Here is a 56,446-nt window from a genome sequence, read left to right as displayed (position 1 = left end):
TGGCGGCAATGACGGCAACGACGGCCATGAGGCTCACTGGTGCCAGCCGCTGCCCGCCGACGCCACCTTCACGCCGCAGGCCGCGCAGCAGGCGCTGCTGGCCGAGCGCTACGCCCGCTTCGTGGCCCTGTACCCCGCGCTGCAGTCGCAGTTCTGAGCGCGTCCTTGTTTGCCTTCTATTCGCCCTGCCATGTCATCTCCTGCTCCTTCCTCCTCCTTGCCCGTTGATGCGTCTACCGTCCAGGTCGCCGTGGCCGGCGAGGCCTTGATCGACCTCATCCGCAACCCCGACGGCACCTACCTGCCGTGCCTGGGCGGTGCGCTGTACAACCTGTGCCGCGCGCTGGCGCGCCAGGGCGTGGGCACGCAGTACCTCAACCCGCTGTCGCGCGACCGGTTCGGCCGCGAGCTGGCGGCGCAACTGCAGGGCGACGGTGTGCACCTGGCGCAGCCCGAGCCCGTGCAGCAGGTCACCTCCTTGGCCGTGGTCAACCTCGACGCGCAGGGCCACCCCGACTACGCGTTCTACCGCGATGGCGTGGCCGACCGCGCCGTGTCGGCCCAGGGGCTGACAGCCGCATGCAGCGCCTCGCCCGCGCTGCAGCTGGTGTGCACCGGCGCCCTGGCGCTGGACGCGCGCGATGCCGCTGTCTACGTGCCGTGGCTGCAGGCGCAACGCGCTGCGGGGCACTGCGTGGTGGTCGATGCCAACCTGCGCCCGTCCGTCATGCCCGACCTGGCCGCCTACCGCGCACAAGTGCACGCGGCGCTGGCCGAGGCCGACATCATCAAGGCGAGCGACGAAGACCTGGAGCACCTGCAGGTGTCCGGTGCCGATGCACTGGCCCGCGCACGCCACCTGCTGGCCGCCAACCCCCGCGCCGTGCTGATGGCGCTGACCCTGGGCGGCGAGGGCGCCTGGCTGCTGCACAAGAACGGCGGCCAGTGGTTCGCCAAAGAGGCCCAGCCGCTGGCTGTGGTGGACACGGTGGGCGCGGGCGACAGCTTTCTGGCGGGCTTGCTCGCGCACCTGCTGCAGCGGTCCCGGGCGGAAGGGATGGCTGGCGTGGGCTTTGCGGCGTGGCTCAATGGCCTGTCAGCAGATGCGTGCCAGGCAGCCTTGCGCCACGCCCTGGCCAGCGCCAGCCTGTGCGTGATGGAGCGCGGCTGCGTGCCGCCCAGCTGGCAGGCGGCACAGGCGCGGGCAGCGCAATACCCGGCGCTGGCGCGGTAGCACTGCCGTGGCACCGCACTTCCGTTCGAAATATGAATAAAAAAGGACTCTACCGCTTGATATGAAAGCGCTAGTAGCTATAGATTGGATAGCAAATAGTAGGTGGCAAGTAACAAATGCCGTTCACTTGGAAACGCCTGCCGCTGGCGATCAAAGCTCCTGCGCATACACGATGAAGCCATGGTGCTTGGCCATCTTGTCGTACAGCATGCGCCCGGCCGCATTGGTCTCGTGCGTTTGCCAGTACACGCGCGACGACCTGGCGGCCCGCGCTGCGGCGTACACCGCGTCGATGAGCGCCCGCCCCACGCCCCGGCCCCGCGCAGCTTCGCGCGTGAACAGGTCGCTCAGGTAGCACACGGGCTCGATGCGCGTCATGCTGCGGTGAAACACGCAGTGGGCCAGGCCCAGTAGCTCGCCGCTGGCGTCGTCCTGTGCCACCAGGCACCACATCGGCTCCGACTCGTCATGAAACCGCTGCCATGTGGTCTGGGTGATGTGCTCAGGCAGCGCGGTGGCGCCAAAGCGGCCGTAGAACCCGTTGTAGCCGTCCCAGAGCGGGCGCCAGGCGGCGTAGTCGGTGGGCTGCAGGGGGCGTACTGAAAATGCGTGGTTCAGGGGCAGCTTGGCAGTGTTGCAGGTAGTGATTTTGGCGCAGGCAGTGCTCGAACATTGCATAGCCGCCAGCGATTTGCCTGCAGGGTACAAGGGCGAAAGTTGATGCGATCGTGACGGTGGGTGCGGCTCTTGCCAAGGCACGGGGCGGCAGTGTTGCGCGCTCGCATACGATGTGCGCTGGATTGCATTCCCTTCCTTTTTTTGCGTTCTGCCCAGTCATGAGCTATGTCCTGCACCTTTGGCGCCATCCCGTTCCTGTGTCCAGCGAGGACGCGCAAGCCATGCTGCGCGACCTGCGCCAGCAACTGAGCTTCAGCCCCGATGCTGCTGCGGGCCAACTGCTGGAGGCCATCGCATCCGCACTGCCCCCGGACGGCGAGCCGGACGACTACTGGACCGAAATCCCGGAGCCAGACCCCTTTGCCTTGGTGCAAAGTCTCAGTCCTTCGGTGGCCGAGCTGGAGGTCGTACTGCCGGTGATCGAGAAGACGGCCATTGCGCTGGGCTGGGTGGTTTTTGATCCACAGAGCGGACAGGTGCACACGCCCTCCGGGCATGTGATCGGCCCTGCCGGGGCCGGCCCGGCCGTGGCGGATGTGCCTGTGTCGCCGGATCTCGACGTGTCACCCTCGGCGCGCAGCCGCTGGGTGCAGCAATCGCTGGAGCCCTTGTTTGCGCAGCGGGGCTGGCGCAAGCTGCGGGGCGAAACCTGGTTCCGGAAAAAGCTGCCTGTGGGCGAGGCGCTGGTGTACTCGAAAATGGTGCGGGACACCTTGCACCACGGCGTGTGGATACGCCTTGCGATGCCCTCCCACCTGCAGCACGCGCTCCATATGGATGGCGGGCCAGACTTTACGGTGTCCCTGCAGCACTTCGCGCAGACGCACAGACTGCCCTTCACTTACCTGGAGCCGCCACCACTTTTCAAGCAACGGGCGGGAGGGGTGACCTACGAGTTGCCCATGGGCAGCGCAGACAGTGCTGCCACGCGCCGCGATGAGCTGGCAGCGTTGTACGACGGGGCCGTGCTGGACTGGCTGGACCAACTGCACACCCTGCAGGATCTGGACAGATGGGCCAACCGCGTGCCGGATGAGGAATGCCCCTTCGTGGGTCTGCGCCAACGCAGCGCCTACCGCTTGCTGAACCACCACCCTGATCTGCTGGTGGCTGCCGCAGTCAACGCCCCTGACTTCGAGCAACGCGCGCTGGAGCGGTATGCCCTGTACGAGGCCGATGCCTTTGGCCGGGGGTTGTTGCCGCCTCTGCGCAAGCTGCTGGCTGCCTGCGGCCTGCACTTTGCACGCTGATGCAGCTGATGCAGCTGATGCAGCGCTGATGGTTGGGCGCCGCCTGCTGCACCCGATGGACGCGGCGGGGCAGCCGCTTGGTTCGTCAGGCCTGCAGCACCCGCCCGGGGTTCATGATCCCCTGCGGGTCCAGTGCCGTCTTGATGGCGCGCATCATGCCCAGCGCCACCGGCGACTGGTACTTGGCCAGCTTGTCGGCCTTGAGTTCGCCGATGCCGTGCTCGGCCGAGAACGAGCCGCCGAACTCTGCCACGGCTTCGTAGACCAGGTGGTTCACCTGCGCCTCGTGATCGCGCAGGAAGGCCTTGGTGTCGCCCTCGGTCGGGGCCTGCACGTTGTAGTGCAGGTTGCCGTCGCCCAGGTGGCCGAAGTTGACCAGGCGCACCCCCGGGATCTCGCGCTGCAGCACCGCGTCGGTGTGTGCCACGAACGCGGGGATGCGCGAGATCTGCACCGAGATGTCGTGCTTGATGTTCAGGCCCTCTTCGGCCTGGGCGAGCGGAATGTTCTCGCGGATGTGCCAGAGCTGGTTCGCCTGCGTGAGGTTCTCGGCCACCACGGCGTCTGCCACGCAGCCTGCTTCGAACGCGGTTTCCAGCAGCGATTCGAAGCGGCCGCGCGCGTGTTCTTCGGATTCGCTGTCGGAGTTTTCGAGCAGCACGCACCAGGGCGCGTTCTCGTCCCCGAGGAAGGGCACGCGCAGCTGCGGCATGTGCTTGCCCACCAGGCTGAGCGCGAACTGGCCCATCACCTCGAATCCGGTGAGGCCCGCGCCCAGCTGCTTGTGCGCCAGGCCCAGCAGCTCGACCGCGTGCTCCATCGACGGCACGGCAGCCCAGGCGGTGAGGCGTGCGGCGGGTGCGGGGTAGAGCTTGAGCGTGGCGGCGGTGATGATGCCCAGCGTGCCTTCGCTGCCGATGAACAGGTCGCGCAGGTCGTAGCCGGTGTTGTCCTTGCGCAGGCCTTTGAGGCCGTCCCACACTTCGCCCTGCGGGGTGACGACTTCCAGGCCCAGGCACAGCTCGCGGGCGTTGCCGTAGCGCACCACCTGCGTGCCGCCGGCATTGGTGCCCAGGTTGCCGCCGATGGTGCAGCTGCCCTCGGCCGCGAGCGACAGCGGGAAGAGCACGCCCGCCTTCTCGGCCACGTCCTGCAGGTTCTGCAGGATGCAGCCAGCCTCCACCGTCATGGTGAGGTTGTCGGTGTCCACGCTGCGCACCGCGTTCATGCGCGTGAGGCTCAGCACGACTTGCGTGCCCGAACCGTCGGGCGTGGAGCCCACGGCCAGGCCGGTGTTGCCGCCCTGCGGGACGATCGCCGTGCCGCTGGCGGCGCAGGCCTGGACCACGGCGGCCACTTCGGGCGTGCTGGCGGGGCGCACCACGGCCAGGGCCTTGCCGCGCACACGGCGGCGCCAGTCCTGCTCCCAGGCGGTGAGGTCGCCTTCGGTGATCACATGGGCGGGGCCGACGATGGCGCGCAGGGTGTCAAGTAACGTGGTCATGGCAGAGCTTCTTCAAAAATCAGGAAAAAAGGTGTGGCAGCGGTTAGCAGCGGTGGCATCGGTCGAAGCGGTGACGGCAGCAGCATCCACGGTGTTGTACGGCATCGACGGCATCAACCTGCGTTGACAGGCATCAAGGCGCAGAGGTGGCCGCAGGGACTGCCGCCGCAGCCGCTGCTGCTGCAGCCGCCGCCTTGGCATTGCGCTGGCGCAGCCGCACGTGCAGCGTGCACGCGGTGAAGAGCACCAGGCACAGCGCCACCTCGGCCCAGGCGAGCCACTGCGACGGTGGCTTGTCGCTCCAGCCGCGCACCACGCCTTCGATGAAGTACAGCCAGATCACCAGGCTGACCCAGCGGTAGGTGTACATGCGGTTCTTGAGCACGCCCGCCAGCGGAATGCACAGCGGCAGCGCCTTGAGCGCGAGCCACGAGCCGCCGGGGCGCAGCGGGGCCAGCGCCAGCTCCCAGGCCAGGCACAGCGCGATCAGCCCCAGCAGGCAGCCGGTGGCCACCCAGCGCGTGGCGGCCACGGCGTTGTCGGTAGGAGCTGCGGGCAACGCAGTGGCAGGCATGGGGGCGGCGGCGGGGGTAGCGGGGGAGGGCGTCATTGGGGTGGCATCATATCGGCCATGCCCTTCTCCTTACAGGCAGTAGCGTCGCGCTTCGAAGCGCTGATGACCGAGCTGTCCCACTTTCCATGGAGAACCACCGCGCAGACCTTGCGCGAGCGGTTCCGCGAAGACCACCTGGGCCTGACCGCCAGCAGCCTGACCTTCACCACCATTTTGGCGCTGGTGCCGTTCTTCACCGTAGCGCTGGCGGTGTTCACCGCGTTCCCCATTTTCGGCAAGCTGCAGGATGCGCTGCAGGGCTGGCTGGTGACCAGCCTGGTGCCGGACAGCATCGCGCGCCAGGTGCTGGGCTACCTGAACCAGTTTGCCGCCAAGGCCAGCGGGCTGGGGGTGGCGGGCTTTTCGATCTTGCTGGCCACGGCGCTGGCGCTGATCCTCACCATCGACCGCACGCTCAACGACATCTGGCGCGTGCAGCGGCTGCGGCCGCTGGGGCAGCGGGTGCTGATCTACTGGGCCGCCATCACGCTGGGCCCGCTGCTGATGGGCGCGAGCCTGGCGGTCACGTCGTATGTGATGTCGGCATCTGGCGGGCTGGTGCGGCGCCTGCCGGACGGGGTGCAGTTGCTGTTCGACTCCATCCAGTTCGTGGTGCTGGCGGGCGGCATGGCGTCGCTGTACCACTATGTGCCCAACACGCCGGTGAAGTGGCGGCACGCGTGGACGGGCGGTTTCTTCGTGTCGGTGTGCATCGAGCTGGCCAAGAAGGTGCTGGCGCTGTACCTGGGCAGCGTGCCGACGTACTCGGTGGTGTACGGCGCATTCGCCACGCTGCCCATCCTGCTGGTGTGGATCTACGTGGCCTGGGTCATCGTGCTGCTGGGGGCGGTGGTGACGGCCTACCTGCCAAGTTTGCTGGCCGGCGTGGCGCGGCGGGCCACGGTGGCGGGGTGGAATTTTCAGCTGGCCATCGAGGTGCTGCAGGAGCTGCACCGCGCGCGCAGCCAGCCGATCAAGGGCCTGCGGCCAAGCCAGCTGGCGCAGCTGCTGCGGGTGGACGTGCTGCAGCTCGAGCCCGTGCTGGAGGCGCTGACCGCGCTGGACTGGGTGGGCGAGCTGACCGAGGCCGCCGTGAGCGCGTCCGACGTGCCCGAGCCGCGCTGGGTGCTGCTGGCCGACCCGGCACGCACACTGCTGGCCCCCTTGGCCGAAAAGCTGCTGATCGAGCGCGCGCCGAGTCTGGCACCGTTGTGGGAGCGCTCAGGGCTGGACCGGCTGCTCATGGCAGACGTGCTGGGCGATGCGGCCGAGGATGCGGTGGTGGCGGCGTTGGCGCTCCCAGCCACACGGTCATTCCAGTCGTTTGCTATTAAATAAATAGCTGCTGGCGCTTGCTGGATGAGCGGTACAGGCTATTTTTGCCTGATCAGAAGCGCACCTTGCCCGTCCAGATGTCCTTGTACATCACCCAGTCGCCCATGAAGCTGTAGAGCGGCCGCTTGAAGCTGGCGGGCTTGTTCTTCTCGAAGCCGAAGTGCCCGACCCACGCGAACCCGTAGCCGCACAGCAGGCCGTACAGCAGGTACTGGGGCTGGCCCGTGACTACCAGCGCGGCCAGAAACGCCAGGCTGAGCGTGGAGCCCACGAAGTGCAGGCGCCGGCAGGTGCGGTTGCTGTGCTCGCTGAGGTAGAAGGGGTAGAACTCCGCAAAGCTCTTGAAGCTGCGCGGGTCGGTGCCGGCCGCGGGGGCGTGCGTGGGTGCAGGCGTAGCTTCAGGCGTAGGTGTCGGGGCGCTGACATGCATCGTTGTCTCCTGGTGGTGGTCCACGGCCTGTCACCGACGCTCTTGCACAATCGCTGCAGGCTCTGTGCGCTTTATACGCCTGCGCGCCCGCCAGCGGGTGCCGCCTTGGAGACGCGGGCAGGGCGGCGTGACCGCGCTGGTCGGCCGGTCCGTCAACCCCACAATTTCCAGGTTTTGGAGCGAATGCTTTGAATGCCGCCAGATGATCACCAACTTGCCCGCCGACCCACCGCCCCCGCATCCGCCTGCCAGTACCTTCGCCCCCAAGGACGGTGGCAACGATCCTCACCCCCGTGCTGAGCTTGACCCGCAGCGCGAACACGCCATCGACGCGCTGCGCGGCTTTGCGCTCCTGGGCATCCTCATCGTCAACTCGGGCAGTTTCGCGTCCACCTACTTTGGCCTGGGCGTGTTCGAGCCCGCGTTTTCCCGGCCTGTGGACCACGTGGTGCGCTGGCTCGTGAGCTTTTTCTTCGAGACCAAGTTCTACCTGCTGTTCTCGCTGCTGTTCGGCTACAGCTTTGCGTTGCAGATGGAGTCCGCCCAGCGCGCAGGCGCTGCCTTCGGCCCGCGGTTTTTGCGGCGCTTGCTGGGCCTGTTGGTGCTGGGCGTGGCGCATGCGTGGCTGCTGTATGCGGGCGACATCCTGGTGACGTACGCCGTGCTGGGTTTGCTGCTGCTGGCGCTGCACAAGCTTCGGCCGGGCAGTGCGGTGGCGTTGGCGCTGGTGTTGCTGGCGCTGGTGTCGGCAGGCTGGGGCTTGATCGCCTGGGGCTTTGCGCAGGCCCCGATGGCAGAGGTGCCGTTGGCAGAGCTGCAGGCCAAGGCGCAACTGGCGGCCGATGCCTACCGTGCCAGCGCTGGGGACGCCATCTTGCAGCGGGGGCGCGACATGGCCGACGGTGTGTGGTTCGTGCTGGTGTTCGTGCAGGGGCCGTGCGCGTTGGCGATGTTTCTGCTGGGGCTGGCGGCGCGGCGCTCGGGGTATCTGGCCGCCGTGGCGCAGCAGCCTGCGCGGCTTGTGCGCTGGATGGGGTGTTGCCTGCCGATCGGGTTTGCGGGGGCTTTCGTGTACGCGTGGGGCCAAAGCAGCGGCACCCGCCAGAGCGACCATGTGGCGGCCGCTGCGCTCGCGGTGGACCTGGCCACGTCGCCTTTTCTCAGCCTGGGCTATGCCGCTGCGCTGTTGTGGGTGCTGCAGCGCGGGCCGCTGGGTCGCCGGCTGGGCGCGGCCCTGGCGCCCGCAGGCCGCATGGCGCTGTCGAACTACCTGCTGCAGTCGGTGGTGGGGGCCGTGGTGTTCACGGCCTATGGCTTCGCGCTGGTGGGGCAGGTGTCGCCGCTGGTGGTGCTGCTGGGCTGCGTGGCGCTGTACGCGGCGCAACTGGCGCTCAGTCGCTGGTGGATGGCGCAGCACGCCTACGGCCCGGTGGAATGGGGCCTGCGTGCGTTCACTCTGCTGCGCAGGCCCGCGTGGCGGCGCGACAGGCTCGCCGGAGACGCCCGAGAGTAAGCGCGTCTGGCGCGCACGGGGCCGTGTACTGCGTTACCGGCCCAGGCCCGATGGGCGGGCCTACTTCGCGAGGAAGTCGCGGATGGCCATCAGCGTCTCGTCGGGCGCCTCGCTCATCTGGTTGTGGCCCACGGGCAGGCTGGTGGTCTGCACCACCTTGCCGGCAGCGCGCGCGGCGGCCACCAGGCCCTGGGCGGCCTTGGGCGCGGTCATCTGGTCCTGCGCGCCCAGGGCGAACAGCACCGGGCACTGCACGGCCGCCATGGCCTGCTCGCCGTTGGCATAGCTGTCGCACGCCACGAAGCCGCGGTGGAACACGTTGACGGCAGTGTTGCTGCGCATCACCTTGCGGCCCAGCGCCATGCCCGCGTTGTAGACCCAGAAGCCCGCGCCCGACGGCGGCGCCAGCGTGCTGCGCGAGAACACGTTGACCATGCGCAGCGCCTTCTCGGGCTCGTTCAGCGCGGCGTCGATCAGTGCGGGGGACACCTTCATCGGGTAGGCCGTGCCCACCAGCACCAAATGGCTCACACGCGCGCCCAGGCGGGCTGCGGCTTCCAGCGCGATCAGCGAGCCGAAGCTGTGGCCCACCAGCGCCGCACGCTGCAGGCCTGCCGCATCGAGCAGGGCGGCGATGAAGTCCGCGCCGGCCTCCACGGTGGCCGGCGCCTCGCCCGCGCTGCGGCAGTGGCCGGGCAGGTCCACCGCCAGCACGTTCCAGCCGTGGTTTGCCATGTAGCGGCTTTGCAGGGCCCACACGCTGTGGTCGTTTAACACGCCGTGGATGAACACCACGGTGGGTTTGGCGGCGTCGAAGGGCTTGCCGCCGGTGTAGCAGTAGGTGGTACTGCCGTTGACTTGGATCTGCATGGTGTTCAGGCCCCCGCTTTTTCTGCGGCCTTGAGCGCGCGCTTCAAGTCGTCGATCAGGTCGTCGGCATCTTCGAGGCCGATGGACAGGCGGATCGTGCCCTGCGTGATGCCGGCGTTGACCAGCGCCTCGTCGCTCATCCGGAAGTGCGTGGTGCTGGCCGGGTGGATCACCAGGCTGCGGCAGTCGCCCACGTTGGCCAGGTGGCTGAAGACCTTGAGCGTTTCGATGAACTTCTTACCCTGCTCGCGGTTGCCCTTGAGGTCGAAGCTGAACACCGAGCCCGCGCCGCGCGGCAGCAGCTTTTGCGCCAGGGCATGGCTTGCATGCGACTCCAGCATGGGGTGGCCCACGCGCGAGACAAAGCTCTGGCTGGCCAGGAACTCGACCACGCGCGCGGTATTGCGCATGTGCCGCTCCATGCGCAGCGGCAGGGTCTCGATGCCTTGCAGAATGAGCCAGGCGGTGTGCGGGCTCATGCACGCGCCGAAGTCGCGCAGCCCCTCGCGCCGCGCGCGCAGCAGGAACGCGCCCACCGAGCTTTCCTCGCTGAACACCATGTTGTGAAAGCCCGCGTAGGGCGCGGTGAGTTCGGCGAACTTGCCCGCCGAGCGAGGGCCGTCCCAGTCGAAGCTGCCGCCATCGACCACGATGCCGCCCACCACCGTGCCGTGGCCCGACAGGAACTTGGTGGCCGAGTGGTAGACCAGGTCGGCGCCCAGCTCCAGCGGCTTCATGAGCCAGGGCGAGGTGAGGGTCGAGTCCACCAGCAGCGGCACGCCCGCCTCGTGCGCGATCGCGCTGATGGCGGGGATGTCCAGCACATCGAGGCCCGGGTTGCCCACCGTCTCGCCGAAGAAGAGCTTGGTGTTGGGCCGCACGGCCGCGCGCCAGCCGTCGATGTCGCCGGGCTTGACGAAGGTGGTGTCGATGCCGAAGCGCGACAGCGTGTAGTGCAGCAGGTTCTGCGATCCGCCGTACAGCGCCGTGCTGGCCACGATGTGGCTGCCCGCGCCCATCAGCGTGCAGATGGCCAGGTGCAATGCCGCCTGGCCGCTGGCGGTGGCAATCGCCCCCACGCCGCCTTCCAGGGCCGAGACGCGCTGCTCGAGCACCGCATTGGTGGGGTTGCTGATGCGGCTGTAGACGTGGCCGGGCCGCTCCAGGTTGAAGAGCGAGGCCGCGTGGTCGCTCGACTCGAACACGAACGACGTGGTCAGGTGGATGGGCACGGCGCGTGCGCCGGTGGCGGGGTCAGGCGTGGCGCCAGCGTGCAGCGCAAGCGTGTCGAAGCCGGGGTCGGAGTAGCCGGGCATGTGGTTTGTCTCCCAGAGGGTCAGGCGGATGTTCTGAATCCATGCCCCGCACAGTTGCTTGCGGGACAGGGCACGCGGCATTGTGGGCTATATTTGGTGGCAGACCTGTGCAGCGCGCGACGCGCTCTTTTCGCCTTCCCGGAGACCCAACACCATGAAAGTCAGCGACATCCTTCGCGTCAAGGGCAACACCTTGTACACCGTCACCCCCGAGGAGCCGCTGGCCGACGCCGTGAACCTGATGGCCGAGCGCGACATCGGCTCGCTGGTGGTCATGGAGCTGGGCGACCTGGTGGGCATGCTCACCTTCCGCGAGGTGATCCAGGCCATCGTGAAAAACGGCGGCAGCGTGGGCACCATGCAGGTCCGCTCGGCCATGGACGATGCGCCCCTGACCTGCACGATGGAAACCGAGATGGACGAAGTGCGCCGCATGATGCTGGACCGCCACGCGCGCTACATGCCGGTGATGGACCGCCGCATGCTGATGGGCGTGATCAGCTTCTACGACGTGGCCAAGGCCGTGGTGGACAGCCAGAACTTCGAGAACAAGATGCTCAAGGCGTACATCCGCGACTGGCCTGAGGACGAGTCCGGCGGCTGATTCGACCCGTCACCCGGCTGGGCTCGGCCTCGCCGCGTTCAGCGCCGCTGCGGCGCCTGCGCGCACAGCCAGGCCTCGATCTCATCCGGCGGCATCGGTTTGCCGAACAGGTAGCCCTGCATCACCGGGCACCCGTGGGCCTGCAGCCACTGCTGCTGGCCGGGCGTCTCCACCCCTTCGGCCACCACCGCCATGCCCAGGCTGTGGGCAATGCTCAGCACCGACACCGTGAGCGCGCGCGCCGTGGGGCTGGTGGTGAGGTCCCGCACGAAGGCCATGTCCAGCTTCAGCTCCGAAATCGGCAGGCGGTGCAGGTAGCTCAACGACGAGTAGCCGGTGCCGAAGTCGTCCAGCGACAGCCTGAACCCCCGGCTGTGCAGGGTGTCGATGTTGGTCCGCGTCATGGGGCGCGCGTCCATCATCACGCTTTCGGTGATCTCCAGCAGCACGTCGCCGGTGCGCAGGCCGTGGCGCGCCAGCGCCTCGCAGACCTGCTGCGCGAACTCGGGCTGGTGAAAGCTGCGCCCCGACAGGTTGACCGCGACGCAGGGCACGTCATGCCCCGCGGCACGCCAGGCGGCCAGCTGTGCGCAGGCCTGGTCGAGCAGCCACAGCGTCAGCTCGTGGATCAGCCCCGCCTCTTCGGCCACCGCGATGAACCGGCCGGGCGGCACCATGCCCCAGTCGGCATGGTGCCAGCGCGCCAGCGCTTCCACCCCGTGCAGGGTGCCGGGTGAGCTGCTGAGCACCTGCGGCTGGTAGTGCAGCGTGATGCCGCTGCGCTCGGCCATCGCCTGGCGCAGCGCGCGCTCCACGGCCACGCGCTCCTGGGCGTGCCGGTTCATCTCGGCACTGAACAGCTGCAGGCTGTGCCGGTGGTCGCTCTTGGCCTGGTACATCGCCTGGTCGGCGTGGCGCAGCAAGGTGTCGATGCTTTCGCCGTCGCCGGGGAACATGGCGATGCCGATGCTGGCGTGGCAGACGTGCGCCTGGCCCTCGATGTCCATGGGCGCTGCCACGGCCTCCAGCAAGGTGCGGGCCGTCTGCACGGCGCGGTCGGTGTCGCATTCGGGCAGCAGCAGCACGAACTCGTCGGCCGCCAACCGGCCGATCAGGTCGTGCTCTCGCAGCGCACGGGACAGCCGCCGGGCGACCTCGCACAGCACGGCGTCTCCGGCAGCGTGCCCTTGGGTGTCGTTGACCTGCTTGAACCGGTCCAGGTCCACGAACAGCACGGCGCCGCCGTGCCGGGCAGCCTGCAGCTGGGCGAGCCGGTGCTCTGCGCTGTCGTGGAACAGTGCGCGGTTGGGCAGGCCGGTGAGGGCGTCGAAGAACGCCAGCTGGTGCAGGCGCTGGCGGGTGGCGTTGCGCTCGATGGCCAGTGCGCACAGGTGCAGGCACATGTCCACCAGCCGCTCGTGCAGGGCATCGGGCTGGCGGGGCTCGCGAAAGTAGAACGCGAGCGTGCCGGCGACCTTGCCCTGGTGGTCGCAGATGGGGCTGGACCAGCACGCCTTGAAGCCGCTGGCGAGGTAGAGCGCGCGGTCCTGGTCCGTCCACAGCGGGTCGGTCGCGATGTCGGTGGTGAGCACCGGCTCGCGCCGGTAGGCGGCGGTACCGCACGAGCCGGCACTGGGGCCGATGGGCAGGCCGTCGATGGCCCGGCTGATGGCGGCGGGCAGGCCCGGTGCGGCCAGCGGGCGCAGACGGCCCTGGTCATCCACCGCCAGCACCGAGGCCGTGACCTCGGGGGCGATGCGTTCCACCTCGTCGCACAGCAAGGCCATGAGCCCGGACAGGGGCAGCTCGTTGACCAGGCCTTCCAGCACGCGCTTTTGCAGCATCTCGTGCATCTTGGTGAGCGTGATGTCGGTGAGGATGGTGATGCTGCCGCCGGGCCCGCCCGAGGCCTCGTCGGAGGCATTGATCATCATCGACACCCAGCGCGGCTGGCCCGACTTGCTGTACAGCAGCGTCTCCACATGGAACGAGCCGCTCGTGCCCAGGCTGCCGCGGATCTGCCCGAGCAGGTCGGGGTCGGAGCGCGGGCCGATGAGCACGTGGCTGAGGTTGCGCCCCAGCACTTCGTGGGCTTCAAAGCCGAACAGGCGGGCGAAGCCCTCGTTCACATACACCACCAGCCGCTCGCTGTTGCTCATCACGATGGCGTTGTCGCTGTCGTCGAGCGCCTTGCGCAAGGGCGCATCGGCCAGCCAGGCGGTGGGGGAGGGGCTTGGGATGCCGGGGCTCGGCGGGGCGGAGGTGGGCATGGAGGTCCCGGTGATCGTGCTGCGATGCTAGCAAGCGCGCAGGACAATGCCAAGGGCGCCTGCGTGGCGGCGCGTTGGCGCGGCGCGCCCAGGCCACACCCGGACTTTGGCGGCCTCTGCTCTGGGATAATCCTGCGCCATGAGCGGCAACACCTTCGGATCCCTATTCGCAGTCACCAACTTTGGTGAATCCCACGGCCCGGCCATTGGCTGCGTGATCGACGGCTGTCCGCCCGGCATGCCGCTGACCGAAGCCGACATCCAGGCCGACCTGGACCGGCGCCGCCCCGGCACCAGCCGCCACGTCACCCAGCGCAACGAGCCCGACGCGGTGGAGATCCTCTCGGGCGTGTACGAGGGCAAGACCACCGGCACGCCGATCGCGCTGTTGATCCGCAACACCGACCAGCGCAGCAAGGACTACAGCAACATCGCCGAGAGCTTTCGCCCCGGCCATGCCGACTACACCTACTGGCACAAGTACGGCATCCGCGACCCGCGCGGCGGCGGCCGGTCGTCGGCGCGCTTGACGGCGCCCACCGTGGCCGCGGGCGCCGTGGCCAAGAAGTGGCTGGCGCAGCGCTACGGCGTGCAGTTCCGGGCGTGCATGACGCAACTGGGCGAGCTGGCCATTCCGTTCGAGAGCTGGGACCATGTGCGCAGCAACCCCTTCTTTGCCCCCGTGGCCGACGTGGCCCAGTACGAGGACTACATGGACGCCCTGCGCAAGGCGGGCGATTCGTGCGGGGCCCGCATCCGCGTGCAGGCCACCGGCGTGCCCGTGGGCCTGGGCGAGCCGCTGTACGACAAGCTGGACGCCGACATCGCCTACGCCATGATGGGCCTCAATGCCGTCAAGGGCGTGGAGATCGGCGCCGGCTTTGCCAGCGTGGCGCAGCGCGGCACCACCCACGGCGACTCGATGACGCCCGGCGGGTTTCGCACCAACAACTCCGGCGGCGTGCTGGGCGGCATCAGCACCGGGCAGGACCTGGAGGTGAGCATTGCGATCAAGCCCACCAGCTCGATCATCAGCCCGCGCGAGTCCATCGACATCCACGGCCAGAGCACCGAGGTCATCACCAAGGGCCGCCACGACCCCTGCGTGGGCATCCGCGCAGCACCCATCGCCGAGGCCCTGCTGGCGCTGGTGGTGATGGACCACGCACTGCGCCACCGCGCACAGTGCGCCGACGTGGCGCCGCCCGTGCCGCCGATCCAGGCGTCGTTCCTGTAGCCGCGGCGCAGCGTCGCCGCACCTTGGCGTCGGGCGGACCATGGCGGCTGGGCGTGCAGGAATGCGCGCCCTTTTTTTATTCGGTTGAGCAACAAAGGCACACCCATGCGCAGATTGATGGCACAGGCATCCGTGGGGTCGGAATGGGCGCGCAGCGCCGCGGCGTGGGCGGCGGCAGGCGCTGCGGGCGCCTTGCTGGCGGGCTGCGGCACGGTGGCGCCCCCGCCGGGGCAGGCATTGCCCGACCACATCGACATCACGCTCATCGGCTTCAACGACCTGCACGGCAACATGGAGCCGCCCCGCATGGCGCACACGGTGCAGACGGCGTCCGGGCCGGTGGCGGTGCCTGCGGGCGGCATGGCGTATTTCGCGAGCGCCATGGCCTCGCTGAAGTCCCGCAACCCGCACCACGCGGTGGTGTCGGCGGGCGACATGGTGGGCGCATCGCCCCTGGTGTCGTCGCTGTTCCTGGACGAGCCCACCATCGAGGCCGTCAACGCGATGCACATCGACTTCAACGCCGTGGGCAACCATGAGTTCGACCGCGGCTGGCGCGAGTTGCTGCGGCTGCAGCAAGGCGGCTGCGAGAAGTTCACCGCGCGCGAGCCCTGCCAGATCAGCCAGCCCTTTGCCGGCGCGCGCTTCGGCTTTCTGGCGGCCAATACCGTGCGGGTGGAAGACGGCCGCACGCTGCTGCCCGCCACCGGCATCAAGCGCTTCACGCAGGGCGGTGCCACGGTCACGCTGGGCGTGATCGGCCTGACCCTGCGCGCCACGCCCACCATGGTGAGCCCTTCCGGCGTGGCGGGCTTGCGTTTTGAAGATGAAGCGGACACGGCCAATGCGCTGATCCCGCAGCTCAGGGCCCAGGGCGCCGATGTGATCGCGGTGGTCATCCACGAAGGCGGCAACACCACCGCGGGCGTGCAGGCCACGAGCTGCGCAGGCCTGTCGGGCGACATCGTGCCCATCCTGGAACGCCTGGACCCTGCGGTGGACGTGGTGGTCTCGGGCCACACGCACCAGGCCTACGTGTGCGACTACGGCACGGTGAACCCGGCCAAGCCCTTTCTGTTGACCAGCGCGGGCCAGTACGGCACGCTGCTCACCGACATCGCGCTGCGGGTGGACACGCGCACGCGCCGCGTGGTGAGCAAATCAGCGCGCAACGTCATCGTGCAGGGCGAGGCCTTCACCGGCAGCCAGGGGCGCGTGGAGATGACGGCCGCGGTGCCCTCGTTCACGGCCGACCCGGTGGTGCAGAAGATCGTCGACACCTACCGCGCAGCCGCCGTGCCGCTGGCGCAGCGCCCGGTGGGGCAGGCGGCGGCGCCCATGCGGCGTGTGCCGACCCCATCGCTGGAGAGCACGCTGGGCAACCTGGTGGCCGATGCACAGTTGGCGGCCACGCAGGCCCCGGAGCAGGGCGGGGCGCAGCTGTCGTTCATGAACCCGGGCGGCCTGCGGGCCGACCTGGTGCCGGATGAACAGGGCCTCGTGCGCTACGGGCAGTTGTATGCGGTGCAGCCGTTCGGCAACCAGCTGGTGGTGAAAACCTTCACCGGCGCGCAGATCAAGGCGGTGCTGGAGCAGCAGTTTGCGAGCGGCACCAACACCGTCCAGCGGCCCCGCGTGCTGTCGGTGTCCGCAGGGTTCGCCTACCAGTTCGACCGGACCCAGCCGCCCGGCGCGCGCATCAGCCAGGTGGTGCTGCACGGCGTGCCGCTGCAGGACGACACCCCCGTGCGGGTGGTGATGAGCAGCTACCTGGACAGCGGCGGCGACAACTTCACCGTGCTGACCGAAGGCCGCGACCGCCTGGTGGGCGGGCTGGACCTGGATGCGCTGGAAGCCTACTTCCGCACGCGAAGCCCGGTGGCGGTGCCCGCCACGGACCGCATCCGGCCGGCTGCAGCCACCGCACCGACGGCACCTGCCGCACCACCGGCGCGCTGAGGCGGGCGTCGGTTACCCCTTGCCAGGGCGCAGCGCGGCGAGCCAGCGCAGGGGGTTGAAGCCCGTCACCAGGCCGGTGGCCACCAGCACCAGCGCGCCGCCCCAGAGCATGCCCGGGCCCAGCGCCTCGCCCAGGAATACATGGCCCCAGGCCACGCCGAACAGCGGGATCATGAACGCCGAGCTCATGGCCGCCACCGGCGAGACCTGCGACAGCACGCGCAGGTTGAGCCAGTAGGCCAGGCCCGAGGTGAAGACGCCCATCACCACCACCGCCGCCACGGCGCCGGTGGTAAAGCGGGCCTCGGGCAGGCTCCAGGCCGCGCCCGGCAGCAGCAACACCAGCGCGGCGGCGTGGATGCCCGCCGCGATCGCCAGAGGCGACATGCGCGTGGTGGCGCGCTTCATCCAGGTGGTGGAGATGCCATAGCAGGCCGATGCGACGATGCAGCCCAGTGCGGCGATCAGCAGCACTGGCGTGGGCTGCACCGGTCCCAGCTGCACGATCAGCGCCACGCCCGCAAAGCCGCACAGGCACCCCAGCCATTTGCGCAGGCTCAGCGTGTCTTCCTTCATCCACGCAGCGGCCAGCACGCTGAACGGGACGGCCATGGTGTTGAGCAGCGAGCTGTACCCCGCCGGCAGGTACAGGGCCGCCCAGGAATACAGCAGAAACGGCGCAGCCACCGTGAGCGTGCCCAGCCCCAGCAGCTCGCGCCAATGGCGCCACGGCCAGCGCTCGCCGGCCACGCGCATGATGCCGATCAGCGTGAGCGTGGCCAGGCCGATGCGCAGCGCCGCCATCACGTTGGGCCCGAGCACCGGGCTGGCAATGCGGATGAAGAGGAACGAGGCGCCCCACAGGGCAGACAGCAGCACGAGCTGCAGGAAGTGGCGTGATTTCACCGGGCGCATTGTCGGGCACCGCGCGGGGCGTTGCCTGCACCGCTGCAGCGGTCGATGGGAGCGAAAAATGCCTCTACCGCTCGACCAGTAAGCGCTGGCAGCTATTGAAAATATAGCAAACGAATTGCGGTGCGCAGAGTAGGGCGTGCACCGAGCACCGTGCAATGTGCAACAGGTGGCGCTCAGCGGATGACGGTCGGTTCACCCGTGGTGCGCGCCGCTGTCATGGGGTGCAAGGTCCGCAGGCGCAGCTTGTCAGCGCTGTGCCCATCACATCCAGGGCGGGTCTGCCAGGGGTGCCAAGAGTGCCAAGAGTGCATGCGCAGGAGCGCATTGCCGAGCGGGTGCTATGAAAATAGTAGCTTCTGGCGCACACCAGGCAAGCGGTAGAGGCTATTTATACCCAAAAGTGGCAATGCCGAAACAGCCCGCGGCGGGCCAGTGGCAGCTCACTTGCGGACTTCGTCCACCATCGCGCGGAAGTCGTCGATGTCCTCGAAGCTGCGGTACACGCTGGCAAAGCGGATGTAGGCCACCTTGTCGAGCTTTTTCAGCTCGCGCATCACGAGTTCGCCGATGCGCGCGGACATGATTTCACGCTGGCCCAGGTTGAGCAGCTTTTCCTCAATGCGCTCGATGGCGCTGTCGATCTGCGTGGTGCTCACCGGGCGCTTGCGCAGCGCCAGGTTGAACGAGCCCTGCAGCTTGCCGCGCTCGTACTCGATGCGACGGCCGTCCTTTTTCACGATGGCCGGGAAGCTCACTTCCGGCCTCTCGTAGGTGGTAAAGCGCTTGTCGCAGGCGCCACACTGGCGGCGGCGCCGGATGAAGTCCCCTTCTTCAGACACCCGCGTTTCGACGACTTGCGTTTCGAGGTGGCTGCAGAAGGGACACTTCATGGGAGCTGATCGGCCGGAGTCGGTGGATTAGCGGTAGACAGGGAAGCGGGCGGTCAGCGCGTTGACCTTCTCGCGCACAGCGGCGATGTTGGCTTCGTCGCGTGGGTTGTCCAGCACGTCGGCGATCAGGTTGGCCGTGGTGCGCGCTTCTTCTTCCTTGAAGCCGCGCGTGGTCATGGCCGGGGTGCCGATGCGCACGCCGCTCGTCACCATCGGCTTTTCAGGGTCGTTGGGGATCGCGTTCTTGTTGATGGTCATGTGGGCGGCGCCCAGCACGGCCTCTGCTTCCTTGCCGGTGATGCCTTTGGCGCGCAGGTCGACCAGCATCACGTGGCTTTGCGTGCCGCCGGAGACGATGCGCAGGCCGCGTGCGGTCAGCGTCTCGGCCACCACCTTGGCGTTCTTCACCACCTGTTCCTGGTAGGCCTTGAAGTCGGGCTGCAGCGCTTCCTTGAAGGCCACGGCCTTGGCCGCGATCACGTGCATCAGCGGGCCGCCTTGCAGGCCGGGGAAAATGGCGCTGTTGATGGCCTTCTCGTGCTCGGCCTTCATCAGGATGATGCCGCCGCGCGGGCCGCGCAGGCTCTTGTGCGTGGTGCTGGTCACCACGTCGGCGTGGGGCACGGGGTTGGGGTACACACCCGCGGCGATCAGGCCGGCGTAGTGGGCCATGTCCACCATGAAGATCGCGCCCACGTCCTTGGCCACCTTGGCAAAGCGTGCGAAGTCGATGTGCAGGCTGTAGGCCGATGCACCGGCGATGATGAGCTTGGGTTTGGTTTCGTGGGCCTTCTTTTCCATCGCTTCGTAGTCGATGGCTTCGTTGGCATCGAGGCCGTAGGACACCACGTTGAACCACTTGCCAGACATGTTCAGCGGCATGCCGTGCGTGAGGTGGCCGCCTTCGGCCAGGCTCATGCCCATGATGGTGTCGCCGGGCTTGAGGAAGGCCAGGAACACGGCCTCGTTGGCCGACGCGCCGCAATGGGGCTGCACGTTGGCGGCTTCGGCGCCGAAGATCTTCTTGACGCGGTCGATGGCCAGTTGCTCGGCCACGTCCACATGCTCGCAGCCACCGTAGTAGCGCTTGCCGGGGTAGCCTTCGGCGTACTTGTTGGTCAGCTGGGTGCCTTGCGCCCACATCACGGCGGGGGAGGCGTAGTTCTCGCTGGCGATCAGCTCGATGTGGTGCTCTTGGCGGGCGTTCTCGGCCTGGATGGCGGCGAAGAGTTCGGGGTCGGTTTGTTCGACAAGAATATTGCGGTCGTACATTTTTTGGCAGTCCTATGAACTTGTGTCCCTTGAAACAAGGGCTGCCCAGGCGAACGGCTGAACGCGGCGGGCATGACACCCGTGCGGCACGCTCCCCAGTGGTTCACAAGAGGCCAGCCCTTGTCGGTTTCCACGTCAGCGGCAGTCCTGTGCAGGAGCTGCGCCTATCGCCAGTTGCGTACCCCGCTAGTGTAGCTGAGCCGGCGCGCGCAGGATGTGTCCGATGCGGGTGGGGTTGCCTGGCACGGCATGGGCCGCCAGCAGGGGCGGCTGCACCAGGGGTCAGAGGTCGGAGAGCAGTGCCACCTTGTCGGCACTGGGGGCGGGAGCGGGCGTGGCAGGCGAGTTGGCTGCGGGCACCATCTGCACGGGGGCCTGGGTCGAGAGCATCGGCGGCGTGGTGGGCACCGCGCGGCCCCCGGCGACCTGGCGCAGGCGAAAGTGCTCGGCCATCACCTTGGCGGCATAGCCGCCGTCATCGGCCAGGTTGGCGGCGCCCACGTAAAAACGCAGTCCGCCTTCCACCGAGCCGGCGCGGGCGATGCATTCCTGCAGCACCTTCACGCCCACCCGCAGATTGCTCACCGGGTCGAACGCGGCAAAGTGGCCGCCGAAGTTCTGGTACTTGTCGGTGTGGATGTTGGTCATCACCTGCATCAGGCCCTGGGCACCCACTGCGCTTTGCGCAAACGGATTGAAGCTCGACTCGATGGCCATGATGGCCAGGATCAGCGTGGGGTCGATCTTGGCGCGGTGGCCGATGTCGTAGGCCTCGGCCACCAGCACGGCCAGCGGTTCGGGCGCCACGCGGTACTTCTTGCTCAGCCAGAAGGCGACGGCGGCCTGCTCCTTGGGCAGGTCCTTGGGGTTGCTTGCGGTGGCGCGCTCGCTCGCCTCGGGCTCGATGGGCATGCCGACCACTTCGACCTGGCGCGCCTGCAGCCAGTTCATGAGCTGCTCTTCGCCCGCCTGGCGCAGGTCGGGCCGGGCCGTGAGGGTGATGACCACGAAGGCCACAGCCAGGCCGATGAGGGCGAAGCTGTTGTGGGTGATTTCAACGAAGCCTTCGGTCACGTCGGACACGAAGGTCCTTACGCCGGAGACTAACTTTCCTGACGCTGTCATAGCTCTTCCTTTCTGAAGCGCAGCAGGACAGGCGGGACAGTCAGTCAGTGACTGAGCCCTGCGCCTTTCCCGGCAGTCGCCTGGATTGGTACGCCATCGATTCGGGCAGCACGGTGGGGAACGTGCCCTGTGCCCTGGTTCGACTTAGCCGGGTTCGGCAGCGGGTTGGGGTTTTTACTAGCCCTGTTTTTGGGGCTGGCGGATTCTAGAAGTTCACTAAATGCATAGTCAATACTAAGAAAAGGCTTTGTTAGACGGATAAGTCATGAAAAAACTGTAGGAAATCACAGTTTTTGGCGCTTTTTGGCAGGACGGTGGTCGGTTGGGAGCAATGCCTTGTTACAAGCCGATGTCAAATTCAATCGGCCCCGATCGCATCATTGAGAATGGTGTTTGAGTTCGCGGTGCAACTTTGGTAAGGTGCAGTTGCCTGTAGTTTTCAGGCATCGCCAGACGAAGCGAAGTCTCCCGCCGAGGGCATTCAGTGCCACGGTGCAGCAGACCCAGCTTCCACGGCACCCCTTGGAGGCAATACCTTGCCTCCGCGCCTTGCGGACCTTCATCTCCGCATTGCGACCGATGGCAAAGACCGTTGTGTCAGCCGTCAAGCCCGGCAGGCAGGCCTTTAGGCACTGTCTGCCGGGCTTTCTTGTTGGTGCTGTGCCCTTTGCAATTGGGCATTGGCGTCTATATATAGATAATGGGGCTTGTCTCTCTGTGGCGCACAGGCTTCCCACAAGGCGCGCGGCGAGTCCGGCACGCCCGGGCCTTGTGCCAGATCACATCCCCGGGCTTGGCGCGGTGCCCGCAACGGCCCCAACCCAGAACCCGGTGAAAATAGCCCCTTTGTTGCCTTGGCTCGCCTTGCAGTGCGGCGGCCGTGGCAGGTCCTTTTGGCAGTGCGCCAGAAGACGCCTTTGTTATCCATTGGATCCATGTTTCCATTTTTTTCTCGCAGCAAAATGTCCGACGCACCTGACGTGAATCCGGCTCCGGCCAAAACCCATGAGCCCCATCCGCTGGATGCGCTGACCGGCGGCGCTTTTTCGGCCGCCACGTCTGGCGAGCGCGCTTCCCGCATCCGTGACTGGCTGGCCACGCAGCCCGCACCCGAGCAGCTGCAGGAGGTCTTCAAGGAGCTGAGCGGGCGCGACAAGGGTGCGGCACGTGCCGTGCGCGAGCGCCTGGATGAGATCCGCCGCGCCAAGGGCCAGGAGGTCATCGCGGCCGAGTGGGCCGAGAAGGCCCAGGCCCTGCTGTCCGCGCCCAAGCTCAACATCGCCGATGCGCTGGCATGGCAGCGCGATGCCGCCAAGGCCGGCGCGCCGCTGTCGCGCGAGCCGCTGTCGCTGCTCAAGGTGCAGGTGGCCGACCGCGTGAAGGTGATCGAAGACCTGCAGCACCGCGTGCAGGTGCAGCGCGAGGCCGCCGTGCTGCTGGCCCAGCGCATCGAAGTGCTGTCCACCAAGCCCTGGCGCGATGCGCAGGCGGCGCTGGAACTGCTGCGTGCCGATGTGGCCCGCTGGCAGGAGCAGGCGCAGGAGCTGACTGGCGACGCGAGCTGGGCCAGCGTGGAGGCGCGCTTCCCGCCGCTGCTCGATGCATCGCGCACGCAGTTGCTGGTGGTGTGGGAGGCGTTCCAGCCGGCCCTGGCCCAGGCCGTTGCCGCATCGGAAGACACCAACGCCCCGCTGCCGCCCGTGCCGGTGTGGGCTGATGAGCTGCGCGCTGCGCGTGGCCTGCCCACGGAGGCGGCTGCGGCCGCCGCTGCTGCTGCATCTGCCGCCAAGCCCGCCCGCGCCGCCAAGCCCAAGGTCGGCCCCGAGGTGGTCGAGAAGGCCGCCGACACCGTGCGTACCGCGCTGGCCACCCTCGAGAAAGAAACCGCCGAAGGCCATGGCAAGGCCAGTGCCGGTGCTGCCGCCGCACTGCGTGCCGTGCTCAAGGTGCATGGCAAGCACATCGACAACGCGCTGGAACAACAGGTCCACACGGCCCTGGTGGCTGCGGGCGAGCTGGAAGGCTGGCAGCGCTGGAGCGCCGACCAGGTCCGTGAAGACTTGGTGGCCAAGGCCGAAGCGCTGCTCAACCGCCCCGAGGGCCAGGCCCTGGGCGGCCGCAAGATGCAGGAAGCCCTGCGCACCCTGCGCGAGCAGTGGAAGCAGGCCGACCAGGGTGGTGCGCCCAACCACGCGCTGTGGAAGAAGTTCGACGAAGCCTGCAACGCCGCGCACAAGGTGGTCGAGGCCTGGCTGGACAAGATCCGCTCGGAAGCCGCAGAGCACAAGGCCCAGCGCCTGGCATTGATCGAAGAGGTCAAGGCCTGGGCGGCGGAGCACGCCACCTCCGGCGACTGGAAGTCGATCAACCGCGCCCTCCATCAGTTCGGCGACCGCTGGCGCGAAGGCGGCCATGTGGGCGAGAAGCTGTTTGCAGAACTGCAGCCCCTGTGGAAGCAGGCGATCTCGGCCGCTGCAGCCCCGCTCGAGGCGGCGCAAAAGGACAGCCTGGCCCGCCGCCACGCCATGATCGACGAAGCCACGGCCCTGGGTGCTGCCCCCGCGCTGCGCATCGACGCCATCAAGGCGCTGCAGCAACGCTGGCAGGCCGAGGCGCAGACCGTGCCGCTGGACCGCAAGCACGAACAAAAACTGTGGGATGCGTTCCGCAAGCCCATCGACGAAGCCTTCAACCGCAAGACGGCGGACCGTGAACGCTCGGTGACCGAGCTGAGCGCCCGTGACCGCGTGGTGCTGGAAGCCTCCAAGGCCCTGGAAGCCGCGAACGCGACAGGCGATGCGCAGCAGATCCGCGCTGCGTTGCAAGCCCTCGAAGCCGCCCTGCGCGGTCAGGCCCAGGCTGCCGAGGCGGCCACTGCGGCTGCGAAGGCCGAAGGCAATGCCGCTGCCGCGCCGGCGGAATCTGCAGAGCCGGCGGCGGCTGCTGCTGAATCTGGATCGGATGGCGAAGCGCCGGCAGAAGGCGACGCCGCAGAAGCTGCTGCGCCGGCCCCTGCCCCTGCAGCGCCGCCCAAGCCAGCACGCCCCGTGGTGGCGGTGCGCGGCGACGACCGCCCCGGCATGAAGAAGGACGCGCCCGCAGCCCCCGGCCGCGGCGCACGTCCTGGCGACCGCCGCGACGGCCGCCCGGGTGACCGCGATGCAGGCCGTGGCGCCCCGCGCGGCGATGGCCGCTTCGGCGGTGCAGAGCGTGGCGACCGTGGTGGCCGCTTTGGCGACCGCCCGGCGTACGAAGACCGTGGCCCCCGCCTGGGTGATACGGCCTTCCGCGCCCAGCGTGATGCCGTGGAGCATGCGCAGCAGGCCCTGAAGAAGCTGGCGGCACAAGCCCATGGCGAGGCGCTGACCCAGTTGATGACCGCTTGGGAAAAGCGTGACGCGGCCCTGGTGCCCAGCACCCAGGACCTGGGCTCCGGCGTGACCGCATCCGTGCGCAGCGCCTGGACGCAGGCCGTATCGTCGGCACCCCAAGGCGATGCGGGCGAGGCGCTGCTGCGCCTGGAGATGGCGGCCGAAGCACCCACGCCCGCCGAGCACATCGCGGCGCGGCGCATGCTGCAGCTGCAATTGCTCACCCGCCGCAACGACCCAGCACCCGCGCAAACCTGGGGGCAGGACGCCGCCCGCGTGCTGGCCAGCCCCAGCGACGCTGGCAGTGCGCGCCGCCTGCAGACGGTGCTCAAGACGCTGCTGCGCAAGTAACGCAGGGCCGGCATTGCGCCCGCTTCGGTCTTGGCCACGCACGGCATGAGCAGGGCCGGCGCCGCGGTGCTGCCGGAGGTTCGCATCCGGGCCTTCCAGGCGGCCACGGACGAGGCCGCCGCCGTCGCGCTATGGCGTGACTGCGGCCTGGTGCGCCCCTGGAACGACCCCCACAAAGACATTGCCCGCAAGCTTCACGTGCAGCCGGAGCTGTTTCTGGTGGCCACGGTGGTGGCGCCGGGCGGCGAGGAGGGGCAGCTGGTGGGCACCGCCATGGCCGGCTACGACGGCCACCGGGGCTCGGTGTACTACCTGGCGGTGGCGCCTGCACACCAGCGTGCCGCGCTCGGCCGGCGCCTGATGGACGAAGTGCAAGAGCGCCTGCTGGCGATGGGCTGCCCCAAGATCCACGTGCTGGTGCGCACCGGCAACGCCCAGGTGCTGGGCTTCTACGACCGGCTGGGCTATGAACGCCATGAGTCGCTCAGCCTGGGCAAGCGTCTGATCCCGGACGACTGAGACTCGATCGCCACGAGCGCGGTCAACATGGAGATGGCGTCGCGCAAGGGTCGTGGCGCCGCCGCGCTGGGTTTGGTCCACGCAGTGCAAGGCCAGTGGGGTGCCGGGGCCTTGCGACGCCATGAACGCAGGCAGCCGGTGCTATTGAACACAGCCGCCGCCAACAAAAAAGCCGTTGCGGATGCAACGGCTTTTTATGTGTTTGGTGCCCAGGAGAGGACTCGAACCTCCACGATGTTACTCGCTAGTACCTGAAACTAGTGCGTCTACCAATTCCGCCACCTGGGCTTTCAGATCAGCCTCGAATTATAGGACAACAAATTGGGGTGTCGGATCAAATGTTGAAGATTTTTGAAAAATGTCTTCGGCAGGCTGCAGGGGGTGCGTTCTTGCAGTGCGATGCGCTGCGTGCAGTCCGCGCGTGCCGCACCGCGTGGTGTGGCACGGCAGCGGAGGGTGGGGCGGATCACAACCTCGGGCGTGGGACCGCAGTGTGCTGCACGCGGCAGTTGCACGGTCCGGAAGTGTCTGCCCAGGCATCGCTGACGACCGCCGTGGATGCGGCCTGCTGCTGCAGGATCGGAAAATAAAAAAGCCGCTGTGGCTACAGCGGCTTCGATATTTTGAAAACCATCACTGGTTCTCGTTAAACTTGGTGCCCAGGAGAGGACTCGAACCTCCACGATGTTACTCGCTAGTACCTGAAACTAGTGCGTCTACCAATTCCGCCACCTGGGCATTTCAGGAAAGACTAAGATTGTATATCAAAAAAACCACCCCCGGCGCGCAGTCCGCGCATTTGTCGGACGAAATTGAAGGCAGCGTGCAGGGGCACCGTGATGGACACGGTTTCGTCATCCGCGACGATGGCGAAGGCGACATCTATATCCCCCCCAACGAAATGCGCGCCGTCCTGCACAAGGACCGTGTGCGCGTGCGCATCGTGCGCCAGGACCGCCGCGGCCGTCCCGAAGGCCGTGTGGTCGAGATCATCGAACGCCCGCCGCAGCCCATCATCGGCCGCCTGCTGCAGGAAAGCGGCGTGTGGCTGGTGGCACCGGAGGACAAGCGCTACGGCCAGGACGTATTGATCCCCAAGGGCGCCACCGGCGCCGCCAAGCCGGGCCAGGTGGTCGTGGTCGAACTGACCGAGCCGCCCGCCTTGTTCGGCCAGCCTGTGGGTCGTATCACCGAAGTGCTCGGTGAAGTGGACGACCCCGGCATGGAGATCGAGATCGCGGTGCGCAAGTACGGCGTGCCGCACGAGTTCTCGGCCGAGTGCCTGGCCCAGGCCAAGGAGCTGCCCGACAAGGTGCGTGCGCAGGACAAGAAGCGCCGCGTGGACCTGACCGACGTGCCCCTGGTCACCATCGATGGCGAAGATGCGCGCGACTTCGACGACGCGGTGTATTGCGAGCCCGCCAAGGTCGGCCGCGGCAAGGGCTGGCGCCTGCTGGTGGCCATTGCCGACGTGAGCAACTACGTGGAGACCGGCAGCCCCATCGACATCGATGCGTACGACCGCGCCACCAGCGTGTACTTTCCGCGCCGCGTGATCCCCATGCTGCCCGAGAAGCTCTCCAACGGCCTGTGCTCGCTGAACCCCGATGTGGAGCGCCTGTGCATGGTCTGCGACATGCTGGTCACGGCCAAGGGCGAGGTGCATGCGTACCAGTTCTACCCGGCCGTGATGCACAGCCACGCACGCTTCACCTACACCGAGGTGGCGGCTATTTTGGCCAACACCCGCGGGCCCGAGGCGAGCAAGCGCAAGGACCGGGTCAAGGACCTGCTCAACCTGCACGACGTGTACCGCGCGCTGCTCATTGCACGCCAGGCGCGCGGCGCGGTGGACTTCGAAACCACCGAGACGCAGATCGTCTGCGACGAGAACGGCCGCATCGAAAAGATCGTGCCGCGCACCCGCAACGATGCGCACAAGCTCATCGAAGAGGCCATGCTGGCCGCGAACGTGTGCAGCGCCGACTTCATTGCGCAGGGCGGCCAGCCCGGCCTGTTCCGTGTGCATGAAGGCCCCACGCCCGAGAAGCAGGAGATCCTGCGCAACTACCTCAAGGCCATGGCCGTGGGCATGACCATCGGCGACGACCCCAAGCCGGGCGACTTCCAGGCCATTGCCACGGCAACCAAGGACCGGCCCGACGCGCAGCAGATCCACACCATGCTGCTGCGCTCCATGCAGCAGGCCATCTACACGCCCATCAACAGCGGCCACTTCGGCCTGGCGTTCGACGCGTACACCCACTTCACCAGCCCCATCCGGCGCTACCCGGACCTGCTGGTGCACCGCGTGATCAAGGCCATCCTGGCCAAGACGCAGTACAAGCTGCCATCGCTGCCCACGCCGGGCGAGGCGCATGCCAAGCTGGCCAAGCGCCTGGCGTCCCGCGTCGCGGCGCCCGGCATGAAGCCGCGCAAGGACGTCAAGCCGCCGAGCCGCGAAGTCCAGGCCTGGGAGGCCGCCGGCCTGCACTGCAGCGCCAACGAGCGCCGCGCCGACGAGGCCAGCCGCGACGTGGAAGCCTGGCTCAAGTGCAAGTACATGCGCGAGCACCTGGGCGAGGAGTTCAGCGGCGTGGTCAGTGCGGCCACCAGCTTCGGCATCTTCGTCACGCTGGACGCCATGTACGTCGAAGGCCTGGTGCACATCACCGAGCTCGGTGGCGAGTACTACAAGTTCGACGAGGCGCGCCAGGAGCTGCGCGGCGAGCGCACCGGTATCCGCTACGCCATCGGCGCGCGGGTGCGGGTGCAGGTCAGCCGCGTGGACCTGGACGGCCGCAAGATCGACTTCCGCCTGGTGCGCGAAGGCGAAGAGCTGCTGGGCCGTGCGCTCAAGGACAAGGGTGTCGGCGGTGGTGGCGGAGGCCCCGGTGGCGGCAGCGCGCGCAAGTCGGGCGGCCGCTCGGGCGGGCGCAAGGGTGACAAGGGCGCGGCCCCGTCAGCCACCGAGCAGGCGGGCCTGTCGCGCGAGCGTGCTGCACGCTCGCCGATCCAGTCCTTGAAAGCGTCGGTCAAGAGCGCCGTGGCCGGCAAGCAAAACAAGTCCAAGGCGCGCAAGCCGCGCCGCAGCTGACCGAGGCCGGCGCTCGCCCGTGCCCGCGGCTGCGTGCCTGGGCGACGGGCATCTGCCGGTCTGCCGGAGCTGAATGCTCACTTATTGATAGCTGCTAGCGCTTGATGGACAAGCGGTAGCGGCTATTTTTATTTCATGAAGCCGGCAGCCGCCTGGGCAGATTGACCAGATTGAGCAGCCTCGGCCAGCGACTCCAGAAAACGGGCGTATCGCTGCGCTGTGTCTGCCGGTGCTTCCATCATGGGCAGGTGGCCGATGCCGGGCAGCGTTTCGGTGCGGGCCTGCGGTAACCGTGTCTGCAGCCGCTGCAGCCCTGACGGGTCGAACACGCGGTCGCTGCCGCCCCACAGCGCAAGGATGGGGTGGCTCCGCAACTGGCCCAGGTGCTGTTCCAGCAGGTAGCGGTCCTTCAACTGCGCGTCCCACAGCCGGGTGTTCGATGCCGCGTTGCGCAAGGCATCCTGCTCGGAGGCCTGCAGGATGGGGTAGGGGAGGAAGGGGCGCTTTTCAAACACCAGCGCCATCATGGCGTCAAAGGCTGCCGCATCGTGCGCCACGAGGGGACGTTGCCCCGCGTCGATCAGCCGGTCCATGGCGCTGGGTTGTGGGGACCGGATGCCGTGCGGTGCACCGATGAAGGCCACGCTGGCCACGCGGTCCGGGTACTGCGTGGCAAAAAACGCAGCGATGGTGCCGCCCATGGAGTTGCCCGCCAGGTGAACGCGCTCCAGACCCACTGCATCGAGCCACGCGGCCAGGCGCCGCGTGTGCGCGGCATAGTCGTACGGCTGGTCGTCACGCCGGGTGCTCTCGCCAAAGCCGGGAATGTCGGGGGCAATCACGCGGTACTGGCCGGTCAGGGGTCGCGCAAAATCCACCCAATGGTCCTTCTCCGCAAAAATGCCGTGCAGCAAGACGATGGGCGAGCCGCCGTCGCGGGCGCCCTGCGGCGCGGGGGCTTTGGGCGTGCCGCTGTCCAGGTAGTGCACGGTGTGCATCGCGGCGGCGACGGTCTTTTCTTCCATGCCCGACAGGCTGCGGTTCAGGCGCAGCAACGACTCCTTGAACAGCGACGGAGCGCCGTAGTAGAGCGCGGTGGCGCTCATCATCAGGGCCAGGGCTGCTGCTGCAGCTGCAGAAAAGAAAGCGATGCGTTTCAAGAGCGGGTCTCCGAGAAGTGGTGTGTTCATGCTGCGGTGCAGCGGGTTGCGTGGGTGGTGCCACGCGGTGTGCCGGTGCGTCGTCGCGTCATGGCGGACGGGCGAGGCTACCGAGAACACGCTCATAAAACTTGCAGGTTTGGGCTATGCCAGCGACCAACACACTGACTCTGTGCACTGACAAGGCGCTCTATGTGGGCGAGATTCCGGCCACGGGCTGGCACTGCCATGCCGCTTCCGTTCTGCTGATCGGGCTGTCGGGCCGGTTTGCGTTGCACTGGGGCGCGGGGCGGGCGGAGACCTGCCGCAGCGCGCTCGTGGCGGCAGGCGTCGAGCATGTGTTCGACCCGTGCGGCGAGACGGTGGCGTTGGTGTACCTGGAGCCCGACACCCGCGAGGCACGCAGCCTGCGCCGACCGTTCGAGCAACTGGGCGGGGTGGTGCTGGATGTGGCGGTGCCTGTGGCGGCGCGCAGCACCATGGATGTCTATCTGCGGCACTTCGACCTGCCCGCATTGCTGCCGAGCCTGGGTGGTGACCCGGGGCGGCCGCTGGATGCGCGGGTGGCGCGCAGCTTGCAGGCTTTGCGTCACCCTCCGCAGGAGCGCCCGGAGCGTTCTGAGCGCATTGCACGCGCCGGGCTGGCAGCTGGCGTGCAGCTGTCCCCCTCGCGTTTCAACCACCTGTTTCGCGCCGAGATGGGGGTGAGCCTGCGCAGCTACCGGGTGTGGTCGCAGGTGCGGCTGGCCATGGCGGGCCTGGCCGTCAGCCCCCGCCTGACCGACGCGGCACTGCACGGCGAGTTTGCCGACTCGGCGCATTTCAGCCGCATGTTCCGCCAGACCTTCGGCATGACGCCGTCGAGCGTGCTCAAGCCCTTGAGGCAAGTCACGCTGCTGGCGTGAGCGTCAGGTGAGGAGCAGGTGAGGGTCAGGCAGGCGCTGCACCCAGCATTGCGACCTGCGCCCCTGCTGCCGGGGTCGAGGACGAGGTGGAGGTCGAAGGCAACGCAGGACCGCGGCGGCCTGGGTGGCCTTGCGGCGCAGCTCAACCAAGGCAACGCGCGATGTGCGATGTGCCTTTGTCTTTCTGCCCGCAAAGCGCTGCGTCAACTACCCAATCGCCGCGCCAGCGCGCTGGCGGTCAGTGCGTACCCGGCAGGCCAGTCATCCGCAGCCTGCCCGTGCAGGTACACCGCTTCGCTGGCGGCGCGCAAAGCGCTGGCACCTGCCGCCAGGTGGGCCCCCACCATGCCAGCCAGCACATCACCGGTGCCTGCCGTGGCCAGCCGGGCGTTGCCGGTGGGGTTGATGGCCGGCACCCGGTCGGCCGCCGCCACCACGGTGCCTGAGCCCTTGAGCACCGCAACACAGTTGAACTGGGCTGCCAGCTGGTGCGCCGCGGCCAGGCGGTCGGCCTGCACCTCCGCGGTGGACAGGCCCAGCAGCCGTGCGGCTTCAAGCGGGTGGGGCGTCAGCACCGTCGGCTGGCCGCGCTGGCCGCGTGCGACCACCAGCGCATGCAGCGCGGCGTTGGGTGCGATGGCGTTGAGCGCATCGGCATCCAGCACCAGGCGCGCCGCACGTTCGATGACGTCGGACAGCACGCGCTCCACGGCCTGGCCGCCCCCGCAACCGCAGACGACGGTGAGCTGCTCCAGGTCCAGCGCCTCGAACCGGCGGAACATGAGTTCAGGCTGCTGCAGGTCCAGCTGCAGGTGCCCGTGGTCGAGCAGCGCAACCAGCACCCGGCCCGCCCCCGCGTGCAGGGCCGCCGACGCCGCCAGCAGCGCCGCGCCACCCATGCCCATGCCGCGGTCGGCCAGGCCCTCGCCACCCACCACGGCCACATCGCCGTAGCTGCCCTTGTGGCTGGCATGCGCACGCGGCGTTGCGTGGGCGGGGCCCGACAGCCAGGCGGAGGGGGTCGCCTGGCCGATGTCCATGCCCAGGGTGTCCAGCCACACCTGCCCCGCCGCATCGCGCCCGGCGGCGGTGAACAGCCCGGGCTTCAGGGTGAGCAGGCTCAGCGTGTGGCGCGCGGGTGCGGTGTGGCGGGCGGCAGGCAGGTGGTGCTCGGGCGCGGGCGTGAGTCCGCTGGCGAACTGGCCGGTGTCGGCATCCAGCCCGCTGGGCAGGTCGACGCACAGCACCGGCGCCGGGCTGGCGCGCAGTGCGTGCAGGCAGGCCAGCAGGCGTGGGTCCTGCACGCGGCTGGGTTCGGTGGGTTGCGACGACACGCCGATGCCCAGCAGCGCATCGATGCACAGGTCTGCAGCCGTCATCTGCCCGGGCGGGCCCTCGGCCCAGCGCACGCCCGCATCGCGCGCCCGGTGCCATGACGCCAGTGCGTCGGCCGGCGCGCGGTCGGGCTCGCCCAGCCAGGTCACCACCACCTGGCGGCCGCTGCGCTGCAGATGGGCGGCGGCTTCCAGGCCGTCTCCGCCGTTGTTGCCCGGGCCGCAGGCGATCCACACCGTGCGGGCATGTGGGGCAAGGGCCAGGGCCAGCCGGGCCACGGCACTGCCCGCGCGCTGCATCAGCGTGTGCGGGGGCAGGGCGGCTGCAGCCGCGTGCTCGATGCGCCGGGTGGCCGCGGTGTTGAACAGCGGGTGGGGCTGGTGGGGAGCGATGCGGTGCATGGGGTGTGGGGGGGCGCGCGCGCCAGGTGCGGTCCGGGACCGCTTACGGCGCGCTGCAATGCTGCAAGCTGTGATGGCGGTCATTGTGCCCCTCGCGCCTTGCGGGGGGGGGGCTCATCGCGTTGGTGGGGACCGAAAGATCCCAACCCCGGCAGCCTGCATGCCCGGCCGGCGGCCTGGCCCAGCCTGCCGGTGTGCCGGGGGCAAGTACCTGCCGCGCGTGCTGCGGGGGCCGGGGCGTGTCAGAACCTGCGGATGCCCAGGCCGTCGAGGTTGATCTCGGGCTCGCGTTGCGCCACCAGATCGGCCACGGCCCGCGCGCTGCCGCAGGCCAGGGCCCAGCCGCCGGCGCCGTGGCCGGTGTTGAGCCACAGGCCCGGCAGGCCGCTCGCGCCGACCACCGGCGCCCCGTCGGGCAGCATGGTGCGGGCGCCGCGCCAGATCTGCAGGCTGGAGGACAGCTGCGCGCCGCCCGGAAACCAGTCGTTGAGCGTGCGGTACAGGCGCTGCAGCGTGGGCGTGTGGTGCTCGGCACCGGCACCCGCCAGCTCGGCGCCGCCGGCGATGCGCACGCGCTGGCCCAGCCGGGTGATGCTGATCTGCTGGGCCATGTCCACCACGCTGGAGCGCGGAGCGTGGGTGTCTTCCCGCAGAGGCGCGCTCACCGAGTAGCCATACACGGCGGTCATCGGCAGGCCCAGGCCCAACGCGGGCAGCAGGGCGGCAGAGGCCATGCCCGCGCACAGCACCACCGCGTCGAAGCGGCGCAGCTCGGCCTCGCCCTGCACGGCCACGCCGGTGGGGCTGCTGCTGACGCGGTCGATGCGGGTGCCGAACGCGAACTGCACGCCCGCGCCCTGCGTGCCCTGGCGCAGCAACTGGGCAAACAGGCGGCAGTTGCCCGCCCAGGCCTCCGGCAGGTGGATGGCGCCTGCCAGGGGGGCTTCGGGCGACAGGCCGGGCTCGATCTTGCGCGCTGCGTCGGCGTCGATCTCGTGCACGGCCACGCCCGCATCGCGCAGCACCTGCAGCGCAGGCTGCAGCGCGTGGCGTTCGGCCTCGCTGCGCAGCAGCACCAGCCGCCCGTCGCAGGCTTCGAAGTCGAGCTCGTGCTGGATGGCGATGGTCTTGAGCCGCGCCAGGCTGTACTGCGCCAGGCGTTCGAGGGCTGCGGCCGGGGCGCTGTGCTGGCGCGCGGCGCTGCGCCAGCGCCACAGCCATGCGAGGTTGGCGCGCCCCATGCCGCCGGCCAGCCGCAGCGTGGCGTGGGCGCCCGTGAGCCGCAGCGCGTGGCCGAAGCCGGGTACGGCCCAGGGGTTCAGCAGATGGGGGGCCAGCAGGCCGGCCGTGGCAAAGCTCGCCTCTTCGGCGGCGGCGCTGCGCTGTTCAAAGACGGTGACCTCGTGGCCGTCGCTGGCCAGTTCGTAGGCAGTGGTGACGCCGACAATGCCGGCGCCCACGATGGCAATCTTCATGAATATGCGTGTTTTGAGGCGTTGGCGCTTGATGGGCAAGCGCTGACAGCTATTGTTTTTGTAGTATTTGCTCGATCTGCTGGCCGACATTGAGCACCGCATCATCCCGCAGCGCCCCGTGCCAGACCATGATGCCGACCGGGAGTTCCCCGGCCACGTGGCAGGGCAGCGAGAGCGCGCAGCCGTCCAGCAGGTTGATGACGCTGGTATTGCGCAGCAGCAGATTGTTGACGCGAAAGAACTCGGTGTCGCGTTCGGCCCCGGGCGCCACGTCCGACTGCAAGGGCGCCACGATGGGCACCGTGGGCGACAGCAGGGCGTCGTACCCGTCGATGGCCGCGTGCATGCGCGCAATCCATTGCTGGCGCGCCTGCAGCAGGTCGATGTATTCCCAGGCCATCAGCGTGGCGCCTTTTTCGATCCGCTGGCGCACCCGGGGGTCGTAGCGCTCCGGCACCTGCTGGAGCAGATCGCGGTGCCAGGCATAAGCCTCCGGTGCGGCGAAACCGTAGGCGGGCTGCTCCTGCACGGCTGGAAGGTCGATGGTGTCGATGGTCGCCCCGGCGGCGCGCAGCGTGGAGAGGGTGCGCTCGAAGGCGCGCGCCACGGTGGCGTCCATGCCGTCCAGGAACAGCGTGCGGGGCATGGCCAGGCGGTACAGGGACAGCGGCGCCTGGCTGCGCGTCACGCGGCGGGCGGCCAGGATTTCGTGCGCCACGATGGCATCGCGCACCGTGCGGGTCAGTGCGCAGGCGGTGTCGAGCGTGGTGGACAGCGGCACGGCGCCCGACGTCGGCACGAGCCGCGCCGTGTTCTTGAACCCCACGATGCCGTTGAGCGCTGCCGGAATGCGGATGGAGCCGCCAGTGTCCGACCCCAGGCCGATGAACGCCGCGCCCGTGGCCACCGAGACCCCGGCGCCCGACGAGGAGCCGCCCGGCACGCGCGGCGCGCCAGGCAGGGCGCCGTGCAGCGCGTCGAACGCCGCCGGTGTGCCGAAGTGCGGGTTCACACCCACGCCCGAAAAGGCGAACTCCACCATGTTCGTGCGCCCGATGAGGCTGGCCCCTGCGGCGCGCAGGCGCGCCACGGCAGGGCTGTCGGCAACCGCCAGCGGGGCGCCTGCCAGGGCCGTGGAGCCTGCTGTGGTGGGCTGGCCCGCCACATCGAACAGGTCCTTGACCGACACGGCCAGACCTGCCAAGGGTAGTTGGGTGATGCCGGGCTGCACCGCCGTGGTGCGTGCCGAATCGAAGTCGGCGCGGACGAAGCTGTGCGCGTTGGCGGGCGCCTGGGCGGCAGCGATGCAGCGTTCCAGTTCGGCGGGCGAGGTGGTGGCGCCGGCGTGCAGGCTGCCCCGGGTGGCGATCAGGTCGGCAAACATGGGTGTGCTAGAATCTTTGGGTTTTGCTGGGAGCAGTAGCGCGTGCAAGGCGGCTGTGCAGTGTGGGGGTCATCGGCTTGAAGTCGATCGTCGTCAACGGGCACCGCAGTCGGCACGTGGGGCAGCTTTCGCAAGACCAATCGCAAACCAGCCCTGTCAAGGTGTTGCGCTGCGGGTGCAAAAGCACCGTAGCGCAAGTATTGGGGCTGGATTTTAGACCCAACCTTTGGAGTATTTTTATGTCCGTTACCATGCGCGAAATGCTGGAAGCCGGTGTCCACTTCGGTCACCAAACCCGCTTCTGGAACCCCAAGATGGCCCCCTACATCTTCGGCCATCGCAACAAGATTCACATCATCAACCTGGAAAAGTCGCTGCCACTGTTCCAGGAAGCCCAGAAGTTCGCCAAGCAACTGGCAGCCAATCGCGGCACGATCCTGATGGTCGGCACGAAGCGCCAAGCCCGTGAAATCCTGTCCACCGAAGCCCTGCGCGCTGGCGTGCCCTTCGTGGACCAGCGCTGGCTCGGCGGCATGCTGACCAACTTCAAGACGGTCAAGACCTCGATCAAGCGCCTCAAGGACATGAAGGCCCAGCAAGAAGCTGGCCTCGACAGCCTGAGCAAGAAGGAGCAACTGACGTTCTCCCGCGAAATCGCCAAGCTCGAAAAGGACATCGGCGGCATCCAGGACATGGCTGCTCTGCCCGACGCCATCTTCATCATCGACGTGGGCTTCCACAAGATCGCCGTGGCCGAAGCCAAGAAGCTGGGCATCCCGCTGATCGGTGTGGTCGACACGAACCACTCGCCTGAAGGCATCGACTACGTGATCCCCGGCAACGACGACTCGGCCAAGGCCGTGACGCTGTACGCCCGCGGTATCGCCGACGCGATCATCGAAGGCCGTGCCAATGCCGTGAACGAAGTGGTCAAGGCCGCTACCACGACCGAGAGCTCCGACGAGTTCGTGGAAGTGCAAGAAGCCGCCGCCTGATACCCGGCTGCGCGACTCGTCGCGAATGAAAGCGGGGCTCCTGGTTAGCCCCCTTTTTTTTAGGCTGAACCCAATCCGATCCGATCCGATCAATCGATTGAACTGAACACTGAAGGAACAAAGATGGCTGCAATTACCGCAAGCATGGTCGCCGAACTGCGCGCCAAGACCGACGCTCCCATGATGGAATGCAAGAAGGCCCTGACGGAAGCCGAAGGCGATCTGGCCAAGGCTGAAGAGCTGCTGCGCGTCAAGCTCGGCACCAAGGCCGGCAAGGCTGCTTCGCGCGTCACCGCCGAAGGCGTGGTCGCCAGCTTCATCAACGGCAACGTGGGCGCGCTGATCGAAGTCAACAGCGAAACCGACTTCGTGTCCAAGAACGACAGCTTCCTGGCCATGGCCAACGCCGCTGCCAAGCTGGTGGCCGAGCACAACCCCGCCAACATCGAAGCCCTGGGTGCACTGCCCTACGAGCAAGACAGTTTCGGCCCCACCCTGGAAGACGTGCGCAAGGGCCTGATCGGCAAGATCGGCGAGAACATGTCGTTCCGCCGCTTCAAGCACTTCAGCGGCTCCAACCTGGCGGCCTACCTGCACGGCTCGCGCATCGGCGTGGTCGTCGAATTCGTCGGTGACGCTGCGGCCGCCAAGGACGTGGCCATGCACGTGGCTGCCATGAAGCCCGTGTCCCTGACCAGCGCCGACGTGCCTGCCGAACTGATCGCCAAGGAGCGCTCGGTCGCCGAAGGCAAGGCCGACGAAGCCAACAAGGAACTGGTGGCTGCCGGCAAGCCCGCGCAAAGCGCTGAAATCACCGCCAAGCGCATCGACGGCGCCGTGCAGAAGTACCTCAAGGAAGTCTCGCTGGCTGACCAGGTCTTCGTGAAGGCCGCCGATGGCAAGCAGACCGTGGCCCAGATGCTCAAGGCTGCCAACACCAACGTGAAGGGCTTCACGCTCTACGTCGTGGGTGAAGGCATCGAGAAGAAGGCCGACGACTTCGCTGCCGAAGTGGCCGCACAAGTCGCCGCCGCCAAGGCTGCTGCAGCCTGACAGGCCGCAAAAAAGCCCTGCCCCCGCACACATCGCCGTACGTATTGCCTTTGGAGAAATCACACATGTCCCACGCCGCACCAGCCCACAAGCGCATCCTGCTCAAGCTGTCTGGTGAGGCGCTGATGGGTGACGACGCCTTTGGCATCAACCGCGCGACCATCGTGCGCATGGTGGAAGAGATCGCCGAAGTGACCCGCCTGGGTGTCCAGGTGGCCGTGGTGATCGGTGGGGGCAACATTTTCCGCGGTGTGGCGGGCGGCTCGGTCGGCATGGACCGGGCCACGGCCGACTACATGGGCATGCTGGCCACCGTGATGAACGCGCTGGCCCTGGCCGACGCGATGGACAAGCAGGGCCTGGTGGCCCGCGTAATGTCCGCCATTGCCATCGAACAGGTGGTCGAGCCCTATGTGCGGCCCAAAGCGCTGCAGTACCTCGAAGAGGGCAAGGTCGTGGTCTTCGCGGCTGGCACGGGCAACCCCTTCTTCACCACCGACACGGCTGCGGCCCTGCGTGGTGCCGAGATCGGCGCCGAGCTGGTGCTCAAGGCCACCAAGGTGGACGGCGTTTATACTGCCGACCCCCAGAAAGACCCGACCGCCACACGCTACACCAAGCTCAGCTTCGACGAGGCCATGTCCCGCAACCTGGGCATCATGGATGCGACGGCATTCGCGCTGTGCCGCGACCAGAAACTGCCGGTGCGCGTGTTCTCCATCATCAAGCACGGCGCCTTGAAGCGCGTGGTGATGGGCGAAGACGAAGGTACGCTGGTTTACGCTTGATGATTTGCCGCCGCGCTGCGCATTGCCGGTGACTGGCTAGAGGAGAACAATATGACGATTGCCGATATCAAGAAAAATGCAGAAACCAAGATGGACCAGTCCATCGGGGCGTTCAAGAACAACCTGCAGAAGATCCGCACCGGCCGTGCCAATCCCGCATTGCTCGATTCGGTCCAGGTGGAGTACTACGGCTCGTTCGTGCCGCTGAGCCAGGTGGCCAACGTCTCCCTGATCGATGCGCGCACCATCAGCGTCCAGCCCTGGGAAAAGGGCATGGGCGCCAAGATCGAGAAGGCCATCCGCGAAAGCGACCTGGGCCTGAATCCCGCCTCCCTGGGCGACCTCATCCGCGTGCCGATGCCGCCCATGAGCGAAGAGCGCCGCAAGGAAATGACCAAGCTGGCCCGCAACGAAGGCGAGAGCGCCAAGATCGCGGTGCGCAACCTGCGCCGCGATGCCAACGAATCGGTCAAGAAGCTGGTCAAGGACAAGCTCGCGTCCGAAGACGACCAAAAGCGCGCCGAAACCGACGTGCAGAAGTTCACCGACCGGCACATCGCAGAGATCGATGCGCTGGTGGCGGCCAAGGAACAGGAAATCATGGCGGTCTGAGTTCCCGTTACCAGGGTTCTCTGAACGTTCTGCATGTCTGAATCTCCGGTGGTGCCTCACCACATCGCCATCGTCATGGATGGCAACGGCCGCTGGGCCAAGCGCCGCTTCCTGCCGCGCCTGGCAGGCCACAAGCAAGGGGTGGATTCGCTGCGCCGCTGTGCCCGTGCCTGCGCGCAGCGGGGCGTGGCGGTGCTGACCGTCTTTGCCTTTTCGTCCGAAAACTGGAACCGCCCCGCGGAAGAGGTCTCCGGCCTCATGGAGCTGCTGGCCCTGGCGCTCGCGCGCGAGGTGCCCGAGCTCAAGAAGGACGGCGTGCGCCTGTACTTCGTGGGCGACCGCGCAGGTCTTTCGCCCAAGGTGCAGGGCGGCCTGGCCCAGGCGGAGGCCGCCACGGCGGGCAACGACCGCCTGATTCTGAACGTCTGCTTCAACTATGGGGGCCGCTGGGACATCGCCCAGGCGGCGGCATCGCTGGCCGCACGCGGAGAGCCCATCACCGAAGCGAGCCTGCACGGCGCGATGGGCCTGGCCCACGTGCCCGACCCCGATCTCGTGATCCGCACCGGGGGCGAAATGCGGATCAGCAATTTTCTGCTGTGGCAGGCTGCATACTCCGAGTTCATTTTCAGTGACCGGCTGTGGCCGGATTTCGATGAGTCGGCGCTGGATGAGGCGATTGCAGCCTACAGTGGCCGCGAACGCCGTTTTGGTAAAACCTCCGAACAGATCCTGTCCGCGCATCCCCAGCCGATGCCCGGTTGAGAACCTGAACGGGTTCTGAAAGGTCCCATGCTCAAACAGCGTGTCATCACAGCCCTCGTCCTGCTGGCCATCTTGCTGCCGGCGCTTTTTTACGCGTCCACCGTGCCGTTCACCGTCGTGGTGCTGGTGCTCATGGCCGCCGGTGCCTGGGAGTGGGGGCGCCTGAGCGGTTTCGGACAGGCAGGCTCGGTGGCTGTGGGCGCCGCCTGCGTCGCGCTGTGCGCGGGGTCCTGGGCTCTGGGCTGGGTGGAGCGGCCGTTGACGGCGCTCTGGGTCGTGGGCGGGGGGCTGTGGGTGCTGTCCACCGCTTGGCTGCTCAAGGCCGGGGTTCCGGGCTGGCCGCGCATTCCTTCCGCCGTGCGGCTGGTGGCGGGCGTGCTGGCGCTGTGGCTGGCCTGGCTTGCGGTCGTTCAGGCGCGCAATGTGGGCATCAATTTCTTGCTGTCGGTGCTGCTGCTGGTGTGGGTGGCCGACATCTTCGCGTATTTCGCCGGCCGCGCTTTCGGGCTGCGCTTCACCAAGGGCAAGCTGGCCCCCTCGATCAGTCCCGGCAAGAGCTGGGAAGGCGTGTGGGGTGGGCTGGCGGGCGTGGTGGTCATGGCGTTCGTCTGGGTGGCCGCTGACGCGCACTGGCAGGCTGCCGTGCCCAGTTTCTACAGCCGCATGGCGCAGCAAGGCTGGTGGCTGCTGGTGATCGCGGCGCTGTTCATGGTGGCCATGAGCGTCTCGGGCGACCTGGTGGAGTCCCTCATCAAGCGCAGCGCTGGCGTCAAGGACAGCAGCAACCTGCTGCCCGGCCACGGCGGCGTGCTCGACCGGGTGGACGCGCTGCTGCCGACCCTGCCACTGGCCATGATGCTCACCAGCCTGACGACAGCAGCAGCACGGTAGCTCGCAATGATGAAACAACGACTCACGGTATTGGGCTCCACGGGCTCCATCGGTACCAGCACGCTGGATGTGGTGGCCCGCCACCCGGACCGCTTTGAAGTGTTCGCGCTGAGCGCGGCCACGCAGGTGGACCTGATCCTTGCGCAGTGCGCGCAGTTCACACCGCGCTTTGCGGTGATGGCCAGCGCACCGCACGCGCGCCAACTGGCCGAAAAGCTGGCCGCTAACGGCATTCCCACGCAAGTCCTGCAAGCGGCAGATGCTCTTGAAACGATAGCGTCTCACCCGGAGGTGGACGCCGTCATGGCAGCCATCGTGGGTGCGGCAGGCCTGTCGCCGTGCCTGGCGGCAGCCCGCGCCGGCAAGCGCCTGCTGCTGGCCAACAAGGAGGCGCTGGTGGTTGGCGGCGGGCTGTTCATGCAGACGGTCAAGCAGGGCGGGGCCACGCTGCTGCCGATCGACAGCGAGCATTCGGCCATTTTCCAGTGCCTGCCGGAAGACCCTGCCACCTGGCCTGACCGGGTGGACAGCATCCTGCTGACCGCTTCGGGCGGGCCGTTTCGCCAGCGCGACCCGGCCACGCTGTCGGAGATCACGCCGGCCCAGGCTTGCGCGCACCCCAATTTCTCGATGGGGCGCAAGATTTCGGTCGACTCCGCCACCATGATGAACAAGGCGCTCGAAGTGATCGAGGCGCGCTGGCTGTTCGACCTGCACCCGGACCAGATCAAGGTGGTGATCCATCCGCAGCAGATCATCCATTCGATGGTGCAGTTCAAGGATGCGTCGATCCTGGCGCAACTGGGCACGCCCGACATGCGGGTGCCCATCGCCTGCGGCCTGGCCTGGCCCGAGCGCATCGCCAGTGGCGCCAGCCGGCTCGATTTTTCCACGCTGTCCGCCCTGGCCTTCGAGGATGCCGATGCCATTCGCTTCCCCGGCCTGCACCTGTCCTGGCAGGCGCTCAAGGCAGCCGAGGGAACGACCGCGGTGCTCAATGCCGCCAACGAGGTGGCTGTCGGGGCGTTTTTGCAGGGCCGGCTGCGTTTTGACCGTATCCATGCGGTAAATCTTGCAACTTTGGATGCGGTGTCCCCCTCCAAGCCAGACTCGCTGGCTGCGCTGCTGGACCTGGACGCCCAGGCCCGGCATGCGGCAGAACATGCGGCAGTCCGCATGGCGGCCTGAGCGCCTCCACAGAGATCTACGGAAACCCCACCATGCTGCTCACTCTTGTTGCCTTCGTCGTTGCCCTGGGCATCCTGATTGCCGTGCACGAGTACGGGCACTACCGCGTGGCGGTGGCGTGCGGGGTCAAAGTGCTGCGCTTCTCGGTCGGCTTTGGCCACCCGCTGCTGCGCTGGCAGCCCAAGGGGTCGCCGACGGAATTCGTGCTGGGCGCATTTCCCCTGGGCGGCTACGTCAAGATGCTCGACGAGCGGGAGGCGCCCGTGGCGCCTGAAGAGCGGCATCTGGCGTTCAACACCCAGCCCCTGCGCTCGCGTGCCGCCATTGTGGCGGCAGGGCCCATGGCCAACTTGCTGCTGGCGATACTGCTGTACGCCATCGTCAACTGGAACGGCGTGCAGGAGCCCAAGGCGGTGCTGGCCAGCCCGGTGGCGGGTTCGGTCGCGCAGGCCGCAGGGCTGCGCGGTGGCGAACTCGTCGCGCAGGCTGCGCTGGGCACCGACGACATGGAGCCCGTGCGGTCGTTCGAAGACCTGCGCTGGCTTCTTACGCGCGGCGCGCTCGAGGGCGAGACGGTGCGCCTGGACGTGCAGCCCCAGTCGGGCGCGGCGCACCGCGAAGTGCGGCTCGACATGTCCAAGATCGACACCCGCGAGGCCGACGCACAGCTGTTTCGCAAGATCGGGATCCTGGGGCCGTGGACGCGGCCCGTGCTGGGCGATGTGATGGCCGACGGCGCCGCCGCCCGCTCCGGGCTGCGCCAGGGCGACGTGGTGCTGAAGGTGGGCGCCACCGACGTGGTGGACGGCCAGCAACTGCGCGAATTGATCCGGCAGTCCGTGAAGGGCACACAAGCCGTGGCCCAGCCCTGGCGCATCGACCGCGCGGGCCAGGTGCTGACGCTGGACGTGGTGCCCGAGGCCAAGACGGACGCTGGCACGACCGTCGGCCGTATCGGTGCGTATGTGGGTGCGGCGCCCGAGTTCGTGACCGTGGAGTACGGGGTGCTCGAAGGGGCCTGGGGCGGTGTGGTGAAGACGTGGGACGTCTCGATCCTGACGCTGCGCATGATGGGCCGCATGGTGATCGGCGAGGCGTCGCTCAAGAACCTCAGCGGGCCGCTCACGATTGCCGACTATGCCGGCCGCTCGGCCAGCCTGGGCCTCACGCAGTACCTGGTTTTCCTTGCGCTCATCAGCGTGAGCCTGGGGGTGCTGAACCTGCTGCCGCTGCCAGTTTTGGACGGTGGGCACCTGATGTATTATCTTTGGGAGGGTGTCACGGGCAAGGGAGTGTCGGACGCATGGATGGAACGCCTGCAGCGCGGAGGCGTTGCAGTGTTGCTTGTCATGATGTCCATAGCCTTGTTCAACGACGTCACCCGGCTTTTTGGCTAACCTTTGCCGCGCTTGCAACGCAACTGCGGCTCCAGCTTCATTCATGAAAAAACACATCAATCGCCTGGGCGTGCGTACCGCATCGGCCGTTGCAGCCATGATTTTCGCTGCCAATGCGGCATGGGCACTGGAGCCCTTCAAGGTGCAGGATATCCGCGTCGAGGGCCTGCAGCGCGTGGAGCCCGGTACGGTGTTCGCATCCATGCCGCTGCGCGTGGGCGACGACTACAACGACGAAAAGGGCGCGGCCGCCATCCGGGCGCTGTTCGGCCTGGGGCTTTTCAAGGATGTGCGCCTGGAGGCCACTGGCAACGTGCTGGTGGTCGTGGTGGAAGAGCGCCCCACGGTGGCGGATGTCGACTTCGCCGGCACGCGCGAATTCGACAAGGACACGCTCAAGAAAGCCATGCGCGAGGTGGGGCTGACCGAAGGGCGGCCCTATGACAAGGCGCTGACCGACCGCGCCGAGCAGGAGCTCAAGCGCCAGTACATCAACAAGAGCCTCTACGGCGCCGAAGTGGTGACCACGGTGACCCCCATCGAGCGCAACCGGGTGAACCTGACGTTCACGGTGGTCGAAGGCGAGCCCGCCAAGATCAAGGAAGTGCGCATCGTCGGCAACAAGGCGTTCAGCGAATCCACGCTCAAGGGCCTGTTCGACCAGGACACGGGCGGCTGGCTCAGCTGGTACACCAAGTCCGACCGCTATTCGCGCGCCAAGCTCAACGCCGACCTGGAAACCCTTCGCTCGTACTACCTGCAGCGCGGCTACCTCGAGTTCCGCGTCGATTCCACGCAGGTCGCGATCTCGCCCGACAAGCAGGACATCTCCATCATCGTCAACGTGACCGAGGGCGAGCGCTATGTCGTGTCCGGCGTCAAGCTGGAGGGCAACTACCTGGACCGCGATGACGAATTCAAGTCGCTCGTCACGATCCGCGCAGGCGAGCCCTACAACGCCGACCAGATCACCGAGACCACCAAGGCTTTCTCGGAGTATTTCGCGCGCTTCGGCTTTGCGTTTGCCCGCGTCGAGGCCGTGCCGGAGATCGACCGCGAGAACAACCGCGTCGCCTTCGTGCTGCAGGCCGAACCATCGCGCCGCGCCTATGTGCGCCGCATCAACGTGAGCGGCAACAACCGCACGCGCGACGAAGTGATCCGCCGCGAGTTCCGCCAGTACGAAGCCTCGTGGTACGACGGCGAGAAAATCCGCCTGTCGCGCGACCGCGTGGACCGCCTGGGCTTCTTCACCGAAGTGAACGTCGAGACGCAGGAAGTGCCGGGCTCGCCCGACCAGGTGGACCTGGTGATCAACGTGGCCGAAAAGCCCACGGGCTCGCTGCAGATGGGCGTGGGCTTCTCCAGCGCGGAGAAGGTCTCGCTCTCGTTCGGCATCAAGCAGGAAAACATCTTCGGCTCGGGCAACTACCTGGGCATCGATGTGAACACCAGCAAGTACCGCCGCACGCTGGTGTTCAGCACCACCGACCCGTATTTCACCAAGGAAGGCATTTCGCGCACGGTGGACCTCTACTACCGCACGGACAAGCCTTACGAAGACCAGGGCGGCAACTACCAGCTCGTGACCACCGGCAGTTCGTTGCGCTTCGGCGTGCCGTTCAGCGAGACCGACACGGTGTTCTTCGGTGGCGGCCTTGAGCAGACCAAGATCAAGCCCGGCACGAACATCCCCGCCACCTACCTGGCCTATGCAGACAGGTTCGGCTACAGCAGCACCTCCATTCCGCTGACCGTCGGCTGGTCGCGCGATGACCGCGACAGTGCGCTGGCGCCCAATTCGGGTCGCTACCAGCGCCTCAATTCCGAATGGTCCGTGGCAGGCGACGCCCGCTACGTGCGCGCCAACTACCAGTACCAGCAGTACGTTCCGCTGAACAAGCGCTTCACGCTGGCGTTCAACGGCGAGGCGGGTATCGGCAAGGGGATGAACGGCCGGCCGTTCCCCGTGTTCAAGAACTTCTACTCGGGCGGCCTGGGCTCGGTGCGCGGTTTCGACCAGGGCACGCTGGGTCCGCGCGACGTGACGGGTGCGTCTCTCGGCGGTCCGAAGAAAGTCACCCTCAATGCGGAGCTGATCGCTCCGTTCCCTGGCGCGGGGAACGACCGGACCCTGCGCGTGTTTACCTTCGTCGACGTGGGTAACGTGTACGGAGAGAACGACAAGGTCACCTTCAGTGACATGCGTGCCTCCGTGGGTCTGGGCCTGAGCTGGATTTCCCCGCTCGGTCCGCTGCGTCTGGCGTTTGCGCAACCGGTGCGCAAGTTCGCTGGCGATAGAATCCAGAAACTGCAATTCCAGATTGGAACGTCTTTCTAATGAAATCCTTTTCTCGCCATATCTCCTTGGCCCTGCTGCTCGGCGCATTCGCCGCTGCAGCGCCTGTGCAAGCGCAAGAGTCCTTCCGTGCCGGTTTCGTCAACACCGACCGCATCTTCCGTGAGGCCAACACGGCCAAGGCGGCCCAGGCCAAGCTGGAGCAGGAATTCGCTCGCCGTGAAAAAGAGTTGGTGGACCTGGGCAACACCCTGAAGACCGCCAGCGAAAAGTTCGAACGTGAAGCGCCCACCATGGCCGAGAGCCAGCGCACCACGCGCCAGCGCCAGCTGGTGGACCAGGACCGTGACTTCCAGCGCAAGCGCCGTGAGTTCCAGGAAGACCTGAGCGCCCGCAAGAACGAAGAACTCTCCCAGGTTCTCGAGCGCGCCAACAAGGTGGTCAAGCAGGTCGCAGAAGCTGAAAAGTACGACGTGATCCTGCAAGAGGCTGTCTACATCAACCCCAAGCACGACATCACCGACAAGGTGATCAAGGCGCTGAATGCCGCTGCCACAACCAAGTAAGCCGCAGCGCAGGACGGGTGGCGCGTGAGCTTGCTTCTCGGGCACATTGTTGATGCGCTCGGTGGTTCGCTGGAGGGGGGGGCGGTGGCTGACACCACCATCTCCCGCATCGCGCCACTGGAGGTTGCGGGCCCGGGGGACCTCAGTTTTCTGAGCAACCCCCGCTACCAACAGCAACTGGCCGCCTCCCGGGCGGCCTGTGTCATTGTGGCGCCCGCCATGCGCGAGGTGGCGCTGGCGCGCGGCCCCTGCATCGTTGCGGACAACCCCTACGTCTATTTTGCAAGGGCCACGCAGCTCTGGCGGCAGCACACATCGCCTGCAGTGCAGGGCTCGGTGCATGCGAGCGCCGTGGTGGACCCGTCGGCCCACGTGCATCCCACGGCTGTTGTCGGCCCGCTGTGCGTCGTTGAGCGCGGCGCTCGCATTGGTGCAGGCACGGTGCTCAAATCACGCGTGACGGTCGGCGAAGACTGCCACATCGGCGAGCGCTGCATCGTCCATGCGGGCGTGGTGATCGGTGCCGACGGCTTCGGCTTCGCGCCGGAGAAGGGGCAGTGGGTCAAGATCGAGCAGCTCGGCGCCGTTCACATCGGCGACGATGTCGAGATCGGGGCCAACACCTGCATCGACCGGGGTGCCCTGCAGGACACCGTGATCGAAGACGGCGTCAAGCTCGACAACCTGATCCAGGTGGGCCACAACGTGCGCATCGGCAAGCACTCGGCCATGGCCGGCTGCGTGGGTGTGGCCGGCAGTGCCACCATCGGCGCGCATTGCACGGTGGGCGGAGGCGCCATCGTGCTGGGGCATCTGGAGCTGGCCGACAACGTGCACATTTCGGCGGCCACGGTCGTCACGCGATCCATCACACGGCCAGGACAGTACACGGGCATGTTTCCCATCGACGACAATGCGCGCTGGGAAAAGAACGCTGCGACACTCAAACAATTGCACAGCTTGCGAGAGCGCATCAAAGCGCTGGAGCAGGCCCTGAAAGCAGCATGAACGGAAGAAGAACTCGATGATGGATATCCACGCAATTCTCAAGCAACTGCCGCACCGCTACCCCTTCTTGCTGGTAGACAAGGTGATCGAGCTTGAGAGCAACACCCGTATCAAGGCCATCAAGAACGTCACGTTCAACGAACCTTACTTCGGCGGGCATTTTCCAGGGCGTCCCGTGATGCCCGGCGTGCTGATCCTCGAAGCCCTGGCCCAGGCGGCCGGGCTGCTGGCCTTCGATGCCATGGGCAAGGTGCCGGACGAGAACAACATCTATTACTTCGTCGGCATCGACGGCGCGCGTTTCAAGCGCCCTGTGGAGCCGGGCGACCAGCTGATCCTGACCATCACCATCGACCGCGTGCGCGGCGGCATCTGGAAGTTCAAGGGCGTGGCGAGCGTGGGCGACGATGTGGCCTGCGAAGCCGAGCTCATGTGCACCATGCGCAGCGTGGGCTGAGCCGCAGCGACGACCTGGGCTGACCGGACCGTGAGCAATATCCATCCCACCGCCATCATTGCGGACGGTGCACGCATCGACCCCTCCGTCACGGTGGGGCCGTATGCCGTGATCGGCCCGCAGGTCGTGATCGGCCCGGGCTGCACCGTGGGGGCCCACTGCGTGATCGAAGGCCGCACGACCATCGGCAAGGACAACCGCATTTTCCAGTTCGCCTCCCTGGGGGCCGATCCGCAGGACAAGAAGTACAAGGGCGAGGACACCGAGCTGGTCATCGGTGACCGCAACACGGTGCGCGAATTCTGCACCTTCAACCGCGGCGTGCCGGGCGCGGGCGGCAAGACCAGCATCGGCGACGACAACTGGATCATGGCCTATACCCACATTGCGCACGACTGCCATGTGGGCAACCACACGACCATGGCCAACAACACCACGCTGGCCGGCCATGTGCTGATCGGCGACTGGGTGACGGTGGGCGGGCTGACCGGCATCCACCAGTTCGTGAAGATCGGGGCGCACGCCATGATCGGATTTTCCAGCGCCGTGTCGCAGGACGTACCGCCCTTCATGACGGTCGATGGCAATCCGCTGTCCGTGCGGGGGCTGAATGCCGAGGGCCTGCGCCGCCGCGGGTTCTCTGCGGGGCGTGTGGCAGTGATCAAGCAGATCCACCGGCTGATGTACCGCCAGGGCCTCACGCTCGAGGCGGCCCGCGCCGCCATCGCGGACCTGCCGGTGGCGCACCCCGAGGCCACGGCGGACGTGGCGCTGGTGATGGCTTTCCTGGCCAGCTCCAGCCGCGGCATCGCCCGCTGAGGTCCGGCGCATGCAGACATCTCCCCGCATCGCCATGGTGGCGGGCGAAACCTCGGGCGACTTGCTCGCCGGGCTGCTGCTCGACGGCATGCAGGCGCACTGGCCCACGCTGCAGTCCTTTGGCATCGGTGGGCCCCAGATGGCACGCCGCGGCTTCGAGGCCCGGTGGCCCAGCGACAAGCTGGCCGTGCATGGCTACAGCATGGAGGTGCTGCGGCGCCTGCGCGAGTTGCTCGCCATCCGCAAGTCGTTGCGCAACGACCTCCTCCAGAGCCGGCCCGATGTGTTCATCGGCGTGGACGCGCCGGATTTCAACCTGGGGCTCGAAGCCGACCTGCGCGCTGCCGGCATCAAGACCGTGCATTTCGTCTGCCCCTCCATCTGGGCGTGGCGTGCGGACCGGGTCGAGAAGATCCGCCGCAGCGCCGACCACGTGCTGTGCATCTTTCCCTTCGAGCCCGCACTGCTGGCCCAGCATGGCATCGAGGCGACCTACGTCGGTCACCCGCTCGCTGGTGTGATCCCGATGGTGCCCGACCGCTCCGCCGCCAGGGCACATCTGGGTCTGCAGGATGCGGATGAGGTCCTGGCCATCCTGCCGGGCAGCCGGTCGTCTGAAATCCAGTACATCGCCAAGCCATTCCTCGAGGCTGCAGCGCTGATCCGTCAAGCGCGCCCAGCTATCAAATTGGTAGTGCCCGCGGTACCCGCCTTGCAAAGCCGCATTGCGCAGGTCGCACAGGAATGCGGCCTGCAGGACGCGGTGCAGATCGTGGCGGGCCAGTCGCACACGGTGCTGGCGGCCTGCGATGCCACCTTGATCGCCAGCGGCACGGCCACGCTGGAGGCCGCGCTCTTCAAGCGGCCCATGGTGATCGCCTACCACATGCAGCCTGTGAGCTGGTGGCTCATGCGCCGCAAGCAGTTGCAGCCCTGGGTGGGGCTGCCCAACATCCTGTGCGGCGACTTCGTGGTGCCCGAACTGATCCAGGACGCCGCCACGCCGCAAGCGCTGTGCGCCGCCACGCTGGATTGGCTGGACGCACGCAGGCACAATCCGTCCCGGATCAGCGCGCTGGAGCAGCGCTTCACCGCGCTGCATGAAAGCCTTCTCCGCAACACTCCCCGACTGGCAGCCGATGCGATCCAGAAAATCCTCGCTCCCACAGCCTGAGCAAGCCAGCCTGCCCTGGCATCCCCCCGGACTTCTTGCCGGGGTGGACGAGGCCGGCCGCGGGCCCCTGGCCGGCCCGGTGGTGGCTGCCGCCGTCATCCTGGACGACCTGCATCCCATCGCAGGCCTGGCGGACTCCAAGACCCTGACCGCAGCCCGGCGCGAGAAGCTCTACGACGAGATCCGCGCCAAGGCGCTGTGCTGCTCCATCGCCGAGGCGAGCGTCGAAGAGATCGACAGCCTGAACATCCTGCAGGCCACCCTGCTGGCGATGCGCCGCGCGGTGATCGGCCTGCGGCTCAAGCCCGTGCGGGTGCTTGTGGACGGCAACCGCTTGCCGCTGCTGGACGTGCCGGCCGAGGCCATCGTCAAGGGCGATGCGCTGGTGCAGGCCATCTCGGCCGCCTCCATCCTGGCCAAGGTGCACCGCGACCGCTGGTGCGCGCAGATCGACCAGGACTTCCCCCATTACGGCTTTGCCGGCCACAAGGGCTACGGCACGGCGATCCACATGGCCGCGCTGCGCGAGCACGGCGCCTGCATCCACCACCGGCGCTCGTTCGCACCGGTGGCACAAAACCTGTTCCTGTGACCCGTTGCGGGTGACCGCCCAGGTGACCCCATTGCCGATGACATCACCTTCCGTCACCCCCATCCATTCGCGCGACAACGCTTTCGTCAAGAACCTGCGCCGCCTGGCGCAGGACAGCACGGCCTATCGCAAGCAGGGCAGGGTGTGGCTGGAGGGCGACCATCTGTGCCGCGCCGCGCTGGAGCGGCACCAGCGCCCGGCGGTGGCGGTGTTTGCAGAGTCTTTTTGGCCACTGGCGCAGGTGGAGTGGGCGCAAGCAGCTCCTAAAATCATAGTGCTCTCGGATGCCTTGTTCGCCGAGATCAGCGGGCTGGAGTCGCCGGCGCGCATGGGCTTCGTCATCGACTGGGCGGTGCCGGCGTCGCTGCAGCCGGGCGTTGCCACCGTGGTGCTCGACCGTGTGCAGGACGCGGGCAACGTGGGCTCCATCCTGCGCAGTGCCTCGGCGTTTGGATTCCGCCAGGTGGTGGCCGTCAAGGGCAGCGCGGCCCTCTGGTCACCCAAGGTGCTGCGGGCCGGCATGGGCGCGCATTTCGCGCTGGATCTCATCGAAGGTGTGGAGCACGCAGAGCTGCAGGCGCTGCAGGTGCCCCTGCTCGTCACCAGCTCCCATGCCGGAGACTGGCTGCACCGCGCCGCATTGCCCTGGCCCTGTGCCTGGGTCATGGGGCACGAAGGGCAGGGCGTGTCGCCGGTGCTGGAAGAGCGCTCGGCCCTGCGCATCCGCATTGCGCAGCCCGGCGGCGAGGAGTCGCTGAACGTGGCTGCCGCCGCCGCCATTTGCCTGCACGCGAGCGGCGCTGCGCGCTGAAGGGCCGGTCTCGGGCAGGAGATTCCTGCCGGGGGTGCGGGCAGGTTCGCGCCACCCGGAGGTGGCGCGGGAGGCTGATTACTGCTGGTTGCGCAGGAACTGGCGCACGAAGTCTTCCTGGTTGGGCGCGTCCTTCTCGGTCGTGAACACCACTTGCTGGCCTTCCACGCGGATTTTCAGCGCGGATGCGAACTTGCACTGCACCTGGCCCAGGCTGGCCGCCTTGGCCTTGGCCGCGGGGGTGTTGCGGCACAGGGACTCCAGTTCCGAGGCGACCACGCCGCAGAAGCTGCCAATGCTCAGGGTCTGCAGCTTTTCGTCATCGATGGACGCCCAGTCGACCGTGGTCTTCACGGGCGTGCCGCACGCGGCGCTGGCATCCTGGTCGGCCTTGGTCAGATCGGCCTGCGCGCTGGCCAGGCGCTTGTTGCGGTCAAAGCGGGCCAGCTTTTCCTGCACGCCTTGCTTTTGCTGACGCTCATAGCTCGCCTGCAGGTCTGCCAGCTTGAACGCCTTGGTCTTGTCTTCGTGGAAGGCCAGCACCACGCCGTCGCGCTTGCCAGGCAGGTAGACCACATAGTTGTCGCCACCGACGTACGCGTCGGTCTGCTTGTGCAGCAGGCCGTAGTTGCGGCCGTCGATGCGGGTGGAGTACACGTCGCGCGCTGCGCCTTGCCGCTCCAGGTTGCTCAGAAAGACCACCTGGTCGATCGGGTCGTTGATGCCGCTCACGCGCACCAGCGCCTGCTTGCCGTCCACGCTGGGGGCCAGAACGACTTCGACTCCCTGCGGGCCCACAAAGACTTTTGGATACTTGGCCAGCTCCATGGCCTGGGCGGCCAAGGCGATGCCGAGACCTGCCGCTGCGACAGCAAGGGGACGAATGAAAGCAAACATGAAAACAGCCTCTCTGAAGGTTGAAAACGTTGATGGTTGAATGGGCGCCGGGCGGAGTCTAGGCGCGCAGTGATGCATTGAAATGCCTGGAACACTTCCTTACGTAACAAGGTTATGCAAGACATGCATTTGCCGGGCGAAGACGCCCGAAGGGTATAATCGGGAGCTTTTCTCGCAACAGCGTCGCCCGATCGCACCCAAAGCAAAAATCTTTTCTGAGAGCAGCCACCAGCACTGCGTACGTTTGCGTGTACGAGTGGCCTGCAGGCGCCGGGCGACCGTAACCATCCGGAGAACCCAGTGCTTTTGTCTCTCAAGGGAAACTTCCCGCCCGCCATCCTGGCGCTCGCAGACGGCACGGTCTTTATCGGCAACTCGATTGGTGCTACCGGCACCACCGTCGGTGAGGTGGTGTTCAACACCGCCATCACCGGTTATCAGGAAATCCTCACCGACCCTAGCTATTGCCAGCAGATCGTGACGCTCACGTATCCGCACATCGGCAACTACGGCGTCAACAGCGAGGATATCGAGGCCGACAAGGTCTATGCCGCGGGCCTGATCATCAAGGACCTGCCCCTGCTGGCCAGCAATTTCCGCCAGACGGAAACCCTGTCCCAGTACCTCGTTCGCGAGAACACGGTCGCCATCGCCAACATCGACACCCGCAAGCTCACCCGCCTGCTGCGCAGCAAGGGCGCACAAAACGGCGCCATCGTCGGCCTGGCGCAAGGCCAGGCGGTGACGCAGGCTCTGATCGACGAGGCCCTGGCCGCTGCCAAGGCGGCTCCCAACATGGCCGGGCTGGACCTGGCCAAGGTGGTGTCGACCAAAGCCACCTACGAGTGGACCCAGACCGAGTGGGTGCTGGGCAAGGGCTACGGCAAGCTCGAGTCTCCCGAGTTCCACGTGGTGGCCTACGACTACGGCGTGAAGCTGAACATCCTGCGCATGCTGGCCCAGCGCGGCTGCAAGGTCACCGTGGTGCCCGCGCAGACGCCAGCGGCCGATGTGCTGGCCCTGAAGCCTGATGGCGTGTTCCTGTCCAACGGCCCTGGCGACCCGGAGCCCTGCGACTACGCCATTTCTGCCACCCGCACCATCGTCGACAGCGGCGTGCCGACCTTCGGCATCTGCCTGGGCCACCAGATCATGGCCCTGGCCGCGGGCGCCAAGACCTTCAAGATGACGAACAGCCACCACGGAGCCAACCACCCCGTGAAGGACCTGGACAACGGCCGCGTGAGCATCACCAGCCAGAACCACGGTTTCGCGGTGGACATGCAGTCGCTGCCGGCCCACCTGCGTGCCACGCACGTCAGTTTGTTCGACGGCACGCTGCAGGGCCTGGCGCACAAGGACAAGCCGGCGTTCTGCTTCCAGGGCCACCCCGAGGCATCTCCCGGCCCGCACGACATCGCCTACCTGTTCGACCGCTTCACCGACGCCATGCGCGCGGCCAAGGCGGCCTGAAATCAAGGAACAGCGCCATGAAATTTTTCAGCTTCCCCCTCGCAACCCTGGAAAAGGCGATCCACAAGCGCGTCCTGACGCTGCCGTCGCCCCACCGCGAATGGTTCACCGAGCGATGGGCGCAAAAGCCCTACAAGAAGGCCTTTGTCGAGAACAAGGCCATGCCCCTGATCACCCTCGTGGCCAAGGGCAAGACGCTGGACGACGCAGAGTTCGAAGAGCTGCTCCAGGACTGGGAAGTGACCTTTTATGACGCTGAAGAGGAAGTCCTGCGCCCGCTGATCCAGGGGGATGGCCTGCTGCAACTGATGCAGAAGAACCTTCCCCCCGCCCGGGCCGAGGCGCTGCTTGCCAAGCTGACCGCCCGCCGCCCGCAGGCGGACGCCGCACCCTCTGTAGAGACCCCTGGCTCCCAGGCAGCCGAACCCACGATCGACTGATCGACGCACCATGCCAAAACGCACAGACATCCAAAGCATTCTCATCATCGGCGCTGGCCCGATCATCATCGGCCAGGCCTGCGAATTCGACTACTCCGGCGTACAGGCCTGCAAGGCGCTGCGCGAAGAGGGCTACAAGGTCATCCTGATCAACAGCAACCCTGCGACGATCATGACCGACCCGGCCACGGCCGACGTCACCTACATCGAGCCCATCACCTGGCAGACGGTCGAGAAGATCATCGCCAAGGAACGCCCCGACGCCATCCTGCCCACCATGGGTGGCCAGACCGCGCTCAACTGCGCGCTGGACCTGTGGCACAACGGCGTGCTCGACAAGTACAAGGTCGAGCTCATCGGCGCCACGCCCGAGGCCATCGACAAGGCCGAAGACCGCCTGAAGTTCAAGGACGCCATGACCAAGATCGGTCTGGGCTCCGCGCGCTCGGGCATCGCCCACAGCATGGACGAAGCCTGGGCCGTGCAAAAGAGCGTGGGCTTTCCTACCGTGATCCGCCCCAGCTTCACGCTGGGCGGCACGGGCGGCGGCATTGCCTACAACCCCGAAGAATTCGAGACCATCTGCAAGCGCGGCCTGGAAGCCTCGCCCACCAACGAACTGCTGATCGAAGAATCGCTGCTCGGCTGGAAGGAGTACGAGATGGAAGTGGTGCGCGACAAGGCGGACAACTGCATCATCATCTGCTCCATCGAGAACCTGGACCCCATGGGCGTGCACACCGGCGACTCGATCACCGTGGCCCCCGCGCAGACGCTGACCGACAAGGAATACCAGATCCTGCGCAATGCGTCCCTGGCAGTGCTGCGCGAGATCGGCGTGGACACGGGCGGCTCCAACGTGCAGTTCTCGATCAACCCGCAGGACGGCCGCATGGTCGTGATCGAGATGAACCCGCGCGTCTCGCGCTCTTCGGCGCTGGCCTCCAAGGCCACGGGCTTCCCGATCGCCAAGGTCGCCGCCAAGCTGGCCGTGGGCTACACGCTCGATGAGCTGCGCAACGAGATCACGGGCGGCATCACGCCCGCATCGTTCGAGCCCTCCATCGACTACGTGGTCACCAAGATCCCGCGTTTCGCGTTCGAGAAATTCCCCACGGCCGACAGCCGCCTGACCACGCAGATGAAGTCCGTGGGCGAGGTCATGGCCATGGGCCGTACCTTCCAGGAATCCTTCCAGAAGGCCCTGCGTGGCCTGGAAGTGGGCGTGGACGGCATGAACGAGAAGACCCAGGACCGCGAAGTGCTCGAAAAGGAACTCGGCGAGCCCGGCCCCGAGCGCATCTGGTACGTGGGCGATGCCTTCGCCATGGGCCTGTCGGTCGACGAAGTGTTCGACCTCACAAAGATCGACAAGTGGTTCCTGGTGCAGATCGAGCAGATTGTGAAGATCGAGCTCGACATCGACAAGCTGGTGGCCGAAAGAGGCGAGGGAGCCCTGGCGGCGCTCGACGCGGGCACGCTGTTCACGCTCAAGCAAAAGGGCTTCTCCGACCGCCGTCTGGCCAAGCTGCTCAAGACCACCGAAAAGGCCGTGCGCGAAGCGCGCCACGCGCAGAACGTGCGCCCGGTCTACAAGCGCGTGGACACCTGCGCGGCCGAGTTCGCCACCAACACGGCCTACCTGTACTCCACCTACGAAGCGGCCACGTACGGCGGCGTCGCGGAATGCGAGTCGGAGCCCACCAGCAACAAGAAGATCATGGTGCTGGGCGGCGGTCCCAACCGCATCGGCCAGGGCATCGAGTTCGATTACTGCTGCGTGCACGCGGCGCTGGCGATGCGCGAGGACGGCTACGAGACCATCATGGTCAACTGCAACCCCGAGACCGTCTCCACCGACTACGACACGTCCGACCGCCTGTACTTCGAGCCCGTGACGCTCGAGGACGTGCTGGAGATCGTGGACAAGGAAAAGCCGGTCGGCGTGATCGTGCAGTACGGCGGACAGACGCCCCTGAAGCTGGCCCTGGGCCTCGAAGCCGCTGGCGTGCCCATCATCGGCACCAGCCCCGACATGATCGATGCGGCCGAAGACCGCGAGCGCTTCCAGAAGCTGCTGGGCGAACTCGGCCTGCGCCAGCCGCCCAATGCGACTGCGCGCACCGAACCCGAGGCCCTGGAAAAGGCCGCCGCCCTGGGCTACCCCCTGGTGGTGCGCCCCAGCTACGTGCTGGGCGGCCGCGCGATGGAAATCGTGCACGAGCAGCGTGACCTGGAGCGCTACATGCGCGAAGCCGTCAAGGTGAGCAACGACTCGCCCGTGCTGCTGGACCGTTTCCTGTCCAACGCCATCGAGTGCGATGTGGACTGCGTGCGCGACTCCGCAGGCGTCACCTTCATCGGCGGCGTGATGGAGCACATCGAACAGGCGGGCGTGCACAGCGGCGACTCCGCCTGCTCGCTGCCGCCGTACTACCTGTCGCAGCCCACCATCGACGAGATCAAGCGCCAGACCGCCGCCATGGCTGCGGGCCTGAGCGTAGTGGGCCTGATGAACGTGCAGTTCGCCATCCAGGAAGTGGACGGCAAGGACGTGATCTACGTGCTGGAAGTGAACCCGCGCGCTTCGCGCACGGTGCCCTTCGTGAGCAAGGCCACCGGCATCCAGCTGGCCAAGGTGGCCGCGCGCTGCATGGCCGGCCAGACGCTGGCGTCGCAAGGCATCACCAAGGAAGTGACGCCCCCGTACTTCAGCGTGAAGGAGGCCGTGTTCCCCTTCGTGAAGTTCCCGGGCGTGGACACCATCCTCGGCCCCGAGATGAAGTCCACCGGTGAAGTGATGGGCGTGGGCAAGACCTTCGGCGAAGCCTTCGTGAAGAGCCAGCTGGGTGCGGGCACCAAGCTGCCCACCTCGGGCCAGGTGTTCCTGACCGTGAAGAACGCCGACAAGCCGCGCGCGGTGGACATCGCCCGCCAGCTCGTGGCGCTGGGCTTCGAGCTCGTGGCGACCAAGGGCACGGCCGCCGCGATCGAAGCGGCCGGCGTGCCGGTCAAGGTGGTCAACAAGGTCACCGAGGGCCGCCCGCACATCGTGGACATGATCAAGAACAACGAGATCGTGATGGTGATCAACACCGTGGAAGAGCGCCGCAACGCGATCGCCGATTCGCGTGCGATCCGCACGAGCTCGCTGCTCGCACGCGTCACGACCTTCACCACGATCTTCGGTGCCGAAGCTGCGGTGGAA

48 protein-coding genes, 2 tRNA genes and 1 riboswitch (2 of these 51 only partly in view) are annotated in these 56,446 nt (G+C 67.2%); of the genes, 32 read left to right on the top strand and 18 right to left on the bottom strand.

Features of this window, described 5'->3' with window-relative positions; genetic code table 11:
• On the top strand, positions 1 to 157 hold the 3' portion of the coding sequence (gene xylB / locus ACSQ3D_RS25300; protein WP_436128666.1) for a xylulokinase. Its footprint begins 1,340 nt before the window's first position; 157 of the gene's 1,497 nt are visible here — the last part of the coding sequence; its start codon lies off the left edge, out of view; it ends in the stop codon at positions 155 to 157.
• A 33-nt stretch (positions 158 to 190) separates the two neighbouring features.
• Positions 191 to 1,234: a PfkB family carbohydrate kinase gene (locus tag ACSQ3D_RS25295; protein WP_436128665.1), complete on the top strand. Its 1,044-nt coding sequence runs from the start codon at positions 191 to 193 to the stop codon at positions 1,232 to 1,234.
• A gap of 150 nt (positions 1,235 to 1,384) precedes the next feature.
• On the opposite strand, the gene ACSQ3D_RS25290 is transcribed toward ACSQ3D_RS25295, so the two are convergent.
• A complete protein-coding gene (locus ACSQ3D_RS25290) occupies positions 1,385 to 1,912 on the bottom strand; it encodes an N-acetyltransferase family protein (RefSeq protein WP_436128664.1) in 528 nt (175 codons plus the stop codon).
• A 158-nt stretch (positions 1,913 to 2,070) separates the two neighbouring features.
• Here ACSQ3D_RS25290 and ACSQ3D_RS25285 point away from each other — a divergent pair, with 158 nt between their 5' ends.
• Positions 2,071 to 3,162, top strand: a complete 1,092-nt coding sequence (locus tag ACSQ3D_RS25285; protein ID WP_436128663.1) for a hypothetical protein — start codon at positions 2,071 to 2,073, stop codon at positions 3,160 to 3,162.
• An 85-nt stretch (positions 3,163 to 3,247) separates the two neighbouring features.
• On the opposite strand, the gene ACSQ3D_RS25280 is transcribed toward ACSQ3D_RS25285, so the two are convergent.
• A complete protein-coding gene (locus ACSQ3D_RS25280) occupies positions 3,248 to 4,666 on the bottom strand; it encodes an FAD-binding oxidoreductase (RefSeq protein WP_436128662.1) in 1,419 nt (472 codons plus the stop codon).
• Between ACSQ3D_RS25280 and ACSQ3D_RS25275 the strand changes: the two genes are divergently transcribed.
• Positions 4,665 to 4,793: a hypothetical protein gene (locus tag ACSQ3D_RS25275; protein ID WP_436128661.1), complete on the top strand. Its 129-nt coding sequence runs from the start codon at positions 4,665 to 4,667 to the stop codon at positions 4,791 to 4,793. The genes ACSQ3D_RS25280 and ACSQ3D_RS25275 overlap by 2 nt on opposite strands.
• Positions 4,794 to 4,799: 6 nt before the next feature.
• Here the strand turns inward: ACSQ3D_RS25275 and ACSQ3D_RS25270 are convergent, their stop codons facing one another.
• A complete protein-coding gene (locus ACSQ3D_RS25270; protein WP_436128685.1) occupies positions 4,800 to 5,240 on the bottom strand; it encodes a DUF2069 domain-containing protein in 441 nt (146 codons plus the stop codon).
• A 57-nt stretch (positions 5,241 to 5,297) separates the two neighbouring features.
• Between ACSQ3D_RS25270 and ACSQ3D_RS25265 the strand changes: the two genes are divergently transcribed.
• Positions 5,298 to 6,617 carry a YihY family inner membrane protein gene (locus ACSQ3D_RS25265; protein ID WP_436128660.1) on the top strand — a complete coding sequence of 440 codons (1,320 nt, stop codon included), beginning with the start codon at positions 5,298 to 5,300 and terminating at the stop codon, positions 6,615 to 6,617.
• A gap of 49 nt (positions 6,618 to 6,666) precedes the next feature.
• Here the strand turns inward: ACSQ3D_RS25265 and ACSQ3D_RS25260 are convergent, their stop codons facing one another.
• Positions 6,667 to 7,044: an Mpo1-like protein gene (locus tag ACSQ3D_RS25260; protein WP_436128659.1), complete on the bottom strand. Its 378-nt coding sequence runs from the start codon at positions 7,042 to 7,044 to the stop codon at positions 6,667 to 6,669.
• A 202-nt stretch (positions 7,045 to 7,246) separates the two neighbouring features.
• Between ACSQ3D_RS25260 and ACSQ3D_RS25255 the strand changes: the two genes are divergently transcribed.
• Positions 7,247 to 8,557: a DUF418 domain-containing protein gene (locus ACSQ3D_RS25255; RefSeq protein ID WP_436128658.1), complete on the top strand. Its 1,311-nt coding sequence runs from the start codon at positions 7,247 to 7,249 to the stop codon at positions 8,555 to 8,557.
• A 60-nt stretch (positions 8,558 to 8,617) separates the two neighbouring features.
• Here ACSQ3D_RS25255 and ACSQ3D_RS25250 read toward each other — a convergent pair whose 3' ends face one another.
• Positions 8,618 to 9,427 carry an alpha/beta fold hydrolase gene (locus ACSQ3D_RS25250; RefSeq protein WP_436128657.1) on the bottom strand — a complete coding sequence of 270 codons (810 nt, stop codon included), beginning with the start codon at positions 9,425 to 9,427 and terminating at the stop codon, positions 8,618 to 8,620.
• A gap of 5 nt (positions 9,428 to 9,432) precedes the next feature.
• The gene (locus ACSQ3D_RS25245; RefSeq protein WP_436128656.1) at positions 9,433 to 10,743 is read right to left on the bottom strand and encodes an O-acetylhomoserine aminocarboxypropyltransferase; all 1,311 of its coding nucleotides are present in this window, start codon (positions 10,741 to 10,743) and stop codon (positions 9,433 to 9,435) included.
• Positions 10,744 to 10,897: 154 nt separating this feature from the next.
• Here ACSQ3D_RS25245 and ACSQ3D_RS25240 point away from each other — a divergent pair, with 154 nt between their 5' ends.
• The gene (locus ACSQ3D_RS25240) at positions 10,898 to 11,347 is read left to right on the top strand and encodes a CBS domain-containing protein (RefSeq protein ID WP_056163554.1); all 450 of its coding nucleotides are present in this window, start codon (positions 10,898 to 10,900) and stop codon (positions 11,345 to 11,347) included.
• A 38-nt stretch (positions 11,348 to 11,385) separates the two neighbouring features.
• Here the strand turns inward: ACSQ3D_RS25240 and ACSQ3D_RS25235 are convergent, their stop codons facing one another.
• Positions 11,386 to 13,617: a sensor domain-containing protein gene (locus ACSQ3D_RS25235; RefSeq protein WP_436128655.1), complete on the bottom strand. Its 2,232-nt coding sequence runs from the start codon at positions 13,615 to 13,617 to the stop codon at positions 11,386 to 11,388.
• A 139-nt stretch (positions 13,618 to 13,756) separates the two neighbouring features.
• Here ACSQ3D_RS25235 and aroC point away from each other — a divergent pair, with 139 nt between their 5' ends.
• Both aroC and ACSQ3D_RS25225 read left to right on the top strand, forming a co-directional pair.
• Positions 13,757 to 14,854 carry a chorismate synthase gene (gene aroC / locus ACSQ3D_RS25230; protein WP_436128654.1) on the top strand — a complete coding sequence of 366 codons (1,098 nt, stop codon included), beginning with the start codon at positions 13,757 to 13,759 and terminating at the stop codon, positions 14,852 to 14,854.
• A gap of 105 nt (positions 14,855 to 14,959) precedes the next feature.
• Positions 14,960 to 16,813: a bifunctional metallophosphatase/5'-nucleotidase gene (locus tag ACSQ3D_RS25225; protein ID WP_436128653.1), complete on the top strand. Its 1,854-nt coding sequence runs from the start codon at positions 14,960 to 14,962 to the stop codon at positions 16,811 to 16,813.
• Between the two features lie 12 nt (positions 16,814 to 16,825).
• Here ACSQ3D_RS25225 and ACSQ3D_RS25220 read toward each other — a convergent pair whose 3' ends face one another.
• The 4 genes from ACSQ3D_RS25220 to ACSQ3D_RS25205 form a co-directional block, all read right to left on the bottom strand.
• The gene (locus tag ACSQ3D_RS25220) at positions 16,826 to 17,728 is read right to left on the bottom strand and encodes a DMT family transporter (protein ID WP_436128652.1); all 903 of its coding nucleotides are present in this window, start codon (positions 17,726 to 17,728) and stop codon (positions 16,826 to 16,828) included.
• 440 nt (positions 17,729 to 18,168) lie between these two features.
• Positions 18,169 to 18,618: a transcriptional regulator NrdR gene (gene nrdR, locus ACSQ3D_RS25215; protein WP_056413391.1), complete on the bottom strand. Its 450-nt coding sequence runs from the start codon at positions 18,616 to 18,618 to the stop codon at positions 18,169 to 18,171.
• Positions 18,619 to 18,645: 27 nt separating this feature from the next.
• The gene (gene glyA, locus ACSQ3D_RS25210) at positions 18,646 to 19,890 is read right to left on the bottom strand and encodes a serine hydroxymethyltransferase (RefSeq protein ID WP_056413387.1); all 1,245 of its coding nucleotides are present in this window, start codon (positions 19,888 to 19,890) and stop codon (positions 18,646 to 18,648) included.
• A gap of 36 nt (positions 19,891 to 19,926) precedes the next feature.
• A riboswitch (ZMP/ZTP riboswitch) is annotated at positions 19,927 to 20,078 on the bottom strand.
• A gap of 94 nt (positions 20,079 to 20,172) precedes the next feature.
• Entirely contained in the window at positions 20,173 to 21,015 is an 843-nt protein-coding gene (locus ACSQ3D_RS25205; RefSeq protein ID WP_056413384.1) for a lytic transglycosylase domain-containing protein, read from the bottom strand.
• A 935-nt stretch (positions 21,016 to 21,950) separates the two neighbouring features.
• On the opposite strand from ACSQ3D_RS25205, the gene ACSQ3D_RS25200 reads away from it, so the two are divergent.
• Both ACSQ3D_RS25200 and ACSQ3D_RS25195 read left to right on the top strand, forming a co-directional pair.
• Positions 21,951 to 24,737, top strand: a complete 2,787-nt coding sequence (locus tag ACSQ3D_RS25200; RefSeq protein ID WP_436128651.1) for a DUF349 domain-containing protein — start codon at positions 21,951 to 21,953, stop codon at positions 24,735 to 24,737.
• A gap of 45 nt (positions 24,738 to 24,782) precedes the next feature.
• The gene (locus ACSQ3D_RS25195; protein WP_436128650.1) at positions 24,783 to 25,256 is read left to right on the top strand and encodes a GNAT family acetyltransferase; all 474 of its coding nucleotides are present in this window, start codon (positions 24,783 to 24,785) and stop codon (positions 25,254 to 25,256) included.
• A gap of 203 nt (positions 25,257 to 25,459) precedes the next feature.
• Here ACSQ3D_RS25195 and ACSQ3D_RS25190 read toward each other — a convergent pair.
• Positions 25,460 to 25,544, bottom strand: a tRNA-Leu gene (locus ACSQ3D_RS25190).
• Positions 25,545 to 25,909: 365 nt separating this feature from the next.
• A tRNA-Leu gene (locus tag ACSQ3D_RS25185) sits at positions 25,910 to 25,994 on the bottom strand.
• A 19-nt stretch (positions 25,995 to 26,013) separates the two neighbouring features.
• Between ACSQ3D_RS25185 and rnr the strand changes: the two genes are divergently transcribed.
• The gene (gene rnr, locus ACSQ3D_RS25180) at positions 26,014 to 28,353 is read left to right on the top strand and encodes a ribonuclease R (protein ID WP_056413380.1); all 2,340 of its coding nucleotides are present in this window, start codon (positions 26,014 to 26,016) and stop codon (positions 28,351 to 28,353) included.
• Positions 28,354 to 28,481: 128 nt separating this feature from the next.
• Here rnr and ACSQ3D_RS25175 read toward each other — a convergent pair whose 3' ends face one another.
• Entirely contained in the window at positions 28,482 to 29,513 is a 1,032-nt protein-coding gene (locus ACSQ3D_RS25175; protein WP_436128649.1) for an alpha/beta fold hydrolase, read from the bottom strand.
• A gap of 146 nt (positions 29,514 to 29,659) precedes the next feature.
• Between ACSQ3D_RS25175 and ACSQ3D_RS25170 the strand changes: the two genes are divergently transcribed.
• Positions 29,660 to 30,418 (top strand): helix-turn-helix domain-containing protein, encoded by a 759-nt coding sequence (locus tag ACSQ3D_RS25170; protein WP_436128648.1) that lies wholly within the window; start codon positions 29,660 to 29,662, stop codon positions 30,416 to 30,418.
• Positions 30,419 to 30,621: 203 nt separating this feature from the next.
• On the opposite strand, the gene ACSQ3D_RS25165 is transcribed toward ACSQ3D_RS25170, so the two are convergent.
• From ACSQ3D_RS25165 to ACSQ3D_RS25155, 3 genes are all read right to left on the bottom strand, one after another.
• A complete protein-coding gene (locus tag ACSQ3D_RS25165) occupies positions 30,622 to 32,154 on the bottom strand; it encodes an NAD(P)H-hydrate dehydratase (protein ID WP_436128647.1) in 1,533 nt (510 codons plus the stop codon).
• Between the two features lie 242 nt (positions 32,155 to 32,396).
• Complete coding sequence (locus ACSQ3D_RS25160) at positions 32,397 to 33,629, bottom strand: FAD-dependent oxidoreductase (protein ID WP_436128646.1); 1,233 nt, start codon at positions 33,627 to 33,629, stop codon at positions 32,397 to 32,399.
• 49 nt (positions 33,630 to 33,678) lie between these two features.
• Positions 33,679 to 35,013, bottom strand: a complete 1,335-nt coding sequence (locus tag ACSQ3D_RS25155; protein ID WP_436128645.1) for an amidase — start codon at positions 35,011 to 35,013, stop codon at positions 33,679 to 33,681.
• A 239-nt stretch (positions 35,014 to 35,252) separates the two neighbouring features.
• Here ACSQ3D_RS25155 and rpsB point away from each other — a divergent pair, with 239 nt between their 5' ends.
• The 16 genes from rpsB (at position 35,253) to ACSQ3D_RS25075 (ending at position 50,428) form a co-directional block, all read left to right on the top strand.
• A complete protein-coding gene (gene rpsB, locus ACSQ3D_RS25150; RefSeq protein ID WP_056413362.1) occupies positions 35,253 to 36,008 on the top strand; it encodes a 30S ribosomal protein S2 in 756 nt (251 codons plus the stop codon).
• Between the two features lie 123 nt (positions 36,009 to 36,131).
• Entirely contained in the window at positions 36,132 to 37,061 is a 930-nt protein-coding gene (tsf, locus tag ACSQ3D_RS25145) for a translation elongation factor Ts (protein WP_436128644.1), read from the top strand.
• A 65-nt stretch (positions 37,062 to 37,126) separates the two neighbouring features.
• Positions 37,127 to 37,849 (top strand): UMP kinase, encoded by a 723-nt coding sequence (gene pyrH, locus ACSQ3D_RS25140; protein WP_056413356.1) that lies wholly within the window; start codon positions 37,127 to 37,129, stop codon positions 37,847 to 37,849.
• A gap of 51 nt (positions 37,850 to 37,900) precedes the next feature.
• A complete protein-coding gene (gene frr, locus ACSQ3D_RS25135; RefSeq protein ID WP_056413354.1) occupies positions 37,901 to 38,461 on the top strand; it encodes a ribosome recycling factor in 561 nt (186 codons plus the stop codon).
• A 33-nt stretch (positions 38,462 to 38,494) separates the two neighbouring features.
• Complete coding sequence (gene uppS, locus ACSQ3D_RS25130; RefSeq protein WP_436128643.1) at positions 38,495 to 39,226, top strand: polyprenyl diphosphate synthase; 732 nt, start codon at positions 38,495 to 38,497, stop codon at positions 39,224 to 39,226.
• Positions 39,227 to 39,253: 27 nt separating this feature from the next.
• Entirely contained in the window at positions 39,254 to 40,117 is an 864-nt protein-coding gene (locus ACSQ3D_RS25125; protein ID WP_396505796.1) for a phosphatidate cytidylyltransferase, read from the top strand.
• Between the two features lie 9 nt (positions 40,118 to 40,126).
• On the top strand, positions 40,127 to 41,305 hold the full coding sequence (ispC, locus tag ACSQ3D_RS25120) for a 1-deoxy-D-xylulose-5-phosphate reductoisomerase (protein WP_056413510.1): 1,179 nt from the start codon (positions 40,127 to 40,129) through the stop codon (positions 41,303 to 41,305).
• 32 nt (positions 41,306 to 41,337) lie between these two features.
• Positions 41,338 to 42,702 carry an RIP metalloprotease RseP gene (gene rseP / locus ACSQ3D_RS25115; RefSeq protein WP_436128642.1) on the top strand — a complete coding sequence of 455 codons (1,365 nt, stop codon included), beginning with the start codon at positions 41,338 to 41,340 and terminating at the stop codon, positions 42,700 to 42,702.
• A 43-nt stretch (positions 42,703 to 42,745) separates the two neighbouring features.
• Complete coding sequence (gene bamA / locus ACSQ3D_RS25110) at positions 42,746 to 45,043, top strand: outer membrane protein assembly factor BamA (protein WP_056413342.1); 2,298 nt, start codon at positions 42,746 to 42,748, stop codon at positions 45,041 to 45,043.
• Positions 45,043 to 45,567 (top strand): OmpH family outer membrane protein, encoded by a 525-nt coding sequence (locus ACSQ3D_RS25105; RefSeq protein WP_056413339.1) that lies wholly within the window; start codon positions 45,043 to 45,045, stop codon positions 45,565 to 45,567. Before bamA ends, ACSQ3D_RS25105 begins: the two co-directional genes overlap by 1 nt.
• Positions 45,568 to 45,591: 24 nt before the next feature.
• Positions 45,592 to 46,575, top strand: a complete 984-nt coding sequence (gene lpxD, locus ACSQ3D_RS25100; RefSeq protein ID WP_436128641.1) for a UDP-3-O-(3-hydroxymyristoyl)glucosamine N-acyltransferase — start codon at positions 45,592 to 45,594, stop codon at positions 46,573 to 46,575.
• A gap of 16 nt (positions 46,576 to 46,591) precedes the next feature.
• Positions 46,592 to 47,032: a 3-hydroxyacyl-ACP dehydratase FabZ gene (gene fabZ / locus ACSQ3D_RS25095; RefSeq protein ID WP_056413333.1), complete on the top strand. Its 441-nt coding sequence runs from the start codon at positions 46,592 to 46,594 to the stop codon at positions 47,030 to 47,032.
• Between the two features lie 30 nt (positions 47,033 to 47,062).
• A complete protein-coding gene (lpxA, locus tag ACSQ3D_RS25090; protein ID WP_436128640.1) occupies positions 47,063 to 47,851 on the top strand; it encodes an acyl-ACP--UDP-N-acetylglucosamine O-acyltransferase in 789 nt (262 codons plus the stop codon).
• 10 nt (positions 47,852 to 47,861) lie between these two features.
• A complete protein-coding gene (gene lpxB, locus ACSQ3D_RS25085) occupies positions 47,862 to 49,025 on the top strand; it encodes a lipid-A-disaccharide synthase (protein ID WP_436128639.1) in 1,164 nt (387 codons plus the stop codon).
• Positions 48,991 to 49,617, top strand: a complete 627-nt coding sequence (gene rnhB, locus ACSQ3D_RS25080) for a ribonuclease HII (RefSeq protein WP_056413323.1) — start codon at positions 48,991 to 48,993, stop codon at positions 49,615 to 49,617. The genes lpxB and rnhB overlap by 35 nt, the downstream gene beginning before the upstream one ends.
• A gap of 37 nt (positions 49,618 to 49,654) precedes the next feature.
• Positions 49,655 to 50,428, top strand: a complete 774-nt coding sequence (locus ACSQ3D_RS25075) for a TrmH family RNA methyltransferase (RefSeq protein ID WP_436128638.1) — start codon at positions 49,655 to 49,657, stop codon at positions 50,426 to 50,428.
• Between the two features lie 78 nt (positions 50,429 to 50,506).
• Here ACSQ3D_RS25075 and ACSQ3D_RS25070 read toward each other — a convergent pair whose 3' ends face one another.
• Positions 50,507 to 51,325: a hypothetical protein gene (locus tag ACSQ3D_RS25070; RefSeq protein ID WP_056413317.1), complete on the bottom strand. Its 819-nt coding sequence runs from the start codon at positions 51,323 to 51,325 to the stop codon at positions 50,507 to 50,509.
• 300 nt (positions 51,326 to 51,625) lie between these two features.
• On the opposite strand from ACSQ3D_RS25070, the gene carA reads away from it, so the two are divergent.
• The 3 genes in view from carA to carB are tightly spaced (at most 17 nt apart) and all read left to right on the top strand, a layout consistent with a single transcriptional unit that may run on beyond the window.
• Entirely contained in the window at positions 51,626 to 52,798 is a 1,173-nt protein-coding gene (gene carA, locus ACSQ3D_RS25065) for a glutamine-hydrolyzing carbamoyl-phosphate synthase small subunit (RefSeq protein ID WP_436128637.1), read from the top strand.
• Positions 52,799 to 52,815: 17 nt separating this feature from the next.
• On the top strand, positions 52,816 to 53,238 hold the full coding sequence (locus ACSQ3D_RS25060) for a hypothetical protein (RefSeq protein ID WP_436128636.1): 423 nt from the start codon (positions 52,816 to 52,818) through the stop codon (positions 53,236 to 53,238).
• A gap of 10 nt (positions 53,239 to 53,248) precedes the next feature.
• Positions 53,249 to 56,446, top strand: partial view of a carbamoyl-phosphate synthase large subunit gene (carB, locus tag ACSQ3D_RS25055; protein ID WP_436128635.1) — the 5' portion only. It continues 69 nt past the right edge of the window; 3,198 of the gene's 3,267 nt are visible here — the first part of the coding sequence; its start codon is at positions 53,249 to 53,251; the stop codon falls past the right edge of the window.

The sequence above is a fragment of the Acidovorax sp. LjRoot117 genome, assembly GCF_964252695.1.
Classification (GTDB): domain Bacteria; phylum Pseudomonadota; class Gammaproteobacteria; order Burkholderiales; family Burkholderiaceae_C; genus Acidovorax.
The sequence above is the reverse complement of the archived record's forward strand: the minus strand, read 5'-3'. Positions and strand labels throughout refer to the sequence as shown.

Coding starts and splice junctions, on each gene's coding strand:
- fabZ (WP_056413333.1), top strand. CDS start 46,592: ATGATGGATATCCACGCAATTCTCAAGCAACTGCCGCACCGCTACCCC.
- ACSQ3D_RS25280 (WP_436128662.1), bottom strand. CDS start 4,666: ATGACCACGTTACTTGACACCCTGCGCGCCATCGTCGGCCCCGCCCAT.
- ACSQ3D_RS25125 (WP_396505796.1), top strand. CDS start 39,254: ATGCTCAAACAGCGTGTCATCACAGCCCTCGTCCTGCTGGCCATCTTG.
- rpsB (WP_056413362.1), top strand. CDS start 35,253: ATGTCCGTTACCATGCGCGAAATGCTGGAAGCCGGTGTCCACTTCGGT.
- nrdR (WP_056413391.1), bottom strand. CDS start 18,618: ATGAAGTGTCCCTTCTGCAGCCACCTCGAAACGCAAGTCGTCGAAACG.
- ACSQ3D_RS25195 (WP_436128650.1), top strand. CDS start 24,783: ATGAGCAGGGCCGGCGCCGCGGTGCTGCCGGAGGTTCGCATCCGGGCC.
- ACSQ3D_RS25260 (WP_436128659.1), bottom strand. CDS start 7,044: ATGCATGTCAGCGCCCCGACACCTACGCCTGAAGCTACGCCTGCACCC.
- ACSQ3D_RS25275 (WP_436128661.1), top strand. CDS start 4,665: ATGGCAGAGCTTCTTCAAAAATCAGGAAAAAAGGTGTGGCAGCGGTTA.
- ACSQ3D_RS25060 (WP_436128636.1), top strand. CDS start 52,816: ATGAAATTTTTCAGCTTCCCCCTCGCAACCCTGGAAAAGGCGATCCAC.
- ACSQ3D_RS25220 (WP_436128652.1), bottom strand. CDS start 17,728: ATGCGCCCGGTGAAATCACGCCACTTCCTGCAGCTCGTGCTGCTGTCT.
- ACSQ3D_RS25250 (WP_436128657.1), bottom strand. CDS start 9,427: ATGCAGATCCAAGTCAACGGCAGTACCACCTACTGCTACACCGGCGGC.
- bamA (WP_056413342.1), top strand. CDS start 42,746: ATGAAAAAACACATCAATCGCCTGGGCGTGCGTACCGCATCGGCCGTT.
- ACSQ3D_RS25155 (WP_436128645.1), bottom strand. CDS start 35,013: ATGTTTGCCGACCTGATCGCCACCCGGGGCAGCCTGCACGCCGGCGCC.
- ACSQ3D_RS25165 (WP_436128647.1), bottom strand. CDS start 32,154: ATGCACCGCATCGCTCCCCACCAGCCCCACCCGCTGTTCAACACCGCG.
- frr (WP_056413354.1), top strand. CDS start 37,901: ATGACGATTGCCGATATCAAGAAAAATGCAGAAACCAAGATGGACCAG.
- ACSQ3D_RS25075 (WP_436128638.1), top strand. CDS start 49,655: ATGACATCACCTTCCGTCACCCCCATCCATTCGCGCGACAACGCTTTC.
- ACSQ3D_RS25295 (WP_436128665.1), top strand. CDS start 191: ATGTCATCTCCTGCTCCTTCCTCCTCCTTGCCCGTTGATGCGTCTACC.
- ACSQ3D_RS25200 (WP_436128651.1), top strand. CDS start 21,951: ATGTTTCCATTTTTTTCTCGCAGCAAAATGTCCGACGCACCTGACGTG.
- ispC (WP_056413510.1), top strand. CDS start 40,127: ATGAAACAACGACTCACGGTATTGGGCTCCACGGGCTCCATCGGTACC.
- lpxB (WP_436128639.1), top strand. CDS start 47,862: ATGCAGACATCTCCCCGCATCGCCATGGTGGCGGGCGAAACCTCGGGC.
- ACSQ3D_RS25070 (WP_056413317.1), bottom strand. CDS start 51,325: ATGTTTGCTTTCATTCGTCCCCTTGCTGTCGCAGCGGCAGGTCTCGGC.
- aroC (WP_436128654.1), top strand. CDS start 13,757: ATGAGCGGCAACACCTTCGGATCCCTATTCGCAGTCACCAACTTTGGT.
- ACSQ3D_RS25205 (WP_056413384.1), bottom strand. CDS start 21,015: ATGACAGCGTCAGGAAAGTTAGTCTCCGGCGTAAGGACCTTCGTGTCC.
- uppS (WP_436128643.1), top strand. CDS start 38,495: ATGTCTGAATCTCCGGTGGTGCCTCACCACATCGCCATCGTCATGGAT.
- ACSQ3D_RS25160 (WP_436128646.1), bottom strand. CDS start 33,629: ATGAAGATTGCCATCGTGGGCGCCGGCATTGTCGGCGTCACCACTGCC.
- ACSQ3D_RS25105 (WP_056413339.1), top strand. CDS start 45,043: ATGAAATCCTTTTCTCGCCATATCTCCTTGGCCCTGCTGCTCGGCGCA.
- ACSQ3D_RS25245 (WP_436128656.1), bottom strand. CDS start 10,743: ATGCCCGGCTACTCCGACCCCGGCTTCGACACGCTTGCGCTGCACGCT.
- ACSQ3D_RS25285 (WP_436128663.1), top strand. CDS start 2,071: ATGAGCTATGTCCTGCACCTTTGGCGCCATCCCGTTCCTGTGTCCAGC.
- ACSQ3D_RS25290 (WP_436128664.1), bottom strand. CDS start 1,912: ATGCAATGTTCGAGCACTGCCTGCGCCAAAATCACTACCTGCAACACT.
- ACSQ3D_RS25240 (WP_056163554.1), top strand. CDS start 10,898: ATGAAAGTCAGCGACATCCTTCGCGTCAAGGGCAACACCTTGTACACC.
- ACSQ3D_RS25255 (WP_436128658.1), top strand. CDS start 7,247: ATGATCACCAACTTGCCCGCCGACCCACCGCCCCCGCATCCGCCTGCC.
- ACSQ3D_RS25265 (WP_436128660.1), top strand. CDS start 5,298: ATGCCCTTCTCCTTACAGGCAGTAGCGTCGCGCTTCGAAGCGCTGATG.
- tsf (WP_436128644.1), top strand. CDS start 36,132: ATGGCTGCAATTACCGCAAGCATGGTCGCCGAACTGCGCGCCAAGACC.
- pyrH (WP_056413356.1), top strand. CDS start 37,127: ATGTCCCACGCCGCACCAGCCCACAAGCGCATCCTGCTCAAGCTGTCT.
- ACSQ3D_RS25225 (WP_436128653.1), top strand. CDS start 14,960: ATGCGCAGATTGATGGCACAGGCATCCGTGGGGTCGGAATGGGCGCGC.
- rnhB (WP_056413323.1), top strand. CDS start 48,991: ATGCGATCCAGAAAATCCTCGCTCCCACAGCCTGAGCAAGCCAGCCTG.
- ACSQ3D_RS25270 (WP_436128685.1), bottom strand. CDS start 5,240: ATGCCTGCCACTGCGTTGCCCGCAGCTCCTACCGACAACGCCGTGGCC.
- ACSQ3D_RS25235 (WP_436128655.1), bottom strand. CDS start 13,617: ATGCCCACCTCCGCCCCGCCGAGCCCCGGCATCCCAAGCCCCTCCCCC.
- glyA (WP_056413387.1), bottom strand. CDS start 19,890: ATGTACGACCGCAATATTCTTGTCGAACAAACCGACCCCGAACTCTTC.
- rseP (WP_436128642.1), top strand. CDS start 41,338: ATGCTGCTCACTCTTGTTGCCTTCGTCGTTGCCCTGGGCATCCTGATT.
- ACSQ3D_RS25170 (WP_436128648.1), top strand. CDS start 29,660: ATGCCAGCGACCAACACACTGACTCTGTGCACTGACAAGGCGCTCTAT.